This window comes from Candidatus Vampirococcus lugosii, assembly GCF_018420025.1.
Taxonomy (GTDB): domain Bacteria; phylum Patescibacteriota; class Gracilibacteria; order Absconditabacterales; family Absconditicoccaceae; genus Vampirococcus; species Vampirococcus lugosii.
Genome location: NZ_JAEDAM010000001.1, coordinates 1 through 57,671, shown reverse-complemented (window position 1 = coordinate 57,671; position 57,671 = coordinate 1). Strand labels below are relative to the sequence as shown.

At 21.1% G+C, this 57,671-nt stretch carries 60 protein-coding genes and 7 tRNA genes (1 of these 67 running past the window's edge); 48 read left to right on the top strand and 19 right to left on the bottom strand.

Annotated features, from left to right (window positions below):
- The 3 genes from VAMP_RS00335 to VAMP_RS00325 form a co-directional block, all read right to left on the bottom strand.
- A protein-coding gene (locus VAMP_RS00335) for a cell division ATP-binding protein FtsE (protein WP_213348037.1) crosses the window boundary here: on the bottom strand, positions 1–437 show its 5' portion. The gene continues 229 nt to the left of window position 1, outside the view; the window shows 437 of its 666 coding nt (coding positions 1–437); the start codon lies at positions 435–437; its stop codon lies off the left edge, out of view.
- Positions 438–754: 317 nt separating this feature from the next.
- Entirely contained in the window at positions 755–1,549 is a 795-nt protein-coding gene (locus VAMP_RS00330) for an HD domain-containing protein (protein WP_213348035.1), read from the bottom strand.
- A 248-nt stretch (positions 1,550–1,797) separates the two neighbouring features.
- Positions 1,798–2,748: an MBL fold metallo-hydrolase gene (locus tag VAMP_RS00325; RefSeq protein WP_213348033.1), complete on the bottom strand. Its 951-nt coding sequence runs from the start codon at positions 2,746–2,748 to the stop codon at positions 1,798–1,800.
- Between the two features lie 307 nt (positions 2,749–3,055).
- Between VAMP_RS00325 and VAMP_RS00320 the strand changes: the two genes are divergently transcribed.
- Genes VAMP_RS00320 through VAMP_RS00305 form a run of 4 tightly spaced genes read left to right on the top strand, consistent with a single transcriptional unit; the run spans position 3,056 to position 5,334 of the window.
- Entirely contained in the window at positions 3,056–3,577 is a 522-nt protein-coding gene (locus VAMP_RS00320) for a hypothetical protein (protein ID WP_213348031.1), read from the top strand.
- 25 nt (positions 3,578–3,602) lie between these two features.
- On the top strand, positions 3,603–3,866 hold the full coding sequence (locus VAMP_RS00315; protein ID WP_213348029.1) for a thioredoxin family protein: 264 nt from the start codon (positions 3,603–3,605) through the stop codon (positions 3,864–3,866).
- Positions 3,867–3,887: 21 nt separating this feature from the next.
- On the top strand, positions 3,888–4,415 hold the full coding sequence (locus VAMP_RS00310; protein ID WP_213348027.1) for a hypothetical protein: 528 nt from the start codon (positions 3,888–3,890) through the stop codon (positions 4,413–4,415).
- A gap of 37 nt (positions 4,416–4,452) precedes the next feature.
- Entirely contained in the window at positions 4,453–5,334 is an 882-nt protein-coding gene (locus tag VAMP_RS00305) for a hypothetical protein (protein ID WP_213348025.1), read from the top strand.
- Positions 5,335–5,425: 91 nt separating this feature from the next.
- Here VAMP_RS00305 and VAMP_RS00300 read toward each other — a convergent pair whose 3' ends face one another.
- Together VAMP_RS00300 and VAMP_RS06835 are read right to left on the bottom strand one after the other, a co-directional pair.
- Positions 5,426–6,070 carry a M50 family metallopeptidase gene (locus tag VAMP_RS00300; RefSeq protein ID WP_213348023.1) on the bottom strand — a complete coding sequence of 215 codons (645 nt, stop codon included), beginning with the start codon at positions 6,068–6,070 and terminating at the stop codon, positions 5,426–5,428.
- 10 nt (positions 6,071–6,080) lie between these two features.
- A complete protein-coding gene (locus VAMP_RS06835; protein WP_213348021.1) occupies positions 6,081–7,592 on the bottom strand; it encodes a fused MFS/spermidine synthase in 1,512 nt (503 codons plus the stop codon).
- A gap of 176 nt (positions 7,593–7,768) precedes the next feature.
- Between VAMP_RS06835 and VAMP_RS00290 the strand changes: the two genes are divergently transcribed.
- The 7 genes from VAMP_RS00290 to VAMP_RS00260 all read left to right on the top strand — a co-directional run bounded on the left by VAMP_RS00290 (position 7,769) and on the right by VAMP_RS00260 (position 13,389).
- Positions 7,769–7,843 (top strand) — tRNA-His (locus VAMP_RS00290).
- A gap of 177 nt (positions 7,844–8,020) precedes the next feature.
- Positions 8,021–8,506: a hypothetical protein gene (locus VAMP_RS00285; protein ID WP_213348019.1), complete on the top strand. Its 486-nt coding sequence runs from the start codon at positions 8,021–8,023 to the stop codon at positions 8,504–8,506.
- A gap of 31 nt (positions 8,507–8,537) precedes the next feature.
- Entirely contained in the window at positions 8,538–9,095 is a 558-nt protein-coding gene (locus VAMP_RS00280; protein ID WP_213348017.1) for a hypothetical protein, read from the top strand.
- A gap of 135 nt (positions 9,096–9,230) precedes the next feature.
- Positions 9,231–9,518, top strand: coding sequence for a hypothetical protein (locus VAMP_RS00275; protein ID WP_213348014.1), 288 nt, complete (start codon positions 9,231–9,233; stop codon positions 9,516–9,518).
- 243 nt (positions 9,519–9,761) lie between these two features.
- The gene (locus tag VAMP_RS00270) at positions 9,762–11,492 is read left to right on the top strand and encodes an NHL repeat-containing protein (RefSeq protein ID WP_213348012.1); all 1,731 of its coding nucleotides are present in this window, start codon (positions 9,762–9,764) and stop codon (positions 11,490–11,492) included.
- A gap of 31 nt (positions 11,493–11,523) precedes the next feature.
- Positions 11,524–12,117, top strand: a complete 594-nt coding sequence (locus tag VAMP_RS00265; RefSeq protein ID WP_213348010.1) for a PGDYG domain-containing protein — start codon at positions 11,524–11,526, stop codon at positions 12,115–12,117.
- Between the two features lie 30 nt (positions 12,118–12,147).
- Entirely contained in the window at positions 12,148–13,389 is a 1,242-nt protein-coding gene (locus tag VAMP_RS00260; RefSeq protein WP_213348008.1) for a peptidase U32 family protein, read from the top strand.
- Between the two features lie 89 nt (positions 13,390–13,478).
- On the opposite strand, the gene VAMP_RS00255 is transcribed toward VAMP_RS00260, so the two are convergent.
- The 6 genes from VAMP_RS00255 to VAMP_RS00230 form a co-directional block, all read right to left on the bottom strand.
- Positions 13,479–14,576, bottom strand: coding sequence for an alpha/beta hydrolase family protein (locus VAMP_RS00255; RefSeq protein ID WP_213348006.1), 1,098 nt, complete (start codon positions 14,574–14,576; stop codon positions 13,479–13,481).
- 54 nt (positions 14,577–14,630) lie between these two features.
- Complete coding sequence (gene cysC, locus VAMP_RS00250) at positions 14,631–15,167, bottom strand: adenylyl-sulfate kinase (protein ID WP_213348004.1); 537 nt, start codon at positions 15,165–15,167, stop codon at positions 14,631–14,633.
- 23 nt (positions 15,168–15,190) lie between these two features.
- Positions 15,191–16,348, bottom strand: a complete 1,158-nt coding sequence (gene sat / locus VAMP_RS00245) for a sulfate adenylyltransferase (protein WP_213348002.1) — start codon at positions 16,346–16,348, stop codon at positions 15,191–15,193.
- Between the two features lie 43 nt (positions 16,349–16,391).
- A complete protein-coding gene (locus tag VAMP_RS00240) occupies positions 16,392–17,165 on the bottom strand; it encodes a 3'(2'),5'-bisphosphate nucleotidase CysQ family protein (RefSeq protein WP_213348000.1) in 774 nt (257 codons plus the stop codon).
- Between the two features lie 50 nt (positions 17,166–17,215).
- On the bottom strand, positions 17,216–19,831 hold the full coding sequence (locus VAMP_RS06830) for a ribonucleoside-diphosphate reductase subunit alpha (RefSeq protein ID WP_213347998.1): 2,616 nt from the start codon (positions 19,829–19,831) through the stop codon (positions 17,216–17,218).
- A 427-nt stretch (positions 19,832–20,258) separates the two neighbouring features.
- Positions 20,259–21,380, bottom strand: a complete 1,122-nt coding sequence (locus VAMP_RS00230) for a type IV pilus twitching motility protein PilT (RefSeq protein WP_213347996.1) — start codon at positions 21,378–21,380, stop codon at positions 20,259–20,261.
- Positions 21,381–21,545: 165 nt separating this feature from the next.
- On the opposite strand from VAMP_RS00230, the gene VAMP_RS00225 reads away from it, so the two are divergent.
- From VAMP_RS00225 to VAMP_RS00085, 29 genes are all read left to right on the top strand, one after another.
- Positions 21,546–21,755, top strand: coding sequence for a hypothetical protein (locus VAMP_RS00225; protein WP_213347994.1), 210 nt, complete (start codon positions 21,546–21,548; stop codon positions 21,753–21,755).
- Between the two features lie 11 nt (positions 21,756–21,766).
- Positions 21,767–22,237 (top strand): cyclic nucleotide-binding domain-containing protein, encoded by a 471-nt coding sequence (locus tag VAMP_RS00220; protein WP_213347992.1) that lies wholly within the window; start codon positions 21,767–21,769, stop codon positions 22,235–22,237.
- A gap of 40 nt (positions 22,238–22,277) precedes the next feature.
- A complete protein-coding gene (gene secD / locus VAMP_RS00215) occupies positions 22,278–23,915 on the top strand; it encodes a protein translocase subunit SecD (protein ID WP_213347990.1) in 1,638 nt (545 codons plus the stop codon).
- A gap of 526 nt (positions 23,916–24,441) precedes the next feature.
- Positions 24,442–27,891, top strand: coding sequence for a hypothetical protein (locus tag VAMP_RS00210; protein WP_213347988.1), 3,450 nt, complete (start codon positions 24,442–24,444; stop codon positions 27,889–27,891).
- Between the two features lie 23 nt (positions 27,892–27,914).
- Positions 27,915–28,895, top strand: a complete 981-nt coding sequence (locus VAMP_RS00205) for a S66 peptidase family protein (protein WP_213347986.1) — start codon at positions 27,915–27,917, stop codon at positions 28,893–28,895.
- 41 nt (positions 28,896–28,936) lie between these two features.
- On the top strand, positions 28,937–30,142 hold the full coding sequence (locus VAMP_RS00200; protein ID WP_213347984.1) for a radical SAM protein: 1,206 nt from the start codon (positions 28,937–28,939) through the stop codon (positions 30,140–30,142).
- Positions 30,143–30,266: 124 nt separating this feature from the next.
- A tRNA-Gly gene (locus VAMP_RS00195) sits at positions 30,267–30,340 on the top strand.
- A gap of 36 nt (positions 30,341–30,376) precedes the next feature.
- Positions 30,377–30,616 carry a hypothetical protein gene (locus VAMP_RS00190; protein WP_213347982.1) on the top strand — a complete coding sequence of 80 codons (240 nt, stop codon included), beginning with the start codon at positions 30,377–30,379 and terminating at the stop codon, positions 30,614–30,616.
- A gap of 12 nt (positions 30,617–30,628) precedes the next feature.
- Positions 30,629–30,711: transfer RNA gene (locus VAMP_RS00185), tRNA-Tyr, on the top strand.
- Between the two features lie 14 nt (positions 30,712–30,725).
- A tRNA-Ala gene (locus VAMP_RS00180) sits at positions 30,726–30,799 on the top strand.
- 22 nt (positions 30,800–30,821) lie between these two features.
- Positions 30,822–30,895, top strand: a tRNA-Arg gene (locus VAMP_RS00175).
- An 8-nt stretch (positions 30,896–30,903) separates the two neighbouring features.
- Positions 30,904–30,978, top strand: a tRNA-Glu gene (locus VAMP_RS00170).
- Positions 30,979–31,011: 33 nt separating this feature from the next.
- A complete protein-coding gene (gene infC / locus VAMP_RS00165) occupies positions 31,012–31,557 on the top strand; it encodes a translation initiation factor IF-3 (protein ID WP_213347980.1) in 546 nt (181 codons plus the stop codon).
- 1 nt (position 31,558) lies between these two features.
- Positions 31,559–31,756, top strand: coding sequence for a 50S ribosomal protein L35 (rpmI, locus tag VAMP_RS00160; RefSeq protein WP_213347978.1), 198 nt, complete (start codon positions 31,559–31,561; stop codon positions 31,754–31,756).
- A 4-nt stretch (positions 31,757–31,760) separates the two neighbouring features.
- The gene (gene rplT, locus VAMP_RS00155; protein ID WP_213347976.1) at positions 31,761–32,108 is read left to right on the top strand and encodes a 50S ribosomal protein L20; all 348 of its coding nucleotides are present in this window, start codon (positions 31,761–31,763) and stop codon (positions 32,106–32,108) included.
- 20 nt (positions 32,109–32,128) lie between these two features.
- A tRNA-Leu gene (locus tag VAMP_RS00150) sits at positions 32,129–32,213 on the top strand.
- 98 nt (positions 32,214–32,311) lie between these two features.
- The gene (locus tag VAMP_RS00145) at positions 32,312–32,575 is read left to right on the top strand and encodes a hypothetical protein (protein ID WP_213347974.1); all 264 of its coding nucleotides are present in this window, start codon (positions 32,312–32,314) and stop codon (positions 32,573–32,575) included.
- 23 nt (positions 32,576–32,598) lie between these two features.
- Complete coding sequence (gene rplU / locus VAMP_RS00140) at positions 32,599–32,925, top strand: 50S ribosomal protein L21 (RefSeq protein ID WP_213347972.1); 327 nt, start codon at positions 32,599–32,601, stop codon at positions 32,923–32,925.
- Positions 32,915–33,136: a translation initiation factor IF-1 gene (gene infA, locus VAMP_RS00135; RefSeq protein ID WP_213347970.1), complete on the top strand. Its 222-nt coding sequence runs from the start codon at positions 32,915–32,917 to the stop codon at positions 33,134–33,136. Before rplU ends, infA begins: the two co-directional genes overlap by 11 nt.
- 7 nt (positions 33,137–33,143) lie before the next feature.
- Positions 33,144–33,257 carry a 50S ribosomal protein L36 gene (gene rpmJ, locus VAMP_RS06585; protein WP_213347968.1) on the top strand — a complete coding sequence of 38 codons (114 nt, stop codon included), beginning with the start codon at positions 33,144–33,146 and terminating at the stop codon, positions 33,255–33,257.
- Between the two features lie 33 nt (positions 33,258–33,290).
- Positions 33,291–33,665: a 30S ribosomal protein S13 gene (rpsM, locus tag VAMP_RS00125; RefSeq protein WP_213347966.1), complete on the top strand. Its 375-nt coding sequence runs from the start codon at positions 33,291–33,293 to the stop codon at positions 33,663–33,665.
- 21 nt (positions 33,666–33,686) lie between these two features.
- Positions 33,687–34,082 (top strand): small ribosomal subunit protein uS11, encoded by a 396-nt coding sequence (locus tag VAMP_RS00120; RefSeq protein ID WP_213347964.1) that lies wholly within the window; start codon positions 33,687–33,689, stop codon positions 34,080–34,082.
- A gap of 38 nt (positions 34,083–34,120) precedes the next feature.
- Positions 34,121–34,744 (top strand): 30S ribosomal protein S4, encoded by a 624-nt coding sequence (rpsD, locus tag VAMP_RS00115; protein ID WP_213347962.1) that lies wholly within the window; start codon positions 34,121–34,123, stop codon positions 34,742–34,744.
- Between the two features lie 39 nt (positions 34,745–34,783).
- Positions 34,784–35,782 carry a DNA-directed RNA polymerase subunit alpha C-terminal domain-containing protein gene (locus VAMP_RS00110; RefSeq protein WP_213347960.1) on the top strand — a complete coding sequence of 333 codons (999 nt, stop codon included), beginning with the start codon at positions 34,784–34,786 and terminating at the stop codon, positions 35,780–35,782.
- Positions 35,733–36,206: a bL17 family ribosomal protein gene (locus VAMP_RS00105; RefSeq protein ID WP_213347958.1), complete on the top strand. Its 474-nt coding sequence runs from the start codon at positions 35,733–35,735 to the stop codon at positions 36,204–36,206. The genes VAMP_RS00110 and VAMP_RS00105 overlap by 50 nt, the downstream gene beginning before the upstream one ends.
- A 29-nt stretch (positions 36,207–36,235) precedes the next feature.
- Positions 36,236–36,691: a 50S ribosomal protein L13 gene (rplM, locus tag VAMP_RS00100; RefSeq protein ID WP_213347956.1), complete on the top strand. Its 456-nt coding sequence runs from the start codon at positions 36,236–36,238 to the stop codon at positions 36,689–36,691.
- A complete protein-coding gene (gene rpsI, locus VAMP_RS06825) occupies positions 36,691–37,113 on the top strand; it encodes a 30S ribosomal protein S9 (RefSeq protein WP_213347954.1) in 423 nt (140 codons plus the stop codon). The genes rplM and rpsI overlap by 1 nt, the downstream gene beginning before the upstream one ends.
- Before the next feature lie 73 nt (positions 37,114–37,186).
- Positions 37,187–37,822 carry an adenylate kinase family protein gene (locus tag VAMP_RS00090; RefSeq protein ID WP_213347952.1) on the top strand — a complete coding sequence of 212 codons (636 nt, stop codon included), beginning with the start codon at positions 37,187–37,189 and terminating at the stop codon, positions 37,820–37,822.
- Positions 37,823–37,920: 98 nt separating this feature from the next.
- Positions 37,921–39,615 carry a vWA domain-containing protein gene (locus VAMP_RS00085; protein WP_213347950.1) on the top strand — a complete coding sequence of 565 codons (1,695 nt, stop codon included), beginning with the start codon at positions 37,921–37,923 and terminating at the stop codon, positions 39,613–39,615.
- A 63-nt stretch (positions 39,616–39,678) separates the two neighbouring features.
- Here the strand turns inward: VAMP_RS00085 and VAMP_RS00080 are convergent, their stop codons facing one another.
- Complete coding sequence (locus VAMP_RS00080; protein ID WP_213347948.1) at positions 39,679–40,548, bottom strand: 5'-3' exonuclease; 870 nt, start codon at positions 40,546–40,548, stop codon at positions 39,679–39,681.
- A gap of 240 nt (positions 40,549–40,788) precedes the next feature.
- Between VAMP_RS00080 and VAMP_RS00075 the strand changes: the two genes are divergently transcribed.
- The 7 genes from VAMP_RS00075 to VAMP_RS00045 all read left to right on the top strand — a co-directional run bounded on the left by VAMP_RS00075 (position 40,789) and on the right by VAMP_RS00045 (position 47,861).
- Positions 40,789–42,882 (top strand): cation:proton antiporter, encoded by a 2,094-nt coding sequence (locus VAMP_RS00075; protein ID WP_213347946.1) that lies wholly within the window; start codon positions 40,789–40,791, stop codon positions 42,880–42,882.
- Between the two features lie 152 nt (positions 42,883–43,034).
- Positions 43,035–44,642, top strand: a complete 1,608-nt coding sequence (lysS, locus tag VAMP_RS06820; protein ID WP_213347944.1) for a lysine--tRNA ligase — start codon at positions 43,035–43,037, stop codon at positions 44,640–44,642.
- A 20-nt stretch (positions 44,643–44,662) separates the two neighbouring features.
- On the top strand, positions 44,663–45,256 hold the full coding sequence (locus VAMP_RS00065; protein WP_213347942.1) for a 5' nucleotidase, NT5C type: 594 nt from the start codon (positions 44,663–44,665) through the stop codon (positions 45,254–45,256).
- Between the two features lie 11 nt (positions 45,257–45,267).
- A complete protein-coding gene (locus tag VAMP_RS00060; RefSeq protein WP_213347940.1) occupies positions 45,268–46,032 on the top strand; it encodes a helicase-related protein in 765 nt (254 codons plus the stop codon).
- Positions 46,033–46,061: 29 nt separating this feature from the next.
- Complete coding sequence (locus tag VAMP_RS00055) at positions 46,062–46,904, top strand: bifunctional 5,10-methylenetetrahydrofolate dehydrogenase/5,10-methenyltetrahydrofolate cyclohydrolase (RefSeq protein ID WP_213347938.1); 843 nt, start codon at positions 46,062–46,064, stop codon at positions 46,902–46,904.
- A gap of 71 nt (positions 46,905–46,975) precedes the next feature.
- Positions 46,976–47,407, top strand: a complete 432-nt coding sequence (locus tag VAMP_RS00050) for a divergent PAP2 family protein (RefSeq protein WP_213347936.1) — start codon at positions 46,976–46,978, stop codon at positions 47,405–47,407.
- A 25-nt stretch (positions 47,408–47,432) separates the two neighbouring features.
- Positions 47,433–47,861: a DUF3592 domain-containing protein gene (locus VAMP_RS00045; protein ID WP_213347934.1), complete on the top strand. Its 429-nt coding sequence runs from the start codon at positions 47,433–47,435 to the stop codon at positions 47,859–47,861.
- Here VAMP_RS00045 and VAMP_RS00040 read toward each other — a convergent pair.
- From VAMP_RS00040 to VAMP_RS00010, 7 genes are all read right to left on the bottom strand, one after another.
- Positions 47,858–48,499 carry an amino acid kinase family protein gene (locus tag VAMP_RS00040; RefSeq protein ID WP_213347932.1) on the bottom strand — a complete coding sequence of 214 codons (642 nt, stop codon included), beginning with the start codon at positions 48,497–48,499 and terminating at the stop codon, positions 47,858–47,860. The genes VAMP_RS00045 and VAMP_RS00040 overlap by 4 nt on opposite strands.
- A 2-nt stretch (positions 48,500–48,501) precedes the next feature.
- A complete protein-coding gene (locus VAMP_RS00035) occupies positions 48,502–49,095 on the bottom strand; it encodes an NUDIX hydrolase (protein ID WP_213347930.1) in 594 nt (197 codons plus the stop codon).
- Positions 49,096–49,118: 23 nt separating this feature from the next.
- Positions 49,119–49,796 (bottom strand): uracil-DNA glycosylase, encoded by a 678-nt coding sequence (gene ung / locus VAMP_RS00030; protein ID WP_213347928.1) that lies wholly within the window; start codon positions 49,794–49,796, stop codon positions 49,119–49,121.
- A gap of 41 nt (positions 49,797–49,837) precedes the next feature.
- Positions 49,838–51,490: an AAA family ATPase gene (locus VAMP_RS06815; RefSeq protein WP_213347926.1), complete on the bottom strand. Its 1,653-nt coding sequence runs from the start codon at positions 51,488–51,490 to the stop codon at positions 49,838–49,840.
- 219 nt (positions 51,491–51,709) lie between these two features.
- Positions 51,710–53,353, bottom strand: coding sequence for a hypothetical protein (locus tag VAMP_RS00020; RefSeq protein WP_213347924.1), 1,644 nt, complete (start codon positions 53,351–53,353; stop codon positions 51,710–51,712).
- A 153-nt stretch (positions 53,354–53,506) separates the two neighbouring features.
- The gene (locus VAMP_RS06810; protein WP_213347922.1) at positions 53,507–55,087 is read right to left on the bottom strand and encodes a GspE/PulE family protein; all 1,581 of its coding nucleotides are present in this window, start codon (positions 55,085–55,087) and stop codon (positions 53,507–53,509) included.
- A gap of 1 nt (position 55,088) precedes the next feature.
- Positions 55,089–56,552 carry a hypothetical protein gene (locus VAMP_RS00010; protein ID WP_213347920.1) on the bottom strand — a complete coding sequence of 488 codons (1,464 nt, stop codon included), beginning with the start codon at positions 56,550–56,552 and terminating at the stop codon, positions 55,089–55,091.
- A 173-nt stretch (positions 56,553–56,725) separates the two neighbouring features.
- Here VAMP_RS00010 and VAMP_RS00005 point away from each other — a divergent pair.
- Positions 56,726–57,671: AAA family ATPase (locus VAMP_RS00005; protein ID WP_213347918.1), on the top strand; the 946-nt coding region annotated here is incomplete at its 3' end.

Here is a 57,671-nt window from a genome sequence, read left to right as displayed (position 1 = left end):
CTTAATTTGGGTGCTAAAGTATTTTTTTTATCTGTAAGATTTAGATTATGTAATAATTCATCAATTTTATCTTGTTTTTTTGAAATTTTTTGTCAAACTATTTCCAAAGGAAATTCAATATTTTCCTTTACAGTTTTGTAATCAATTAATTTAAAATCTTGAAATACAACTCATATTTTTCTTCTATATTTTTGGACTTCCCAATTAGTAAATCTTGCAATATCTTCTTTTTTATGAAAAATCATTTTTTTAGGTGGTTTCAATTGTCTTATTAAAAACTTTACTAAAGTTGTTTTTCAAATTCAAGATTCTCATAATATAAAAACAAAATCTTCATCATATAAATTTAAATTAAAATCTTTAAAAATAAAATTCGGTGTTCATTTATATCACCAAGTTAAATTCTGAATTTCTATAAGTAAATCTTTATCAGACATATTTTATATTAATTTAATATATAAATTATATTCACAATAGTATATATAAAATATTTTTAATAGCAAATTTAAGTAAATTTTTGTTGTAGACTATTTCAAGTGTGTTAATTAAAAATTAAAAGATATAATGAATACGAAAATTTTTAAATTAGTTAAATTTTTACATAAAAAAATATCATAATAAACTTATATTAAATATAGCTTAACAAATATATATAAATATAAGATAATATTTATTTTTTAATTTTAGGTAGACACATTTGAGTAGTATTATACAAAATCTTAAATCTCAAAAAAAAATATAAGTTAATATTATTTTATAATATATTTATATAATTATATATAACATTTTTTAATATATCTAATTTATTTTTATCAATTCAATTTATCTTATATAATTCTTTTAATATTTTATCATAATATCAAAACATATTCAACACATTTATACTTTCTTTAAAATTTATATCAAAAGTCCAACATAATAATGATACAATAAAATCTGCTTTTGATACAACAAATCATCTATCTACAAGTTTTTCTTTTTTGAATTCATAAAATATTTTGTCACTAATATCTCATCAATCAATTTTATCTCAATCTAACTTTGATAAAGTGTCTGAATTAAATATGTTATATAACATATTTTGTACTTTATCTGCATCTCTGATAATTTTTGAGATAAATAATGTATTATTTTTTTCATCATTATTCATTTTTTTGAAAGTATTTTCATTGTATAAGTCATTAATATTGTATTTATTGTGATATTTTACTGCTAAACAAATTTGTTCATCATATCAATCTTTTTGTAAAAGATTATATCAGAAATTTCAATGTTCAAATTCATTTCATGCCAAAACTCTTTCTTTATTATTTTGATAAAATCTTCATATATCATGAAGTAAAAAAACTATTTCTAATTTATTTTTAATAATATCATTAATTTTTTTATTTTCTTCCATTTTTATTAAGATTAATCTTCAAATTTCAAGTACTCAATTTGAATGTCTTAATTTATGATTATTATATTTTGATACTTTTTTTTCTATGTTTATATTTCATATATTATAATGATTTATCAAATCTTCAGTTGCTTTTGTTAAACTATACATAAATTTATTTTTAATAAATAAATATTTTTTTACACATTACATATATAAAAAATATTAAATAAATCAAGTTTATTTTTAAATTTTGTGTTGGCAATATTTAAGTTGTAGAATAAAACTTCTAAATCCTTTATTTAAACAAGGATTTGCGAGAAAATAAAAATATTTTTATGTATTACATAAATATTTTATAATTTTTTAAATAATTATTTTCTACTTTTTTTGATTTTTTTAAGATAATTTATTTAATTTTATATTTCTTCTTCTTGATAATCTTTGACTCAAAATATTTCTATATTTTCATCATCTGCATAATCTATTGCAGTTTGTACTATATCTTCAATATCTTTGTCTTTTGAATTTGGATCATGATGAGTAAGTCACATTTTTTTGATTCAAACTTCTTTTGCAATTCTAGCACAATAATCTGGAGTTGCATGTCAAAATCATACCGTAGCTTTTTCATATCTTTCTATTGTATATTGAGAATCCATTATAAGAAAATCAACTCATAATAAAAATTCTCTTAAAGAACTTGATAATCAATATTCATTTTCATGATCTGTCAAAAACACAAAAACTTTACCTGTTGGTCTTTCTTCAATTCTATATGCAACTGTATGTTCTGGATGATTTGATTTATGCATAAATATAAGTAAACATTCATCTATTAATACAGATGCATTTCATATTTTTAATTGAGAATTATCTTTTAAAATATTATAATAAATAGATTTTGAAATTGTTTTTTGTCAATATTTAGGATGAAATACTATAATTAATGTACTAACAAACTCATATCATTCATAAGATAAATTACTTTTTATCTCTTTATAATGAACTGGAAAAAATGGTGGTTTGAATAGTGTTTGAATCATTTTTTTGGGTCATACTCAGGTATCAATTGGTCCTATTAATTTTACATTTAAATTTTTCATAAATAAAAAAGGACTCAAAAATAATCATTGAGTATGATCATGATGATAATGAGTAAATAAAACATAAACATTTTCTACTCATCATTCTTTCATTACATCCATACTCATAGGTAAAAATCAACTACCTGCATCTATTGAAAGTATAGTTCCTGGTGAAAGACATTCAGAATATATTCTTAAATTTGTTGTATTTCAACCATAAATAATACTTTCAGAATTTGATACTGGTGTAGATCCTCTAGTTCAATATACTTTTACTCTCATTTTTTTAAATTAATAATAAAAATTATAATACTAATTATATATAATATATTTTAAAAAACAATAAATTATTTATTTTTTGTTTAATATTTGTAGGGAAAACAAAAAATTAATCTAAATCAAAATTTTTTTCAAATAGTAAACTAAAAAATTCTTAAATAAACTTGCATTTTTTTTTAAAATTAATATATATTGATATATAAGTTTTTGTATGAAGTATGTATTTAAACTTATTTTATTTTTGAAAAATATAAAATTAAAAATTAATGCTATATATTGATTTAATTTATAAGAAATTATTTAATTTGTAATGGAAAATGAGAAAATAAAAAATTCAAAAAAATATTCATTAAATGAATTAGTAGAAAAAGTTGATAAACTTAGAAAACAAGATGATTTTGATTTGTCTTTGGAGCAAGATCTTGTAATTTGAATTATGAATTTAATAAGTATAGAAGAACATTTATTATTTTCATATAACAAAACTTGAAAAACAAAATATTTAAATTTATTAAATGAAGCTAGAAATCATAGAAAAATACTTTTGAAAGAAGTTATAAAAGAATATGAATGAGAAGTGCGATGTACTGCTAAACATTTATTGTCAACTTGTATGAGATTGATGGAGGTGGGAACTAAACAACTTTGACTTTGAAAAGAAGAAAAAGCTAGACAGTTTTTTGATCAATCTTATGATATGTATTGTATGTTTTGGTGAATAGTTATGGATATGATACAAGGAAATGAAAGTGATGAAAATAATAAATCAGAAAATAATGAAAAAACAGATAATAAATTGATTTGAGATATTATAGATTGTTGTGATGAATAATTTTAATTAATAAATTAGTTTGATTATGAAAATAGTTTTTGTATGAGCTATGTGGTGTGCTTCTTGTTTTGTTATGAAACCTATAATGAATGATATAAAAAAAGAATTTGAAAACTTAGATATAAGTTTTTATGATTATGATCAAGATAATAAAATTGTTGAAAAATATAATATCAATGATATATTACCAGTTATTGTTTTTGTAGATGATAATTGAAATGAATTAAAAAAACTTGAATGAGAATATTCCAAAAAAGAATTAATTAATATAATTCAAAATTTAAATTAATAATATTATATAAATACTATGATGAAACTAATTACAATTTTTTTTATTTTTTTGAGTACATTATTTTTGTTTTGATGTGAGCAAAATGAAGATAATGAAAATAATACTGATAATGTTGGAACTAATGAAAATAATGAAATTAATGAAGATAATGTTGGAACTAATGAAGATAATGAAGATAATGTTTATGAAGTTGCAAATCCAGATGACTTAACAATAAATGAAGATAAAGTTAATATATATTATTTTTATTGAGATTGATGTCCTGCTTGTGCTCAGCAAAATAAGATTTGGGAAAGATTGTTAAATAATCCTGATTATTCAGATAAAATAAATTTATTAAAATTTGAAGTTTGGTGAAATAAATATAATTCTATTTTTATGTGAAAAGTTGCATCTTATGTTGATACTAATATAAATTGAGTACCTACTACATTTATATGAGATAATATGTTTGTGTGAGTAAATGAAGATGATATTGTTGAACAAATAGAAATTTGTATACAAGAATCTTGTGAAGATGTAATATATAATGGAGTTATAAAATAATTATAATGTATGTTTAATTGTAATAAATTTTTAAATTATGAAAAAATTAATATTAATTTTTTTGTCTTTATCTTTGTTTTTGTTATGATTTTCTTTTTGAGAAATTATTGATATTCAATGACAAGAAAATAATGAATCTACTTCAAAAATAAAAGTTATAAAAAATACAGAGAAGACTTTTGAAGCTCCTTTTGTTTGAGAAATAAATTTTGATTCTTTTTCTCTACCTTTATTAACTATAATTGCTTGATTATTAGATTGATTTAATCCTTGTGCTTTATTTATATTATTATTTTTATTGAGTATATTACTAACTAGTTGAGATAGAAAAAAATTAATAATATTATGATCTACATTCATAATAGCATCTTGAATAGCATATTTTATTATACTTTATATGTTGTTATTCTCTATACAAACAGTCCCAGCTCATTATAAATCTTATTTTCAGTTATGAGTATGAGTATTATGAATAATGTTTTGACTTATTAGTATATATAATGCATTTTTTGTGAAAAAATGATGTTCTGTTATGAATAAAACTAAAAGAGATTATTTTTTTACAAAAATAAAAAATGTAATAGATAAAAAAAGTATATTATTATCAATGATTTGAATAGCTATTATAGCTTTTTTGGTTAATTTTATGGAAATGTTTTGTACAGTATGAATTCCTCTTACATATACAACAATATTAGCATCACAAAATTTTGATTGGTATATTAGTATGTTTTATCTTATTCTTTATGTGTTTTTCTTTTTATTGGATCATTTTGTTATATTTACTATAGCTATTTTTACATACAATATAATATGAGTAAGTAATAAATATACAAAATGGATAAATTTATTTTGATGAATATTAATGTTATTACTTTGAATAATTATAATATTAAATCCTAAATTGTTGATGTTATAATATTAAATTTTATTTATAAAATAAAAAATTAAGAGTTTAAATCTTAATTTTTTTTAATAAATTTAAATTATCTAATATTTTACATAAAAAATTAATTACTTTTTTTAAATATATAATATATATTAAATATAGTTATAAATAATCATAATAATAACCATATATACATCCATACAAAACTTGGAATAATTATAAAAATATCAGCAAATTTTCATATATCAGATATTGGTCATACATTAAAATCTAGAAGAACATAAAATATTACCAAAAATCATAATACTGAAAAGATATATTTATTATATTTATTATATTTAAAAAGTGTGAAAAATATAATAGCATAAAACATAATTATGATAAAAGAAAAAATATCGGCAGAAAAAAATATAGCTAATATAGAAAAAATTATTCACATAAAAAAAGATATATAATCTTTATCTTTTATATTTAAACTTGCTTTCAATAAAAGGTTTCAAAATATTAAACTTCATATAAATCATCATAATAAAACAATTGCTCTTATTCATCAAGAAGTTGTAGCAAGTCAACTACCATCAATATTTATATCTATTTTATGAAAATTTCAAAAAGTTATAAGAGCTCAAACTCAATGTCATATTTCATGGAAAATAGTTACTATATAATTTATAATATATCATATATATGGAATATTAGATATTACATAATGTAGTAATAATGCAATTATTAAAGCTAATAAAAATATTTTTTTACTATTTTTCATGTTTTTAAAATTATAAATTAAATTTTTTCCATCAATTAAGATAATATTGTATAATATTTGGATTATCTAATGTATTTATTTTTATATCATCAATATTTACTTGATAATCTTTATCAAATTTGTAATTGATCATATCATTATCTCAAGTTAATATATTTGATTTACTTGCTGATATAAACCCCCAACTACCAAAACTTGGTATATAAACATTGTAAGCTATTGTATTATTAAAACTTTCTTGTAATGTTTTATATATACACCAAAAACTTTCATTTGCAAAAAATGCATTTGAAGCTTGTGTAGTAAATAAACCATTTTGATCTAATATTTTATGTATTCCATTATAAAATTCTTTTGAATAAAGTTTTGATAATGCAGTATTTCTTGGATCTGGAAAATCTGCTATTATAATATCGTAAATCTCTTTTTCTTTAATAATATAATTGAAAGCATCTTTATTTATAACTTCAACATTTTTATTATTTAAACTATTTTTATTTAAACTTTTTAATACTTTGTTTTCTCTAGCAATTTTAGTTACAGCAGGATCCAAATCTATTATTTTAATCTTATATTTTCTATTTTGCATAGTTTCTATAATATCTCTTGTTAATAGTCAATCTCATCATCATAAAACTAATATATTCCAATTTTTTTTATCAGTATTTTTTACATATTCTTTTCAATGTTGCCATAATCATGAATGATATCTATGTTCATCCAGAGACATAAATTGTAAATTATTATCAATATATAATCTTATATCATCTCATCATTTGGTAATAATAATATTTTGATATGCACTTTTTTCACTGTGTATAATAGTATCTTTATAAAAAAAATTATTCCAAATATTTTCTATTTTTGAATTTAATCATATAGCCAAAATTAAATAAAATAATAATACTATTAGGAATGATAATATATAATTAGATACTTTGACATATTTTTTTATTTGTTTGAGATATATAAACCATATAGCTATAATTATGTTTAATAATCACATTAAAATTGCAGAATTTTCAACTCATATCCATGGCAAAAGTATAAATGGAAATAGAAAAGTCGCTATCAAAGCTCATGCATAATCATATGTAAATACATCCGATACAATATCTTTAATTTTGGAATTAGTTTTATTTTTTTTCTTTTCTTCATCTATTATAGAAGCTATAAGTGGAATTTCAAGTCATGTTATAGTTCAAATAGTAAGAACTATAATTATATAAAATAATTGAAATATTTCAGGATTAGTAAAAAAATATATATACAAAAATTTGATTAAAAATACAGAAAATCATCATATTACTCATAATAATAATTCAGCAATAAAAAAAGTTTTAATATTATTTTTAAATAATCTTACTATATATGATCATATTCATAATCAGGTAAGAAATAATCATATTGCCATAGAAAATTGTAATACACTATTTCAAATTAAATATGAACTTATAGTTCATAATAATAATTGATAAACTAATCAAGATATTGAACTTAAAAATATTAAAAAATATAACATAAAAAATATTTATTTTAAATTAAAATACAAAAAAATATTATGTTAAGATATAATTAAAATATCTTAAAATACAAGATAATTTATTATTTGTGTCCACTATTGACAATTTAATATTATAAAAATAATAAAAAAACTTGAATTTTTAAAAAAAATCTTTATATATAAAATACTTTATGGCGGTTGTAGCTCAATGGCAGAGCCCTGGTTTGTGGTACCAGTTGTTGCGGGTTCGAGTCCCGTCAACCGCCCCATTTCAGTAATATTATTAAAATAGATAATATGAACTCCAAATTTTTTGGAGTTTTTTATTTAATATTAATATTTTGGTATTTTATAATATATATTATGATGTATTCTAATTAATTTTTACTTGAAATGATATAAAATATGTTTATATATAAGTTATATTTATATATTAAATAATATTAATGAAAAAAATTAAATTATTAGTTTGAGTTTTTGTAGCTTGACAAATTGCAACAATGTTTTGTAAGGATGAAAAATTTAAAAAGAAATATAATGAATCTGTATCTTTTGATAAAGTTAAAGTAGTATTTAGTTCTCTGATAGATTTAAATAAAAATATATTTTTTAAAATAAAAGATATAGATTATGAAGCTAAATTTAAATTGTTTAAAAAAACTTTTGATAAAGAAAGAATATATTTGGAATCAAAAATAGAAGAATTAAGAATGCAACTTGATAATAAAAATGAAGAAATTTTGAAGCCAAAAATAAAAGATTTGGAAGATAAAGTTTTGGAATTTAGAGATAAAGCATATGAGAATGCAATTGATATAGATAAAAAATATTGATTAAGAGAAAAATCAGAAGAACTAATCGAAAAAGTTAGAAATTTAAAAAACAGTAATAAATTATCAAAAAATTATGATAATAGTGAAGAAAATGATTAAAAATAATTAAATTTATATCTTAATAATAAATATGTTATTTGATTTTCAAGAATTTGTACAAGATTTAAAAAAAAATCCAGAAAAAAAATCTGTACTAGAAAAATATGAAAAAATTGTATGAAAAATAGATTGATGATTAAAAGATCAAAAATGGTACAAAGAATATATTTCTAATTTTGAAACTATAAAATATGATGTTCCAGAAGAAATTAAAGAAGATTTTGATTGGGATTTATTAATTCAATTGATATCTTGATCTTTTAGTAGTGAATGAACTTTAGATAATGATTGAGAAAAAACAGAATTGATTGTAAGTGTGCAAAGTTGAGATCAATTTGTAGTAAAGAAAATATCTGAACTTTGGTGATTTCAAGTATTGAGACTTTTTCAAATATATACTGAAGAACAAATTAACTTGTATGTCTTGATGAATGAAGATGAAAAAGAAAAAGAATCAATATTAGCTCAAAGAGATTCTAAATTAAAAAGATGGAATTTAGTTTTGGAAAATTTGGAAACTGAAAATATTAAAAATAAAGAAAAAAAAGATAAAGAAGATAAACTTAATGATTTAATGAGTAAATTATAATTTATTATATTTATATAATTGTTATGTGAAATGCATTTTTATAAAGCACTTATGAAGAAAAAACTTTTTTTAACAATCACTTTGTTGTTTATGGTATTACTTAGTGGATGTTTTTATAATAAAAATCAAAAAAATATGAATAGTAGCTGTTTAACTAAAGAAAGTTTTGAGAAGGTTTCAAATAAAATTATATTTGATCCTTCAATAACTATTTTTAAAATAGAAGAAAATAGTTGGGAAATTAGATTTGAATTAAATAATGGAAAAGTGTCTAGATTATTATTTTTAAAAGATAATTGGACGGTTGGAGGAATTACTAGTGAATTAAATGTATATTCTACAGCAAAAAGAAAGGTTGATAATGAGAGGTTAAAAAAAGAAATAAAAAAAGTTTTTTGCACTGTTTATGAAAGTTTGAAATAATCGAAAAAATAAAAATGTACATCACATAACACTGCATATGGGGTTCGATGATTTTTGCTCAATTAAATTTCAAAGGACTGCAAAAATCATCTCTCCCAAACTTTGGAAACACTGATATAATTCAAAAGGAAGTTTCCAAAACTTCCCATATGCCGAAATGTTATGTTATATTTTTGAAAGTTTAATTTTTTGTTATTATAAAAAATTAAAAATATGTTTTTTATTGATTAAAAAATTTATATTATGAAAGAAAATACACTGCTTGTTCAAGATTATTCTAGTTTAGGTGAAATTTTTGAAAGTGAAGATTTTTTGAAATGATTAGAAGTTATTTTAAAAAATGTTTGAAAAACTGATGAAGAAATAAATTTAATTATTAATTTATTTAAAAATTTTCATAATATAGATGAAATTTGAAAACAAAAAATAAAAGATTTATTTAAAGATTTATTGTTCCGTGAAAAATTAAAAGAATTATTACTACTAAAAAATAAAAATGATAATTCTGATTTTTTTGAAGAATTTATAAAAGATATTTGATATGAGCAAATAAATGATATAATATTTAGTATATTGAAAATTAATGAAAATAGTTTAGATTTTGAATCTGAAATAGAAGCTAAATATTGAAAAATAAAAAATATTAATAATTCTATTTTGGAATTAGAGACTTGAAAAATATTGTTTGCAAACAAAGAAACTTGAATTGTTTTTGAATTTAAAAATTTTGCTATTTGAGTTATTATAGAAATTTTTGATGATGGATTAATCAAAGCAGAAAATTGATTTGCCAAAATAGATGTGGAAACTTGAGATTTAATTTTTAATACTTGAGATTTAGGTATTTGAGCTATTATAAAATTTTTTGATGATTGAGAAATTAAAGCAGAATATTGAATTGCCAAAATAGACACTCAAACTTGATTTATTGAATATAATACTTGAGATTTAGGTATTTGAGAAATTAGTAATATTTATTTTGGTGGTAGAATTAAATGAGAATATTGAATTGCTGTTTTAAATGAAAAAACTTGAGAAATTAAATATAATACTTGAAATTTGGGTATTTGAAAAATTATTTATAATTATCTTAATGATTTGAGAAATAAGTTATCTTGTAAAGATTGAAAAATTAAATGAGAATTTTGACTTACCAAAATAGATGTGGAAACTTGAGATATTAAATATAATACTTGAGATTTAGGTATTTGAAAAATTAATAATTTTTGTGATTATTCATGAGTTTTTATTTGAGAAATATGAGTTGCATCTATTGATATAGAAACTTGAGAAATTAAATATAATACTTGAGATTTAGGTATTTGAAAAATTAGTAATTTTTATAATAATTGAAAAATTAAATGATATAAATGAGTTGCATCTATTGATATAGAAACTTGAGAAATTGAATATAATACTTGAGATTTAGGTATTTGAAAAATTAATCATTTTTATGATGATTGAAAAAGAGTTAAAGGAGAAAAATGATTTGTTATTTTAAATAAAAAAACTTGAGAAATAGATTTTAATACTTGAAATTTAAATATTTGAAAAATTAAATGATTTCATGAAAATTGAACGATTGTATGAGTAAACTTTATTGCTAAAATAGATATAGAAACTTGAGAAATTGAATATAGTACTTGAGATTTAAATATTTGAAAAATAATTAATTTTTATTATGATTGAAAAATTGAATGAGAAAATTGAGTTGCCAAAATTAATATAGAGACTTGAAAAATTAAATATGTTAAATCAGATTTAGGTATTTGAGAAATTAAATGGTTTTATTGAAATTGATGAATTATATGAGAAAAATGATTTGTGTTAATAGATATAGAAACTTGAGAAATTAAATCTAAATTATTAAATTTAGGTATTTGAAAAATTAAATTTTTTTATGATAATTGACAAATTGTCTGAGAAAATTGAATTATTAAAATTAATACTCAAACTTGAGAACTTATTAAATAAAAAATTTTATTTCAAAAAATTATATTTTGGTATGTCAAATATAGATTTTATTGATTCATATGATTTTGAAGAAAAATTAAATACAAATAATGTTTTAAACTCTGATTTTATTGATAAAAAATTAGAATTAGTAAAAAATGAATTAAAAGAAAATTTAATTAGTATAGAAGAATTGATTGATAATTTGTGATTAAAGTTTTTTCCTGTGATGAAGAAAAAATTATTATATAATTTTGTTAAATCAATTGAAGATATGCCAACTATGAGTTATACAATTGTTAAAGATAAAAAAAATATTTTAACTATTATAACTAATACATCAAATTGAAATGAAACAATAAATAATGCAAAAGAAGGTGATATTATAATTTCTTGAATTCGTTGAGAAAAATATGTTATAGAATGAAATACTTTTTCAAACTTATATGAATGAGAAATATGATCTGATATATATCCAGAACAATCGCCAAGATATGTTGCAATATATACTTGAAATAAACAATTTCATTTTAAAGCACCTTGGTGAGAAAATGTTTTATTAAATCCTTGAGATTATATAATAAAAGAAGATGTTTGAAAATATTATGTTATAGCAAAAGAAGAATTTGAAATTACATATAACTAAATTTATATAAATATATTATTAACTTAAAAAATGACAGAAATAGTTTCACCTTGATGATCTTATACAAAAGCAATTACAGCAATAAAAAATTGAGCAGATGCAGTATATTTATGAGTTCCTTTTACTTCTCTTAGAATGAGACAAAATAAAGTAAAAACTTTTGATGAAGTTAAAAAAACAATAAAAGATGTACAATCTTTTGGAAAAAAAGCTTATCTTACAATGAATATTTTTCCTAGAAATAAAGATATACAATTATTTGAATCTATGGTAGAAAAAATATCTAATTTGTGAGCAGATGCTATAATATTTTCAGATCCATGAACATTTAATATTATAAGAAAATATAATAAAGATATTCCATTACATTTAAGTACTCAAACAAATATTTTAAATAAAGAAGCAGTTAAATTTTGGTATGATTTATGAGTAAAAAGAATAGTTCTTGCAAGAGAATTAAATATTAAAGAAATTAAGGAAATTAAAGAATATGTACCTGATATTGAGTTGGAAGTTTTTGTTCATGGTGCTATGTGTATGACATATTCTGGTAGATGTTTATTATGAGAATACTTTTCTTGAAGAGATGGTAATAAATGAGAATGTTCTCATGTATGTAGATACAAATTTAATGTATATGTAGAAGAAGAAAAAAGACCAGGTAAATTTATGAAAATAGAAGAAAATTGAGATTGATCTCATCTATTTTCTTCAAAAGATTTATGTACTATTGAAAAATTATGAGAAATACTTCCATTTGTTGATTGATTAAAAATAGAATGAAGAAGTAAATCTGAATGGTATTCATGAAGTACTGCTAGAGCTTATTCTCATGTAAGAGATTGTATTTTGCAATGAAAAGAAATTGATTTAAATATAAAAAATTTAGTTTATGATATTCCTCATAGACAATATTGGGATTGATTTATATTTAATAATATTAAAGATGCTCCTGATTGAGAAAGTTTTGAAAATATAAAAAGTATTTCACATGATAATCCTTGACCTATCAAGACAAAAACATATTATTGATTAACTTATGATAAATCAATTGAAAAAAATTGAAAAATTTATTACAAATTTGTTTCAAAACAAGATATTTTTCCTTGAGATGAATTAAATTTTTTGTGAAAAGAATGAATATGTAAAACAAAAGTTATAGAAATTTTGTCAGCATCTGAAGATATATTATCAAAAGCAGATTGTAATAAAGAATATTTTTATATATCTTTTGATAAAAAAATGGAATGATATGAAACATTTTTTAAGTAAATAATTAATTGTCATATTTTTTTAAATTAAAAAATTAGATCTTATAGCAAAGCTATATGGATCTTTTTTTATGTTTGATATCAAATAATTTAATTTTTAATTTTACTTTCCAAAAAATCGTTTAATCATTTAATTCAAATTTTAGTTTCAAATAATGCTCAATGTTCTGCATTATCAATTTCCAAAAATTTATATCTATTTTTATTGTTAACATCAATAATTCTTTTTTTAAGATAAGGCCACATATTTAATTGAATTTTTTTATCTTTTAATCATTGTATCAAAAGTATATCTGATTTAAATTTTTGTTTTATACTACTAATCAAAGATCTTTTTATATATTCGTTAGGATTATTTTTTGTATTTCCAAATTCATTATAAAGATCTGTACAAACTTTTCAATTTTCCATTTTTCATTTTTCTTCTAATTCACATCTATATTTTATATTGATAGGTCATGGTGCATTAACTATTACTCAATCTATTTCATACATAGTATTTAATATACTTGCAAGATATCATCATTGAGAATGTCAAATCATAAATATTTTATTTATATTAACTCAAAGTTCTTCACTTGCATTATTTTTTGTCCATAATAATGCTGTTTTTGCATATTTTAAATTATCTCATAATAATCATTTTTCTTGTGGATGAGAAACGCTTATTATCATGAAATCATCTCTATTTAAAATTTTTTTAAGTTTTTGTAATATTATATTTGTTGCATCATATATATTTGTATCATCTATTACAGTTCAATGAAATAATAAAATAATATTTACATTTTCTTTTTTTGGATCATATATTATAGTATCAACTTCTTGATCTTTATATTTTATTTTGAAATCATATTCTTCTTCAATATTAATTCATTTCAATATATTTAATCTTTCATAAAGAATCTCATTTAATCTTAAAAGAACAGCAATTAATAAATTTTTATTATTAAACATATAATATGATTGTTTTTTTATTTCAGATAATTTATCATGAACAAGCTTTATTCTAGTTTCTAGCCAATTTATATCATCAATATTACTTATTTCTTTTTCCAATGAATCAGAAAAACTATTATATTCCTTTCTCTCTTCCAATGAGAAATTTTTATAATAATTATGAAGATTATCTCAATAAGAAATATTTGCAATAAATAAGATCAAAAACAATAAAATTATTTTTTTCATTTTAATTTATTAAATTAATAAAAAATATTACTTTTACTTAATATAAATAATTTATTAAAAATATCAATTATTTATTAAATAATTATATAATTGATTTACAGATTCTTCTATTGTTTGATTTTGTGTTTTTATTTCTATATCGGGATTTGTAGGAATTTCATAAGGATCAGAAATTCAAGTAAAATTATTTATTTTTCCAGTTCTTGCTTTTTTATATAATCATTTTACATCCCTTTTTTCACAAATTTCCAAAGGTGTTGCTATATATACTTCTATGAAGTTTGTAGTAGATTTTTTAATTTCTTGTCTATCTTGTTTATATGGAGATATAAAAGATGCTATTACTCAAATATTATTGCGAGAAAGAAGTTTAGCAACAAAACTAACTCTTTCAAGATTTTTTTGTCTATCTTCTTTTGTAAATCATAAATCTTTTGTAAGTTTTTCTCTTATTATATCGCCATCAAGTTTTTCTATATTAACATAAGATTTATTAATAAGTTTATCATATAATGCATCAGCAATTGTTGTTTTTCATGCACCAGAAAGTCATGTAAGCCATAATACAAATCATTTTTTAGGTTTATTCATTTATTATTTTTTAATAATTAAAATTAATTTATAAACTGATCTTTATTTTCTAAAATATAATTTGAAATTTCTTTTCTCATGAATTCATCGGGAATTTCTTCATATTTTTTTATTTTATCTCTCAATTTTGTACCAGAAATAAGTATTTTATCATCTGATGAATGTGGACAAGTTTTATTGGATGTAACTTCTTTACATTTTTTACAATAGCCAGCATGTTCATATTTTAAAACTTGTATTTTTAATTTATTGCTATCAATTTTATTAAATATTTCTTGAGCTTCATAAGTTCAATAATAATCTCATACTCAAGCATGATCCCTACCAACTATTATATGAGAACATCAAAAATTTTGTCTAATTATTGCATGTAATACAGCTTCTTTTGGTCATGCATATTTCATAGTAAGTGGTAAAAGTCCAAGTTGAGTATTTTTTTGATTATAATAATTTTGTATAAGTATTTCATAAGATCATATTATAAATTCATCTTTGAAATCTCAAGTTTTTTTCTCTCATATTACAGGATTTATAAAAAGTCAATCGCATCATTGTAAAGCACATTTTTGTAAATATTCATGTGATCTATGAGGAGGATTACGAGTTTGGAAAGCAACTATTTTTTCCCAACCTTTTTCAATAAATTTTTTTCTTGTTTGTTCAGGTGTTAAATAATATTTTCATATATTAAAATTATTTGATAAAGGATTTTCTTCAAATGTTTGTATTTCTCATCATATCAAAAATTTTTCTTTTTTTAATATATTTTTAACTCAAGGATGTTTTATATCATTTGTTCCAAAAATACTTTTAATATATTTTTCTTTATCATATTCAAAAATTTCTTTTATTTTAAGTAATGCAATTGATTTTTTATTAGAATTTTTTATCAATATATATTTAGGTTTTTTTTGTTCAATTTCTTCTTTTTGTTTAAAATTTATATCTAGCACTATAGGAATAGGCCATAATGTTCAATCACTTAATTCCATTCTATTAATAACTGATTCAAAATCATTTTTGCAAAGAAATCATTCAAGAGGTGAATAAATTCAAGATCATAAATTATATATATCCGTTTCTATTTCTTTATTTACTTGTATTTCATAATTACTATTTATTATTTTTCCATTTTTTAAGTTTATAAGTTTTTTTCAATGAGCTTCTATTAGATTTATCATAAAAATTATTAATTTATAAAAATATAAAAATTATTAATATTATTTATTTGTTTATAGAATTCAAAATTTCTTTATGAAAAATTCAATTTGTTGCTATAAATCAATTTTCCAAATTAGTAGATTCTTGATTATATTTTATTGTATTTCAAAATTTATCTGTAATTTCTCAACCTGCTTCTTGTAGAATTATATGAGGTCAACATCAATCCCATTGTCATAATTTATTTGATAAATTAATATAATTTCACGCTTTTCATTCTGATATTAATCATAATTTAACTCATATACTACCACAAGGAATATTTTCTAATTCAAGTTTATTTATCAAATCTAATTCAATATTTGAAGTATGATTTCTGCTTGTAAGTATTTGTTTTTTGCTTTTATCTATTTTGATATTTTTTGTATTTCAATTTTGTTCCAAATATGTTCATTTTCATTTTTCAGCAAAATACAATTTATCTTCATTAGGGACATATATAGCTCACAAAATAGGATTATTTTGATAAACAAGTCATACCATAATTGAAAATTCTCAAGTTTTATTTATAAAATCTTTAGTTCCATCTATTGGATCTATGATCCATAAATATTCTTCATCTTTTCTATTTTTGAAACTATCTTTTATTTCTTCAGAAAATATTTTTATATTTGTTTTTTCAAAATATGAAATTAAAATTTCATTTGCTTTTTTATCTGCTTCAGTAAATGGAGATTTATCATCTTTATATTTTATATCATAATCTTTATTATATATTTTCATAATTTCTTTTCATGCTTGTGATACTGCTTTTTTTGCTATTTCTATATTATTCATATGGATTATTTATTTTAATAAATTTTTTTTAATAAATTGATTTAAATTTATTATCAAGAACAAGATACACATTCTTTAGTTTCCAAACTCATACTTCTTACATAATATATAGTTTTTATTTTCTTTTCCCAAGCTTTTATATAATATTGATACATTTCAGCAGGACTTATTTTTGCAGGATCAATTATCCATTCAAAACTTATACTTTGATCTATCCATTTATAAATTATAGACATCATATCTATAACATCTGGAATAGTAATATTTACATATTCTTTATAAAACCAAAAGTTATCTTTATTTAATCAAGGAGCAATATTTACAAGCATTCAATTTGAACTTGTTTCTACAAAATATTTTTTATAAATTGGTAATACTCAAGCACTAGTTCCTACAACTTGAGAAGTAGAAGAATTTGGAGCAGGTGCCAAATGATATGCAAATCTTACTCAATATTTTTTTATATTTTCTATAAGTTTTTTCCATTCATCATTATTTTTACTATTTTCATTAAAATATTTTTCATCTTTCCCAAGCAAAATTCATTTACTCCATTCACTTCATTTATAAAGTTCATAAGTTCATTTTTGTTTTGCTAATTCATTTGATGATTTCAATGTTTCCAAACTATATAATTCAAATAAATTATCAACATAATCTCTAGCTTCTTTACTATCATAAGATAATTTATTTGTTGCTAATAATTCTGCTAATCATAAAAATCATAATCATATACTTCTATATTTTTTTGATGTTATTTCTGATTCTTTTGTAGGGTAAAAATTTAAATCTATTACATTATCCAAAATTTTGGTTGCTATAGGAATAGTTTTTTTTATTTGTTCTTTTGTATTAACTTTTGCTACATTAATACTTGCCAAATTACAAACAACATTATCTCAAGGTTCATATTCTATTTTAATTTTTCAATCTTCATATTTTTCTTCTATAAATTTAGTTGTATTTGTATTTTGACAAATTTCTACACATAATTGTGTACTATAAACATTTCATTTATGTTTATTAGGATTTACTTTATTCACAGTATCGCGAAAAAATACATAAGGCATTCAAGTTTCAACTACTGTTTTCATAAATTCTTTAAATAAATCTTTTGCTTTTATAGTTTTTTTAAGTGTTATTTTTTCATTTTTTTCCAAACTTTCATAAAATTTATCAAAATTTTCTCCAAAATGATCTTGTATTTTTTTTCATGTTATATCAAATATTTCTTTAGGATCAAATAATGTCCAATTTTCATTATTTTGCATTCTTTTCATAAATAAATCTGGAATACTTACTGATGGAAAAACATCAAAAGCTTTAAGTCTAGAATCTCAAGTTTCTGTTTGTAATTCAAAAAAATCTTGAATATCTAAATGCCAAATATCCAAAGTTACAGAAATAGCACCAGCTCTAGATCATAACTGATTTACTGCTATAGCAGTATCATTTATAATTTTTATCCAAGGATTTACACCACCACTTGCTCATCTAACTCATCTAATACTTGAACCTCTTGATCTTATATTTCATAAATAAACTCATATTCAACCACCATATTTTGATATTTGTGCCATATTTTCTATACCGTGATAAATTGCTCTCAAATCATCTTCTATATTTAATTTGAAACAACTACTTAATTGATGAAAATTTGTTCTAGCATTCAATAGAGTAGGAGTAGGTAAAGAAATTTTTTGACTACTTATTTGATCATAAATTTGAATAGCAATTTTTAATCTTTTATCTTGTTTTTCAGGAATAGCAAGAAATAAAGCTATAGACATATACATTTCTTGTGGAAGTTCAAATATTTCATTATTTGGATTTAATAAATATCTTTTATTCAACATATGTACTGTTGTATAAGTATACTCAAAATCTCTTTTGAAATATTTTGCAATATGTTCTCCAGCTTTTTTTATATCTTCTTGTGAATAATAATCAAAAAATTTTTTATAATATCTTCATCTATTTACATAATCATTAAAAAAACTTAAATAATTATTTGCAGAATAAATATTTTTAATATTTAAATTTCTGTTATAAGAAGATTTCTTGTATATATCAAGTAGTAAAAATCTACCAGCTAATGTTTGTCGATAGATATTATCTACTGATATTAAATTTAAACAAGATTTTACTAATAAATTTAATAAATCTTTTGTTTTTATTCAATCTATAATATGTGTTTTTAGTACTTCAACTAAATCTTCAAATTTACATTTTTTTTTGAATCATTTGCTAACTAAATTATAAACTTTTTCGATTTTTTCAATATCAAAATTTTCTAATTTTCAATTAGATTTAATAACTTTTAATTTATTTTTTTCGAATTTATCTATATATTCTTGTCTTTTCTCTTCTCTTTTTTGATATCTTTTTTCTCTATATAAAATAAAAGATTTAACAGTATAATATTTATTATTTTGTACTAATTTTTTTTCTATTATATCTTGTATTTCTTCAACATTTAATAAATTTTTAGGAAAAGATTTTTCATATTCTTCCTCTATATTTTCCAATATACTTTTTAATATTTTATCAAAATTTTCTTTTTCTTCTCATGAAGCATCAAAAGCTAAATTTAAAACTTTTTTTATTTTTTCTTGATCAAATTTTACTATATCTCAATTTCTTTTTTCTATATCAAAATATTTCATTAAGTAAAAAATTTATTTTTTAAAACAAAATAATAATTATATATTGATATTGATATTTTTAAAAAATGCAAATTAATTTATTTTTTATTTAATTTTTTATTGATTTAATAATTTTATTATATACAAATATTTTTATTAAAAAGTTTTATATATAGTAAATATAAAAAATTATGAAATATATGTTATTAATTTTTTTGTGATTATTAATTTTAATTTGATGTACTACGATATTGAAAAAATAAGAAAATGTATAATTTAAACTCATCTTTGTAGAACAAAATTTCTAAATCCTTGATTTAAAAAAGGATTTGCGAGAAAATAAAATATTTTAAAAAATAGTTTTATAAGTTTTTTAATTATATTTGTAATTATTTTTTATACTAAAATACTAAAAATAATATTTATTATTTGTTACAAAAATAAGTTTTTAATAAACAATTATTCATCTACTTTTAACTTCTGATCTAATAAAATCAGGATCATTACTAAAAGCTATTGCAGTAGAAAAATCTATTTTTCAATATTCTAATAAATCAATTAATTTTTCTTCCAAAAGTTGCATTCATGATCATTTACTTGTTTGTATAACATTATTTATTTGTTTGATTTGATTATCTCTTATTAAATTTGAGATAGCAGAATTATTTAACATAATTTCATGTGCTGCAACCATTCATTTTCATCATTTTTTCTTCATTAATCTCTGTGATATCACAGCAACAATAGTATCTGAAACTTGCATTCTTACTTGATTTTGTTGATCAGCTGGGAATATATCAATTATTTTACTAATTGTTTGAGCAGAAGATTTACTATGTATAGTACTTAAAACTAAATGTCAAGTTTCTGCAAGTGTTATAGCATTTTGTATACTATCTAAATCTCTCATTTCTCAAAAAAGTATTACATCAGGCTTTTGTCTTAAAGCAGATTTTAATCATCTTGCAAATGATAAAATATCAGAACCTAATTGTTTTTGTTCAATCAAAGATTTTTTTTGTTCAAAAACATATTCAATAGGATCTTCTATAGTAATTATATGTTTTTTGTAATTAGCATTAACTTCATCAATCATAGATGCAAGTGTTGTAGATTTACCACTTCAAGTTGGTCATGCTACCAATATTATTCAACTAGTTTTTGTAACTAATTCTCTGAAAATATTTGGCAATCATAAATCTTTTATAGATGGAATATTTCAAGCTAGAAGTCTTATAACTATCATAATAGTTTTTTGTTGTTTTGAAATATTTACCCTAAATCTCTTTCAATTATGACTAATACCTAAATCCATATCTAATCTTTCTCTAAATATTTCTCATTCATATTCATCCATCATATAATATGCAATATCAGTTAACTGTGTAGGATCTAATACAGGAAGTTGATTTATTTTGTAAACAGTGTCCATTATTCTAAATGCAGGTGGATTGTCAGCTGAAAGATACATATCACTAGCTCAATTTTCTATCATCATTTCCAAAAGATAATTTTTATATTCTTCTGAATTTTTAATAATTTGTTCCAAAGTTTTATTATTTCCTCACATATTTTATTTTAATTTATTATATAAATATATAATCATTAGTAATGATAGATATTTTATAAATATTTTCAAGTTTATTTTAATTAAATAAATTATAAAAATAGCTTGAAAAAATAAAAAAAATATATATCTATATATATGTTTATTATATTTAAATAATAAAATTATATGTTTGATTTAATCTTTCAAGTAAGTTTGACTATTATAGTAGTATGAGGAGCATTAGTAATTTTATTAACAATTTTTGTTATGATAAAATTAATTATTTTGTTGTGAAAGATAAATTCTTTAACTAGTGATGTAATAGATAATTATGAATTAGCAAAAAATATATTTTTTGCACCTATTACATATTTAAAAAAAATTTTTAAAAATTAATATAAAATAATATGACAATATCTGTTAATAATATGCTTATCAAAATGATAAAATCTATTGATATTTTTCAAGACATTCCAGATGATAAAATAATTGAGTTATCAAAATCTTTTAATCTTGTATTTCATCCTAGTTGAAAAAGAATTATTACTAAATGAACTAAACTTGATAAAATTTATATCTTGAAAAATTGAACTTTGGAAGTTAGAAAACAAAAATGAGTTTGAAATAATGTTTTGTGAGAGATTAAAGTTTGAGAAATATTTTGAGAGATGTCTTATATAAAAAATCAAGAAGCAATGGCAAATGTTATTACTACAAGTGAAGCTAATATACGAGAAATAGATGTTGAGGATTTTACTGTTTTCTTAAAAAAATATCCTAATATTATGGATAAAGTATATGTTACTATGAAGGAAAGAGATAAACAAAATTCTTATCAAAAAACTGATGAAGATATATATACAAATATAATTTTGTAATATATAATATTAATTTAACAATATTAAAATAATTTAAATTATGTGAAATTTTAGTAGATATTTTTTCTTATACTTAGTTATAGTATTTTTTTCTTTGTTTGTTTTCTTTTTTGTTTGATTTGAAACAAATAAAGAAACTTGAGAAGAAAATTTAGTATTAAAGTCTGATTGAATTAATGATTTTAAAAAATGACTTGATATAGCATGATGAGTAAGGCTTAATTATAAAATAGATTATTCTAGATATGATGAAATATATGATGATCAGGTTCAATTAGCTCAAATTAAAAGTGATGTAGAATGAATTATTTTATCAACAATTGATGAGAGAATATCTACATTATGAGTAAGTGATTATACAAGTTATATTCAAACAATATGAAATGAAGATTTTGTTGTAGTTGAAATATGATGAGTAAGTGATGTAGATACTGCAAAAGAAATTATATGAAAAACTGTTCAGCTTGAATTTAAAGTTCCTTATGATTGAACTAATGATCAGGAATTAAAACAATGAAGAAGAGAATTTTCTGAAGATATAATTTTAAATATTGTTCAAAATGATTTGTCTATGGAAGAAGTTTTTATTCAAAATGTTGATAATAATTTTTGATTTAATACTTATTCTGGGACTTGAGATTCTATTCCTCAGTTTATTAATGATAGATATGAAGATATAGTAAGTATATGAGAAAATAATATATATCCAAATTTGATAAATAATGATGAAAGTGAAACTTGGAATATTGTGAGATATTCTTGAAAGAATAAATCTGAAGAAGATCAATTTGATGTTTTAGAAATTTCATATTATCCAAGTTGGATTACTGCTGTTGATCCTAAGACGAATAAAATTTTGAATGCTGCATTTTTTAATTATGCATCAGTTTGAACTTCTCAAATATGAAAACCAGTAGTTCAAATTAATTTTAATTCAATGTGATGACAAATTTTTTGTAATATAACTGCAAATCATGTTGATAAACAAATGGCTATATTTGTATGATGACAACTTATAACAGCACCAGTAATTAATGAGCAAATATGTTGATGAACGGCTCAGATTGATTGAAATTTTGATAGTAAATCAGCTAGAGAATTAGCAAAGGCATTAAATGATTGAGCTATGCCTGCTCCATTAATTCTTTCATATGAAGAAATTATATCTCCTACAATTTGAGAGGATGCATTTAAATCTTCTGTTATTGCTTGAATTATTTGATTTTCTATGTTATTTATTTTTATGATAAGTTTTTATTGAATTAAGTATTGAGTTGTTGCTATTATTAGTTTATTATCATTTATAATAATATTATTAGCTTTGATAAAACTTTTATGATATGCACTTTCATTAAGTTGAATAGCCGCTATTATACTTAGTATATGAATAGCAGTAGATGCGAATGTGTTGATATTTGAAAGGATAAAAGAAGAATTGAAATTATGAAAATGATTTTTAAATTCTATAAAAGATTGATTTAGTAGAAGTTTATCAGCGATTAGAGATTGAAACTTAACAACAGGAATTATTTGATTTTTATTGTTTATGGGATGAACAAATGTTTTTAAATGATTTGGAACTATGATGTTAATAAATATAATTTTAATATTAATTGTAGTTGTACCTCTTACTAAAATATTGTTAGATATTTTTCATATAAAAAATAATAATGAATAATAATGAATAATTAAATATAGACCAACTTACAATATTGGTCTTTTTGAATTTTTTGATAAAATAAAGATTTCTCGTTTTTGATCGAGATTATAAAAAAAAGCTTGTTCTTACAATAATAGTAATCATTATATTTATAATATAAATATTATCAATTATGAATTTTAATAATTTTTTTGTGTTTTTTATAAGTTTCCTATTGTTAATCTTGTGAAGTCAAATAGTTTTTTGATATATGTCTACTCATTCATATTATTTAGATTTTTTGTCTTTTGTTTGAATTTTTTATATAATATTTTTGTTATTACTTGCTTTAATACCAGTTTTATATCTGATCTTTTCAAAAAAAATAAATTTATTTAAATTTTTTTGATTCTTATTTCTTTGACTTGTTTTATTTTCAGTTTTTTTTATTTGAAATAAATGATGAGTAGGTTCAAATTATTTAATATATATATTTAACTCGTGAATTATATTATTATTATTTTTTATTTTTTTGATTTGAAACTATTCTATTGGTAATTATTTTATGTCAAAATTTTTAAAAATTTGATTGGAAAATATATTTATATTATTATTTAAATTTTCTTTATGATTAAGTATTTTTTTGATAATTATATATATATTGATGGTTTTTAATTTATTGTATTCATATGTAAGTTTATTAATATTTTTTTGATTTATTGCTATTTCTTATTTACAAAAAGATGATTTACTGTCTGCCAAAAAAATTATTGAAAATAAACTTTTTTCTTTAAATAAAATTAATTTTGAAAAAGATAAATTTAATTATATTTTATCATTAGTGCTTATTATTGTTTCAATAAGTTATATATATTTTTGATTTGTTTTATCTTATATTCCTTATCCAACTGCTTGGGATGCAAATCATGCATATATGTTTTATCCTAAAATGTGGGCTTTAAATAATTGATATTATTGGGATGAATGATGAATGAGTACTAGATTTCAACTTTGGTATAGTTATATTACTTACTGGTTTTCTCTTTCTTATACTATAGTAAAAATTCCTTTAATTACAATAACTGCTGATACAATTGCTATTGTAACAAATTTTTTTAGTTGAGTTTTTGTTCTTTTGTTTTCTTTATCTTTGTTTAGAGAAGTTCTTGATTATCTTAAATCAAAATTTCCTATATCAGATAATAGTGATTTATTAATTTTTAATACTAGTTGGTTGCTTATTTTGCTTTGGCTTACTAGTTGAATGTGAGCTTTTCTAGTTTTTGTTGATAATAAAACAGATTTGTGAGTTATGACATTTATAACTATGGCTATTTATAGTTGATTTGTTGCTATTAAATATATGCAAGATAATTTTGATAAAAATTTAGAAATTTTGGAAATACATGATCTTGAAGATTTGGAAAAAGAAAAAGAAGAGTTAGAAGAAAAAAAGAAAAATAAAATTTATAATTCTTATTTGTTTTTTTCATTAAGTTGATTTATGTTTGCTATGGCAGTTATGAGTAAACCAACTGCATTTTTGGATGCAGTATGATTTTGATTACTTCTTATGTGAATTTGGATTTGAGCATTTGCTGTTTTAGGTGCATTTATTATGATTTTGTGAATTTTGTCTTTAGTAGAATTTAGATGAATAAAAGATTATATAAGTTCTCAACAATGATATTTATCTATGGTATTATGATTTTGATTAGTAGTATTTAATTTTGCTTATATATTTATTAATAAATCATTTAAATATATTTTCTTGTTTTTATTTTGGTGAATTTCATTTATTTTTACATTGTTAATTCTTAAATGAACATATGTTTTTTATGTAGATTATAGTAAATGAAATGATTTTGAAGCAGTAAAATTTATTGAAAGAGTTTTTTTATCACAATCATCAACTGATTTAGAAAAGGATTTAGAAAATAATAAATCTTGAAATACTGAGCCAGTATTGTTTGCATCAACTAATAATCCTGAAGATCTTTATAATTGAATAAATTCTTGTAGTTTATCAAATTTAGATAATAAAGATTCTTTGTATGAAAATATATCAAAAGCACCAGGTGATACTTATGCAGAAGATGTTGGTAGATATATTTGATATGGTCAGAGAAAATTTAAATATCCTTGGTGGTGAATATTTTTCCCTTCTTGAAATAAGTGTATGTGATTTAATTCTAGTTCAAATTTAGTTTGTGCAAATTTATATGATAAAAATCATATTACTTATGATAAAATATCTTATTTATATAATAATATTTCTAGTAATTCTAAAGTTTATGATGTAGTATCTAATATATATAATTCTGATGATTTTTCTGAAAATATTTCAAATAAAGACATTATTAATACATTTTCTTGAGAAATTCAAGAATTAGAAGATTTTTATAAAGATAATTCTATATTGAGAGAAGATTATACTTATCCTGTTATTAATGATATTAATGAATTAACTTATGAAAAAATATTAAATTTATATAATAATGTAAATTCTTGATCTAGAGTTTATGATGTTTTATATAGTATAGTTAATGATGATAATAGATTTTATGAAAATATTTCAAATGAGGAAATAATTAAAAATTTTTCTTCAGAAATTCAAGAATTAAAAGAATTAAATATAAGTGTAGATAATATTCATATTCCATATAAATATTTAGTTCCTTTTAATATTACTTTTAATTGGTCTTTGAGTAATGAAAGTAGTTATTATACCGATATATGATATATTTGGCTTATTATTCTTTTTACATTAATTTTTGCTATTCTTTATGCTATAGCTAAATTTGATAGATATTTGTTATCTATTTTATTTGTTACTTTATTGCTTTGGACTATATGGTTTTTTATATGATGATGAATACTTTGGTATTGATTATGACTTATTTTATGGACTATATTATGATTTATTTCTTTTCTTTATAGAATATGACAAATTGAGTATAATGATAAAAATAAATTATTAAATATTTATATATATTTCTTTTTGGTTTATTGATTTTTTATGCTTTTGTTAAATTTTATTAGAATTCAAGAACAATGATGATCTTGACCATTTATGTGGTACAAACAATGAATTTGACAAGAACAAACATATAATGAATCTTGAAAAGTTGAAAATAATAAAATTATGCCTTATACATCTGATGATGTTTTTGATAGACAGTTTTGACATTATTATAAATTTTTGAATTTAGTAAATAATAGAGATAAATCAGAATGAGTATATATTGCATGAACTTATGCTAGATATTTTGTTGATAATCAAAAATATATAAAATATGATCAATTTCTTACTTGGCTTTGGGAAATGTTTTCAGATAATGATACTTGTAATTCATATCTTAGATTAAAAGATCAAAAAATGGATTACTTAGCTATTGATCCAAATATTTGAACAGTTGTTATGGGGCAGTGAAATATGAGTTTATTTGATAGATTTTTTGCAAAACTTGATTCAAATTGAAAAATAGAAGAACATTGAGCTATTAGTATGCTTGCTAAATTAATTGAAGATTGATATATTGAATTTGTTTCAAGCAATAATATAGGTGCTAAATATTGATTTATTTTATCACAAGAAGAATTGGAAAAATATATAGGTCAAGAATTAACAGATGATGAACTTGTATTACTTCGTGCTCGTTTGGCTACTTTGAGATATTGGAATTCTGAACAATTATATAATATAGTTTTGAATGCATTTACAAATAGGTTAGAAAGTTTTGAATTTATAGATGATGTTGTTTCTATATACTGAAAAAATATAGAAACTCATAGAATTAAAGAAATATTAAAAAATATGTTAGAAAATCCTTGAAAATCTTTTGAAGATGAAATAACTAATCTTAGTGATGACGAAAAAGAAATACTTTTTCAAGTAGTTAATATATATAATATTTATTTAACTGATCAAGAACAATATAAATCTGTTGTTATTAAATTAATTAAAGATAGTATTTGAAAATCTTCTCAAATAATAGTATTTAAATTAAAATAATTTTAATATAAATAAATTAAATAATGAAAAAATTACCAAAATTGTCTTTTTGAGATAAAATTTGAATAGTTTCTATTGCTGATAATTTAGAGCAAGAAAAAATTATTTCAACAAAATTTGATACTGTAAAAAGAATTTTTGAACAACATCTTTGATATAAAATGATTTTTGGAAAAAATATTTATCTTCCTATACAATGAATTCATCCATCAAAAAGAGTAGAAGATTTTAATAGTTTTATTAAAGATTCAAATATTAAAATGATTTGGCCTATAGGTGGATGAGCATTTACTAATGAAATTTTGCCATATATTGATTGGGAAGCTTTATTAAATAATCCAAAAATAATTTGTTGATATTCTGATATTACTGCATTAAATAATGCAATATTTACTAAAACTTGATTAACTAATTTTTCTGGTCCTACACCTTGAAGTTTATGACCTTTTACTTATTGAAGTTTGGAAACTTTTCTTTATTTTAAAAATACTGTATTGGAACAAAATTCAAGTGAATTAAATTTTCATAAATATTATTATGATTATACTGCTAATATTGAAACTTATCCAGAACAAATAGTAAATGATGATTGATTGAAAATTATTAAACATTGAAAATCTAATTGAATTATAGTATGATGAAATATTTCTACTTTTTGTCTTTTGATTTGAACTGATTTTATTCCAGATTTTGAAAATAAAGTTTTATTTTTGGAAGAATGTAGTGAATCTAACATATGAATTATTAGGAGGCAATTAATGCATATTAAAAATCAAAAAAATTTTAATAAAATTTCTTGAATTGTTTTTGGTAGAGTAAATAAAGAATGTTTAAAATATTATGATATAGATTTGGAAACTACTATTAATGATTTTGTGGATTGATTAGATATTCCTGTTGTTATGAATGCACAGTTTGGACATATATATCCCATACAAACTATTCCTATTGGTTGAAATATTGAAATTGATACAAATAAATGAATTTATAAAATGAATTTATAGAATTATTCGTTAAAATATTATTTTATTTTTTATTATTTTGAATGTTATCTTTATATATACATATTCCTTTTTGTAAAAAAAAATGTTCTTATTGTGATTTTTTTATTGCTCCTGTAGATAAAATTGATGAAAAAAAAACTTTTATATGAAAATATAATAAAAGTTTATTAAATCAAATAGATTATTATTCAAAAATATTTGCAAATGAAAAAATAAAAACTATATATTTTGGTTGATGAACTCCACTTTTATTAGGTAAAGAAAATATTTTTAATATAATAAATAATTTATTAGAAAATTTTGATTTATCTAATTGTGAAGAAATAAATTTTGAATTAAATCCTGATCCTTTTGATGAAGTTTTAGATTTTATAGATTCTTTTAATAAAACTTATTTTAATTTTTTTAGAATTAGATATAGTTTTGGTATTCAATCTTTGAATGATGAGGTATTAAAGTATACCAATAGAAATTATTATTATAATACATTAATTTCTTTTATTAGAACTTTAACAGATTATAAACAAGTTAATAATGTTTTTAATTTTGATTTTATAGCTTTTGGTGCTATTGATGATTTTTGAAACTGGCTTCCTGATTATAAAAAGAAATTTTTGAGTGATTTTATTTTTTCTGGTTTTGCTGATAGTTTTTCTATATATACATTGGAATTGTTTCCTGGTAGTGTAATGTATAGTAATTATACTTCAAATAATGAAAAAGTTTATCAAGAATTTGATAATTTCAAAAAAATATTAATGAATTCTTGATATAAAAGATATGAAATTTCAAATTTTGAAATATCTTGAAAAAGAAGTTTACATAATATGATATATTGGAATATGTGACAATATTTATGATTAGGTATGTGAGCAAGTTCTTTTTTGTATAGAGATTATGCAGATCAAATATTTAAAAAATTAAATACTGAAATTAAGGCTGTAAGATTTGAAAATACTAAAAATTGGAAATTTTTTTTTGAAAATAAATTTTATGATTACAAAAACATATTTGAGATGAAAAAAAATGATTTATTAGTAGATAAATTTTTTATGTGACTTAGAACTAAAGAAGGCTTACAAAATTTTGAAAAATTTGATGATGTATTAGTAGAGAATTGGCAAGATATAAAAAAAGAACTTGAAATAAATAATTTTATGAAAACAAAAGATTGAAGAACTTTTTTAAAAAGTAAATGAATGGATGTATACAATGATATTATAAGTAAATTTTTAAAATATATATAAAATATATATAAAATATATAGTATATATAAAATATTTTTTTCAAAAAAAGTATTTTTTAAAAAATTAAAGTCATTTTTGCTTGATTTTTTGAAATAAATGATTATATTGTATATTACATTTAGTCGCGGGCATGATGTAATTGGTGTAGCATGGCAGAATTCAGCTCTGCCTGTACGGGTTCAAGTCCCGTTGCCCGCTTTGTAATTATATTATTTGTGTAATATATAAAAAAATATGTCAATTTTGTTAAATATTATTGCATGAGTTTTTGTTTTATTATTATGAATGTCTTTAGTTTATTTTTCAAGTAATTTGTCTAAAATTTTATGAAATTCTGATTGGGCAAATAGATATTTTTGATGAACTAGACAAGCTATAATATTATTTTGATTTGTTGTTATGATTTTTGGTTTTATGATTATGTTTGGTTTATTAGATTTTGAATCTAGTAATGTGTATGTTAATGTTGAATAGTTTTTTAAATTTGGGCAGATGGCAGAGTGGTTAAATGCAGCGGACTGTAAATCCGCCGCCTCACGGCTACGTAGGTTCGAATCCTACTCTGCCCATTCTAAAATTTATTGGGGTCGTAGCTCAGTTGGCTAGAGCATCTGCTTTGCACGCAGGGGGTCAGGGGTTCGAGTCCCCTCGACTCCAATTTATTTTAATTTTTTGTTTTGCACTTGTAGCTCAATCGGATAGAGCGACGGCCTTCTAAGCCGTAGGTTGAAGGTTCGATTCCTTCCAAGTGTAGTTTATTTGTCCCTGTCGTCTAGTTGGTTTAGGATGTTGGCCTCTCATGCCAGAGATCGCGGGTTCAAATCCCGCCAGGGATGTGGTCTTGGCGATTTATAATTTAAATTTTTTGTATGGGTTTTGGCTCTTCTAATAGTAAAAATTATGATAAAAAATTGTATACTAATGAGTATATTAGGTGAGATAAAATTTTATTAATAGATGAGGAATGAGTTAATCTTTGAATTTTTTCAAAAAGAGATGCTTTATTGAAGGCAGAAGAAGAGATGAAAGATTTGATTCAGGTTTGATTTGATCCAAAAGATAAAATTGTTACTGCTAAAATAATGGAAATTTGAAAATATTTGTATTCAAAAAAGAAAGAAGATTGAGAAAAAAAGAAGTCTCAAAAATCTAAATGTATGAAAGAGATAAAGTTTTCTTATAATATTTGAGATAATGATTTGGAAATGAAAATATCTCAAGCAAAAAAGTTTTTGGAGTCTTGACATACTGTAAAATTTCTTGGTCAGCTTAAATGAAGAGAAAATATTTATGCAGATAAATTATATTCTAGATTAGAGTATATAATGTCATTGCTTATTGATATAAGTAAATGACAATGAATTAAAAAAGAAAAAAGAGGATATAGTATGATTTTATTTGCTAAAGTTAAGTAAAATGTATAAAGTTAAAACTAATAAATCAATGGCTAAGAGAATTAAAGTTACTAAATCTGGTAAACTTATTCATAAAAAGGCTTGAGTTAGTCATTTGCTTACAAATAAAGGTTCTTCACCTAAAAAGGATCCTTATGGTAGAGTATTATCTCATAAAGAAGAAAAGAAAGTTAGAAATTTAATTCCTTATAAATTATAATAGTATGGTAAGAGTTACTAATTGATTTGTTAGACATAGAAGGCATAAAAAGTTTTTGAAACAAGCTAAATGATTTAGACTTTGAAGAAAAAATGTTTATAAACAAGTTAGGTTGGCTTTAATAAAACAATGACAAAATGCTTATATATGAAGGAAATTGAAAAAAAGACAGTTTAGACAATTATGGATAGATAGGCTTTCTTCAGCTCTTAGATCTAGAGGTTCTAAATATAGTGTCTTTATTAATCAGTTGAAAACTAATAATGTGGTTATGAATAGAAAAGTTTTATCTAATATTGCAGTTGTTTTTCCTGAAGTTTTTGATAAAATAAATGAAGAAATCTCTAAATAATTTGGGATTTTGTTCTTTTTGCCGGGATGGCGGAATTGGTAGACGCGGTGGACTTAAAATCCGCTTCTAAATTTTAGAGTACCGGTTCAAGTCCGGTTCCCGGTATTTCGCTTTTATTTTAAATTGAAGATAAAAGATTGATTGCATTAAGTGTAGTTTTTCTTTTATCTTTAGTTTTATTTATTTAATATTAAATATAAGATATGTGATTTACTGTGTATAAAACAGCAGATTTAAATACTAATGAAAGAATGGTTGCATTTTATAAAAAAGAATTGCGATCTTCTCATATACTTGATAAAGCTAAAAAACAAAAGCATTATTGAACTAAATGGTATAGGAAATTTGTAGAATATAGATTCCCTAGTGCTAGAAGATATAAAAGAATGAGGGCTATTGTTTCAGATGCTTATAGAAAAAATAAAGAAAAATATAATCTTTTGGCACAATTTTGAAAGAGAATTTAATTATATAATATTATAATATTTTAATGTATGTAGTAATAGATTTGAAGTGACATCAGTATATTGTTAAAGAATGAGATGAAATAGTTGTTGATTCTATGGGTGTAGATGAGTGAGAAACTATAATTGTTTCTTCAATATTGGCAGTTTTTGATGATTCTTGAAATGTTTTTTCTTTATGAAAACCATATGTTGATTCTGCAAAAGCTTCTTTGAAATTAATCTCAAATAAGAAATGAGATAAAATAAGTGTTGTTAAGTTTCATAATAAAAATAGATATTTTAGGAAAAAATGATTTAGGGCTAATCAATCAGTTTTAAAAGTAGATAATATTGATTATAATGACAAATAATGATACTATAGTAGTTGAATGAATAGTTGAAAAAATGTTGTGATGATGAAATTATCAAGTTAAACTTATTGGTATGGATATGCTTGTTACTGCTTATTCATCTTGAAAGATGAAAAAATTTAATATAAAAATAATTGAAGGTGATAAGGTTCAAATTGAATTAAATGAGTATGATCCTTCAAAGTGACGTATAATTTATAGATTTAAATAATATATAAATGAAAGTAAGATCATCAGTAAAAAAAATGTGTTCTAGTTGTCAGATAGTTAAAAGAAAGTGAATAGCTTATGTTATATGTTCAAATTCAAAACATAAGCAGAGACAGTGATAATTTTGATATTTATAATTTAAGTATATTAGATATATGTTTAGACTTCAAGGAAATGTTATACCAGATAATAAAGTTATATTTGTTTGATTAACACATGTTTATTGAATATGAATCTCTAGATCTAAAGAAATTTTGACTAAATTAGAAATTCCTTTTGAAAAAAAAGTTAGAGATATAACAGACGAAGAACAAAAAATGATAACAGATGAATTATCAAATTATCTTTTGGAAAGTGATCTAAAGAGAGAACAAACTTGATTTATCAAAAGATTAAAAGAAATAAAATGTTATAGAGGTATGAGACATAATTTGTGATTACCAGTTAGATGACAAAAAACTATTAAACATGCTAAAACTGCAAAGAAATTGCTTTGAAGAAGTAGGGTAAGACCTGTATTGAAGAAATAATTTATAATTTAATTTTTTATTATGGCAAGACAAAATATAAAGTCTAAGAAAAAAAAGAATATTAAACTTCCTGTTGGAAAGTTATTTGTTACTACTAGTTCAAATAATACTTTAGTTACTTTAACTGATGAATCATGAAATAAAGTTCTTTGATGATGAACATGAATGGCATGATTTAAGTGAACTAAAGAAAGTACTCCTTATGCTGCTGAAATGCTTACAAGTTGAATAATGAGACAAGCTAGAGATTCTTTTTGACTTAAAGAAATATCTATATATATGAAATGACTTTGAATGTGAAGAGATGGTGTATTTAAAGCTATTAATGATTTGTGAGGTATAGATATATCTTTGATTAGAGAAAATACTGCTATACAATTTTGATGATGTAAATGAAAAAGACCTAAGAGAAATTAATTTTTGTTTAATTTATTTAAGTTAATAACTTTATTATTATGAAATACAATTGACCCAAATTTAAGCTTTGTAGAAGAGAGTGAATAAATCTTTTTTGAGTTAATAAATATGATGTAAGAAAAAGAAAAAAAACTCCTTGACAACACTGAGTTACTATGTCTAGACTTTCTGAGTATGGTAAATTACTTAGAAATAAACAGGTTATTAAAAGAATGTATCTTTTGACTGAAAAGCAATTTAAAAGAACTGTTATTGATGAAGCTTGAAAATATGCCAAAAATAAATGAGTTTCTCATGATGAGGTAGCTATTCAATTTTTGGAAAGGAGGTTGGATAGTGTTGTTTTGAGGGCATGACTTGCTAATACTATAATGCAAGCTAGACAAATGGTGTGACATGGTCATTTTTTGTTGAATTGAAAAAAACATAATTCTTCTTCTTATTTTGTTAAAGTATGAGATAAAATTTCTTTGAAATCAAAATTAATAACATCTCCTTTGTATTCTTCTATTCCATTATCTTCTTGAAATTATAAGTTACCAACTTGGTTAAATGTTAAGAAAGACAATTTTGAAATAGAAGTTATTGATTTTCCTAGGTCTGAAGAAATTTCTTTACCTGCTGATATATTGAAAGTTATTGAATTCTATGCTAGAGCTTAGTTAATAAAAATTTATTAAATAATTCTTAATTAAATTATTATGTTAGATATCCAAAATTATATAGGAAAACCTAAAATAGTTATAGATGAAGTATCTGATACTAATACGATCTTTTGTGTGAAATATTTGCCAAGATGATTTTGACATACTTTTTGAAATGCTATTAGGAGAGCTATCTTGGGTTATAATTCTTGATGAGCAATAACTTGATTAAAAATAAAATGAGTTCCTCATGAATATGATACTATAGATGGTGTTAAAGAATCTGCATTAGATGTTATATTAAATTTTAAGAAACTTCGTTTTAATCTTGATATAAATCATGAAAAAATTAACTGGGTTCTTCATAGATTTTCTTGAGTTTGAAAATATGATGCTTCGTCATTAAGACTACCTTCTGGTATAGATATTTTGAATGAACATGAATATTTGTTTGAAATTACTGATCCATCTATTGAATTGATAGTTGAATATAGAATAGAAAAATGATATTCATATTATAGTATAGATTTTTTGAAAAAAAGGGAATCTACATTAGATTCTAATGATATATGAATTTTGCTTATAGATAATGATTTTAAGTTAGTTGAATATGTTAAATATGATATAGATGAACATATTGATGATTTTACTTGATCTAGTAAAGATCAACTAAATATAGATATTAAAACTATCTCTAATAAAATTACTCCTAAACAAATTCTTTCTTTTGTTTGAGAAGTTTTGTCTTCTTATTCAAATTTATTTGTTTTTGACGAAGCTTATATTGATAAATCTTTATTGACAGAATATTGAGATATAAAGGATAATATAATTAATAAATCCTCTGATCAAGATAATGTTAAAGTAAAACCTATTGATGTAATTCCACTTAGTGAAAGAACTAGAAATGCTCTTATTAAAAATAATATTCTGTATGTAGAAGATTTAGAGAAAAAAAGAAGATCAGAATTGTTGACTATGAAGTGAGTTTGAAGAAAAGCAGTTGATGAAATTATTGTTTCATTGAACGATATTTGAAAATCTCTTGCTTGATAAACTTAAATATTTAATTCTTATAATATATTTAAAAAGAATGAGACATAAATATAATAAACTTAAGGATTTAAATCCTTGAGCTCAAAAATTTGATTTACGTATTAGAAATTTATTGACTAGTCTTATTAAAAATTGACAGATAAAAACTACATCAAAAAAAGCTAAAATTTTGAAAAGTGAAGCGGATAAGTTTTTGTCTCATCTTGTTGGGCTTACATCAAGATATGATGAAGCTGATGCAAAAAGATTGTCAATATCTTATGTTAAATCTACTATTCTTTGAAATGAAGAATGAAAAAAAATGATTAATGAAATACTTCCTAAATATGTAGATTCTTGACAAAAGTTTGGTTTTGTTTCTACATATAAGTTATGATATAGAAAGTGAGATAGTGCAGAAGAAGTTTTAGTAAAATTAGTATAAATTTCTTTTTAGAATATAATAAATAATATATGGAATTTACAAATAATAATTTAAACAAAACTGTTCTTGTTAAGAAAGAATGGTCTGAGAAAAATAGAAAATGGTTTGAAATTGATGTGGAATGAAAAACTTTATGAAAAGTTTCTACATTAATAGCTAATAGATTATCTTGAAAATATAAAGAATATAATTGTGATTTTTGGGATTGTTGAGATTTTGTTGTAGTTAAAAATGCTAGTAAGATAAAAGTTACTTGAAAAAAATTAGATCAAAAACAATATTATAGGTATTCTTGATATAAATGAAATGTTAGAGCTATGTCTCTTAGTGAATTATTGGAAAAAAAGCCAGAAAATGTTATTTGGTATTGTGTGAGATGAATGTTATCAAAAAATAAATTAAGAGATAGAAAAATGAAAAGACTTAAAATATTTGCTTGAGATTCAAATAAATATGATTATTTAAATCCTGAAAAAATTGATTAATGATAAAAGAAAAAAAATATGAGTACTGACTTTGAAGAAGAAAACAATCTACTGCTCAAGTAAAATTGTTTCAAGGTGGTAATTGAAATATTATGATAAATAAGTGATGAGATAAAGTTTCTATTAAAGAATATTTTGGATGACATGATTATTTAATAGAATCTGCATTACATTCTTTTTATACTATAGGTTCTGGTATTGTTGATAGATTTGATCTTGATATTAAAGTTTCTTGATGAGGTCTTAGATGACAAGCTGATGCTATTAAGCTTGCCATTTCAAGAGCACTTGTTTCTTTCAATTCTGAATATAGATTACAACTTAAACCTTTTGGTTTGTTGAAAAGAGATTCAAGAGAAAAAGAAAGGAAAAAATTTGGTTTGAAAAAAGCTAGAAAATCACCTCAATGGACAAAGAGATAAAATTTGTCATAGACGATCAGTACAATATTTAATTGTGTTGTTTGTCTTTTTTTATTTTTAATAAAATTATTAGATGAATAATATTGTATTATTTTGAGTACAGTGAGCTTGAAAATGAACTCAAGCAAAAATGTTATTAAATAAATTTTCTAATTATAAATATTTTGAAGCTGGTAATATACTTAGAGCTATTAAATCAAAACCAAATTGTCTTTGAGATTATGTAAAAGAAATAATTGATTCTTGAAATTTAATTAATGATGAATTTATTTCTAGTTTGTTTAATGCTTTTTTGACTACATTATCAGATAATGATAATATATTAATTGATGGTTATCCTAGAAAAATAAATCAAATGAAACAGTTTATAGATTTAACTTCAAAAAAAAATATATCTTATAAAGCAGTATATTTAGATTTATCTGAAGATAAAGCTATTGAAAGACTTTCATCTAGATTGATTTGCTCTAATTGTTGAGCAACTCTTTCAAATATTTCTTGAAAATTAAAATCTTGTACATATTGTTGATCTGATTCTTTAATAAAAAGAGAGGATGATTATCCAGATGCTATTAAAAAAAGAGTAAGATTATATAAAGAAGAAACAAAGCCTGTTATTGATACTTTTCAAAATATGTGAAATTTATTTATTATTGATGCTTCTTGAACTCAAGAAGAAGTATTTGATAGGATTATAGATATTTTATAGTTTTTTGTAAGTTATTTTGTATTAAAAATTATTTTTTGTAATAAAATAAAAAAACTTCCGTAAGATATATTACATTTAAATATTAAAATACAAATATAATGACAAAAACAATTTTATGGTTTACAATAATATTATCATTTATTTTTATGACTTGATGTATTGATAAAATTAGTATTACTGAAAAAAGTGATCATTGGAAATATCAAGAAGAAGTTTCTAAATCTACTTATAATAGACAATGATTTAGTAATAATTCTTGAATTAATCCTAGTTCACCATGAGCTTTATATGATACTAATACATTACAAGAAAATATTTGATTTCAAGTATGAGCTGATCAAGATATGATGCTTTTTAGAGATAATATTGAAAAATGACATATACCAAGTCTTGAAACTATAACTTATAATGGTATATTTTCTGATTATCATTTTCAACAGCCAAGTTGAGAATGTGAAACAATGTTTTGTCCTTTAGTTGATTATTGACAAGTAGACAATGAAAACTGGATACAAATATCTTTATGATCTAATATAAAAGATGAAGATTTTCAAAGACCTCCTACTAATTTTGTTTTGGTAATAGATAAAAGTTGAAGTATGTGATGAGCTTTATCACAATATTATTATGAAAATACTCAAGATTATATTTATGAAAGTGATTTATGTGATACTCAAAATGAATTATATTTTGCACCATGAAAAAAATGTATTTCTCAAGAAGATAAACAAATATTTATAGATGATTATACTGAGATTAGTAAACAATCTAGAATGGAATTTGCTATGCAGGCTATGTCAAAAATGTTGGACAAATTAAGAGAAGATGATAGAATATGAATTGTTTTATATGATGATTCTGCATATATTGCTCATGAACTTATAAAAGTAGAAAATATAGATAAATCTTCTTTGAAAAAACATTTAAAAAGTGTAAGAGATTGAGGTGGTACTAATATGGAATCATGAATGAAAAAATGATTATCTTTATTTGATGATGATATGAAAAGTTGATATCAAAATAGAGTTCTTTTTATTACTGATGCTATGCCAAATATGTGAGATTATTCAGCTTGATGATTAGCTAATATGGTAAAAGATGCATCTGAAGATAATATTTATTTTTCTTTCTTTTGAGTAGCAGTAGATTTTCAACAACAATTTGTACAAAAAATATGAAAATTTGAATGAAATAATTATTTTTATATATCTGATGCTTGGGAATTTTCTCAGAGAATTGTAGATGAATTTGATTATAACTTTTTTCCTATGATATTTAATTTGAAAATGAATATAGATAATGAAGATAATATTGAAAAAGTTTATTGATTAGATAATCATAAAAATGAATTAATGTCTATTAATACATTATTTCCTACTCCTCCCAAAACTGAATGACATAGATGATCTATAATTCTTTTGAAATTAAAAGAACAAATACAAGAAAATATTAATATACAAGTAAGTTATAAAGAATATACTGGTAAAGAAGTGGAAACATCTCAAGAAATAAAAATTGATAATAAACCAGCTAATACAAGTATGATAAAATGAGTAAATCTAGTAAAATATACTGATGCATTAAAAGAATCTATTCAAGAAAGAGATATTTCTATATTGGAAAATATAAAAGAAAAATTAAAGTTAAAAGAAGAAATATTTCAATGAGATGATAAGAAAGTTTTTGAAAAAGAAATTAAGACTATAGATAAGTTAATAAAATTAATAAACAATTGAGAACAAGTAAAACAAGATTATAATCCAGATAGAAATAAACGAAATTTGGAAAAATAAAAATATTTTAATTATTTTAATATCAAGAGATTTATTCTCTTGATATTTTTTGTATTAAATATTTTAAAATAAACTTGTTTGTGTTCAGAATTTATAAGATAATTTCAAATTATCAATAATTTTTTCCATAGATTTAAAATTATATTCTTGTATCAAAATATTTTTAAGTTTATCAAAATCAATATTTATTTTTCATAATTCATTAACATCTGGTATATTTGGGATTATCATAAGTTCTATTAAACTTTTGCTTTCAAAAGCAGAGTCTTTTCATTCAATTAATTTTTTTGATATTGATTCTTTAATTTCATTTATATTAATATATATATTTTCTATACAATAATATTTTTGTATTAATTCAGATGCAGTTTTTTTTCATATTCATTTTACTCAAGGAATATTGTCAGATGTATCTCATAATAATGCTAAATAATCTATTATATTAATAGGAGGAAATCACATATTTTTTTCAAAATCAATATTATTTTCTATAATTTGTTTAACAGGATCAAAAAATATAATTTTATCATTTAATAATTGTTTTAAATCTTTATCAGAACTTATAATTTTTATATTTCAATTATATTTTTGAGCAATAGTGTTTATAACATCATCAGCTTCATATCACTCTAATCAAAAAAAAGGAATATTTAATTCTTTTATTATAGATTTAATTACTCATATTTGATTTTTAAATTCATTTGGAATTTTTGGTCTATTAGCTTTATATTTAGGAAATTTTTCATGTCTTTTAGTTTTTGAACCCATATCCCATGCTATTACAAATTTTTCAGGATTATCTTGTAAAAGTTTTAAAATCATTCTAAAAAATCAATATATTGCTCATATATCTTCTCATTTAGAATTTTTCATATCGGGTAATGCATAATATGATCTAAATAAATATCAAGATCCATCCAATAAATAATACATATTTTGAAATTAATTATTAATTTAAATTTAAAAATTACTTATAAATAAATATTATTTTTTTTCAATCAATTTTATTTTTATTTTCTATATTTGTTTTTTTCATTGTTGTATATTTTATTTAAATAGATTATAAATAGATAAGAGAATAGAGTATAATAAAATATTTAATTGATTTTTATATTTAATTGATTATATAATGTACTTGATTTATTTTAATTTAATAAAATTATAAAATTTAAAATGGAAGACAGTATGGCAAATTTTATTATCATGAGTTTGTCTTTTTTTTCTTTATTGATAATTGCTTCATTTGCATTTCTATTTTCAAAAAAAATTAATTTTCCATATACTGTATTACTTTTTATTATATGACTTATATTAGTTCCATTAAGTTATTTTCCTGTATTTTCACGAATAACAAGTTTTCAATTAACACCGGAGATATTGTTTTTTGTATTTTTACCAATTTTAGTTTTTGAATCAGCTTATAATATAAATTATAAAGATTTATTTAAAAATTGAACTACAATATTTACTTTAGCATTTGTTTGATTATTAATATCAACATTTACTATTGCTTATAGTTTGTATTATATATTAAATTTTATATGAATGCAAGTTCATTTGTGAGTAACTATACTTTTTGGTGCAATAATCTCATCAATAGATCCGGTAGCAGTATTAGCACTTTTTAAATCATCATGAGCTCCTAGGAAATTGTCATTAATATTTGAATGAGAAAGTTTGTTTAATGATGCAACATCATTAGCATTATTTCTGATTGTTGTAAGTATATTGCGGGAAATATCAATATGAAATTCATTTGAACTTAATACTCATCTTATAAACTGATCAATATCTTTTTTATCTATGATGTTTTGATGAATTATATTATGAGGATTAATTTGATATTTATTTTCTTATATAATTTGAAAAATAAAAAATGTAGAAGAAGTTGAAATGACTTTAACTATAGCACTTGCACATATTGCATTTTTAACGGCAGAATTTATAACACATTTTACAATTATAGATATTTCTTGAATAGTTTGTACAGCTATAGCATGAGTTATAGCTTGAAATTATGGTAGACACAAAATTAGTCCAAAAATAGAAGAACATATGGATAAATTATGGGAATATTCTGCTTGGTTAGTAAATAGTTTAGTTTTTATACTTATGTGATTAATTTTAGTTAATATTGATATAAATTTTTTAGAATTTATTCCTATTATTGCTATTACTATAATTATAGTAATAATATCTAGATGATTAAGTGTTTATATTCCACTTTTCTTTTTATGAAAAATAGATAAATCTAGTATAATACCTATAAGTTGGCAACATTTACTTGCTTGGTGAAGTTTAAGATGAGCATTATGATTAATGATGGTTTTAATAATACCAGAGGGGCTTACATTATCATGATGGTGATATGAATACAGTATCAAAGATTTTTTGACAGTATTAGTTGTTTCATCTGTAATATTTTCTTTAATAATAAAATCTCTTACAATAGTACCATTAATGAAAAAATTAAAAATTAATGAAATACATTCATTAGAAAAATTTGAATATTACGAATGAATAATACTTGCTTTATTGAAGGTTTTTAATAAATTAGAACAAAATTATCAAGCTTGATATTTGTTAGAAGATGAGTACAAAGAATTAAATATAAAATATCAAAAAAAATTTAATTCTGCTATTGAATGAATGCAAAATTTATTAAAAACGGAAAAAGATTGATATAAATTAATAACAAAAGCTCTTTCATTACATGCTTTATGAATAGAAAAACAGTCATTAAAAAAACTATTTTTATCTAATGAGATTGATGAAAATAATTATAGAATATTATTATGAAAAATTCAAAGACAAAAAACTAGATTAGAAAACTGATTAAAACAATTTAGTTGAAATAAAGATTATTATACTGATAAAAAAGATATATTTGAAAATTTAGTTGAAAAATCTTTTGATAAAAATTCTCCTATTAATAGTTATATTAGAAATAGAGCTAGAGTTATTGTAATTAAAGATACTATAAATCAACTAAATGAATTAAAAAATACTGATTTTAAATTTAATAAAAAATATTTTGATAATATAATAGAGCTTTATAAAGATTTATTACAAATATCCGATAAAAAGAATAAAAAACTTATAAATGAATATAAGACTACTATTATGAGTTTGGAAACTAAATTGTCTGAAAAAACTTTATTAAGAATAGAAGAAAATGTAATAAATAGTCTTTATGAAAAAGAAATAATAACTCCTAAACTTTATCATAAATTTATAGAAGATATTGAAAATTGAATATATAAATAATTAATTTTAATTAAACAACTTTTATTTTGTGAAATCTTTGTAAGAAATAGTAGCATTGTTTACACATAAGATTAGTTTATTAAATATTGATATTATTAAAATAATCTTTATAAAGTAAACTGTTTAAATTTTAATTAATTAATATTTTTTTGATGAATTATACTAATGAATCTTTGGATAGAATACAAAAAATAAAAAAACTAAAAGATGCTTGACTAATTGTTTATGCTAACAAATTTGATAAAAAATATGATATATCTGAAATACTTAAAAATAAAGATAAAATAAAAGATGCATCATATTTAATGAAAGATTGAGCAAGTTGAGATTTTAAAACAGCAGGTAGAATTATTTCTTTTCATAGTCATTGAAAACTTGCTTTTGCTAAAATACAAGATAATACTTGATTTATTCAAATATGTTTTGTTAAAGATAAAATAAAATTGAATGATTGACAAAATTTTTTAGATTCTATAGATATACAGTGAGAGAAAAAAATTGCATACAAAATAATAGAAAAATTTATTGATGTATGAGATTATTTATGAATTGAATGAGATTTATTTTTTACAAAACATTGAGAGTTGACAATATTTGTTGATAATTTTCAAATTTTATCAAAAGCTATAAGACCTCTTCCTGAAAAATGGCATTGAATAAAAGATAAAGAACTTTCTTATAGACAAAGATATTTGGATTTAATAAGTAATGAAGAAACTTATAATAGATTTTTACTTAGAAGTAAATTTTTGAAAGTTTTGAGAGATTTTTATCATGAAAATAATTTTATTGAAATAGAAACTCCTGTGCTTGGTAGTGCAGCAAGTTGAGCAGCGGCTAAACCTTTTGTAACTTATCATAATGATTTTGATCATGATTTTTTTCTTAGAATATCTCCTGAAACAAATTTAAAAAAAAGTACAGTATGAAGATTTGAAAAAGTTTTTGAAATAGCAAGAGATTTTAGAAATGAATGATCTGATCCATCTCATCTTCAAGAATTTACTATGGTAGAACATTATGCAGTTTATTGGAATTTTGAAAATAATATGGATTTTACAGAGAAAATGTTTAATTATTTATTTGATAATATACCAGAATTAAAAAAACAAATAAAAGTAAAAAATAAAAATTGAGAAATTAAAGAAATTGATTTTTCTAATAAATGGGAAAAAATTGATTATATTGATTGAGTAAAAAATTCTTGTTGAATAGATGTAACTAAATATAATCTTTGAGATGAAAAAAAACTTATTTCTGATATAAAATGAGTATGAGTAGAATTTGTTGGAATGGATAAAATGGCAGTTCCTACTTTGATAGATTATCTTTACAAAAAAGTTTTGAGACCAAATATAGTATGACCTGCTTTTGTTTATAATTATCCCAAAACTATGCAACCACTTGCTAGACAAAGTGATAAAAATTCCAATATTGTAGAACAATTTCAACTTGTAGTTAATGGCTGGGAAATTGTAAAGGCATATAGTGAATTGGTAGATCCTGAAATACAAAAAGCTAATTTTGATTCTCAAAAAGAAGCTATAAAACAAGGTGATGAAGAAGCAACAAGTTGAGATGATGATTTTGTTTTGGCTATGGAATATGCTATGCCACCTCAATCTTGATTTGGTATGTGAATAGAGAGAATATTAACTATTCTTAGTGAACAAGAAAATTTAAGAGATATAGTTTTGTTTCCATTGATGAAACCATTAAAAAATGATATTGATATTGATCAAGAAAATGAATTAATTTAATATTAAAATAATGTTTTTTTATGAAAAAAATAGTTTGAATAGATATGGATGAAGTTTTGGCTGAAACTGTACAATCTGCATTGGAACATAATTGATTCAAAATTGCTTGAAGAACTCTTTACAAAGAAGAAATTACATCTTATAAAATATCTGATATGGAAAAATTTAAAGATTTAAATCAAGAAATTGTTGATTTTTTTCATAATTTTTTGCAACATGAAAATTCTTATAATATTAAACCTGTAGATTGATCTTATGAAAAACTTGTTTATTTAAAAAATAATAATTATAAATTACATGTTATTACAGCTAGACAAGAAAGTTTAAAAAATTCTACTTACAAATGGATAGAAAAAAATTTTCCTTGATTAATAGATGATGTACATTTTACAAATCATTTTACTAAAAATTCAAAACCTAAATCTGAAGTTTGTAAAAGAATATGAACTGATTTTATGTTTGAAGATAATTTTGAATATGCTAAAGAAATTGTTGAAAATGCAAATATCAAAATTTTTTTATTAACAAAAAATTGGAATATTAATGAAAAAATTAATATTAAAAAAATACATCGTTTAAATTCTTGGAATGATTTTAATTTAAAATTAATTTAAAAATTTTGTTTATGGAAAATCTTAAAGATTTCTTACAAGTTTCAAATATTCAAAATGCACAAAAGCAACCTGAATTTATTGATCATCTTTTTTCCAAAATAGATTATCATATATCAAAAGATGGTAGAGTATTAATATTAACTCTGACCAAAAGATCAGCTGAAGAAATTACAAATTTTTTTGTTTCCAAATGATATAAAACTTATTATCTTCATAGCGAAATAGATACTATTGATCGTTGGGATATTATAAAAAAACTTAAAACATGACAAATAGATATCTTAATTTGAATTAATCTTTTGAGAGAATGAATAGATTTACCTGAAGTTAGTTTTATATGAATTTTGGATGCTGATAAAGAATGATTTTTGAGATCTACTACTTCTTTGATACAAATTATTTGAAGAGCAGCTAGAAATCCTAATTCTGAAGTATGTTTATATGCAGAACAATTTACAGCTTCTATAACTAAATCACTTTATGAAACTTATCGTAGAAGACAAATACAACAAGAATATAATCTCAAACATTGAATAACTCCACAGAAAGCTATTTCAAATATTAAAGATTTGAATGTAGTAAAAAGTGATGATGAATTGCAAAATATTCCTATATGAGCCAAATCCAAGATGAAAAAATTAAAAAGAATGACCAAAAAAGAAAAAGATATAATATTAAAAGATTTAAAATCTCAACTTGATCAAGCTATTGCAAATCGGGATTTTGAATCTGCTGCTATTATTAGAGATCAAATAAAAGAAATAGAATGAGATTAAATATTTTATATGTAATATATTATTAAATTATGATTTTGTATTGAAAACCAGTATCTGATTTGATAAAAGAAAAAATTATTAAATCAAATTTATGAAAAAATATATATATTTGAATATTATTATTATCTGATGATTTAGCTAGTCAAACATATGTAAATCATAAAAAAAATTTTTGAGATGATGTTTGAATATGTGTGAAAATATTTTCAAAAGAAAATATAAATTGTGAAAATATAGATGAAATACTGTCATTGATATATCAATTAAATAATGATAATAATTGTGTTTGAATAATAGTTCAATTACCATTAAATAATATTATAGAGCATTACAAAGCTGATATACTTTCATCAATATCTAGCAAAAAAGATATTGACTGATTATGATGAATTAATTTTTGACTTAATTTAGTTTGAAAAACTAATTTCTTACCTGCTACACCAAAATCTATAATTAATATATTAAAATATTATAAACTTGATGATTTTGAATGAAAAAAAATTTCTATAATATGACAAAGTAATTTGATTGGTAAACCTCTTGCATTAGAATTTATGAAAAAAGAAGCAGAAGTTTTTTCTTTTAATAAAAAAATAGACCCCAGAGATTTAGCATATTTTTGTAAACAATCTGATTATATAATATGTGCAACTTGAGTTGCTTGATTGATAAATTCAAATTTTGTAAAAAATGATAAATCACAAATATTAATAGATGTATGATTTTCCAAAAAATGAAATAAAATTATGTGAGATATAAATTTTGAAGATGTAAAAGATAAAGTAAAAGCTATTAGTCCAGTTCCTTGATGAGTATGACCTACAACTATTGCTTGTTTATTTGAAAATATATTAGAATTGTATAATAATTAAATTACAGTAGGGTAATGTATTTTGATAAAATTATATTTTTTATTTAATTTTTATATGTTTTAGTATCAAAAATGTTAGAATTATTTTATAATAAAATATTTATTGCAACAGTATTTTCTACAGTATTAGCACAATTGATAAAAACCTTGCTTGATGTTTTGCAAACTAAAAGATTTGAACGAAGTTCTTTATTTAGAGGTGCTTGAATGCCAAGTTCTCATACATCAACTGTAGTTTCACTTAGTATATGAGTTTTTATCGTAGAATGAGTAAATACAGTTTCTATTATAACATTTGTATTTGCAAGTATTGTTGTAAGGGATGTAATATGAGATAAAGTATTTGCTACACAACAGCAAAATATAATTAATATTATTATTCAAGATATTGTTGAAAATAAAAAAATAGAACGAAATCATTTGATATGACATTCAGCTTTGGAAGTGTTATTTGGTATATTAATTGCTATATTTAGTATCTTTGTTATATTTGTTTTATTTTAGTTTTTTAATAGAAAATCTGTAAGAAATGAGTAATAATAAAATGTTAATATTTACTTTGTTTTTTATGAGTATAGTTTTTATTATGTTTGGAGTTATTTTTGGTTATCCTGCAATAAAAATGTTTTTCAGTAAAGATAAAGTTCTTATTGAATGAAAGATTATTTGATTTGAAATTGGTTATATTGATTGAAAAGAATGTTTTTATCCTTCAATACAATATGAATGTTCTTGAAAAAAATTAAATTATACTACAAAAATTTGAACAACTTGAAAAAAAATTAATATAAATGAAACTGTTGAATTATATTGTAATCCGAATCAACCAGATAATGTTATTATGAATAATTTTGGTGATAAATATTTAGGTTTATTATTTTTATTTATATGATTATTATTGCTAATAATTAATTTATTTATTATATATTTTTTTATGGCATATAAATCACAAAATTAATTTATTTGGGTTTTTATTCATTTTTTCCCATTTAATATGTTTTCAAAATTTTCTAAATTTTTTCAATTTAGAATATAGCTTTTGTATCAAGTATTTAATAAGTTCAAAACTTTTTGTTTCATACTTCATGTTGCATCATTTTCATTATCCCAAAAAGATATATTTTTTATATTTTTTTTGTTTATAAATTCTATAATTTTACCATTAGTATCCAATACTCAATCTATATCAGATAATATAAAAGATTTTTCAATTTTTTCATTTTTTATAATATCGCTAATTATTCTATCGGAACTAATTATTTCCGTTTTATTAATATATCATCATATAATAATATTATTTTGTATTAGATTTATTTTTTCTATACTATCAAAATATAATCTTTCAAAATTATTAAATATATTATCTATTTTTTTAAAAAAAATCTTTAACTTATTTTCAAGTTTTTTATAATTATTTATATTTAATCAATTATTTTTTACAAATCAATGTCCCCAATTACCAGTACCATGGACAAGAATTATTTTTTTATTTATATTTTCAATAATATTTTTAAATTTTTTTAAATGATTAAAATCTATAAATTCTTTTTTATTTTTGTCAGCAAAAACTGATCATCATAATTTCAAAACTATCATAATTATTTTTTAGTTTTTAAAATTTTTTCAATATTTTTTATTATTTTATTTAATTCTTTTATATATTCTTTATTATATTCTCAATTTTGTATTGTTTTAGCGGCAAAATTTTGTGTTCAACTTACAATATTTGTAAATATTGCTTCAAAAGTTATAGGTCTTATAGAACTTTTATCATTTTTCCATTTTTCTATTAGAGATTGAATATTTACAAATCTTGATGATATAATTTCATTATTAGTAATATTTGATAAATTTCATTCAAAATTTGTTTCAAAAATATCTAGATTTATTTTTTCTACTCAATGTGATTTTGAATAATATATATTTACTTTTCCTGTAAAATCAAAATTTTGTTTTGGAATTTCCAATCAAGTTTCTTCATAAATTTCTCTTTGAGCAGTATCTATTGATTGTTCTCATTTATTTATTTTTCCAAATACTATTGATTCTTGTCATTGTTTTTTCCAAGTGGATTCATTTGGATTGTTTTCAAACACTGTTAATATTTCATTTGAAGAATTTTTTACAACAACTCATACTCAATTTATTTCATTTATTCATAAATTTAGTCATTCAAATATTTTTTTATCCATTATAATTTAGAATTAATTAATAATTAAATTTTCCAGTTTATTATTTCTTTTCATTGTTTTTGTAATATTTCATTTGCTTTTGAAAAATGTTTATTTCCAAAAAATCATTTGTGTGCAGAAAAAGGACTAGGATGAGCTGATTTAAGTATATAATGTTTTTCTTTATCAATCAATTTTTCTTTTTCTTGTGCAAAATTTCCCCATAACAAAAATATTATTCAATTTTTTTTATCTGATATAATATTTATTACTTCATCAATAAATTTTTCCCATCATTTATTTTTGTGAGAAGATGCTTGTCATTTTCTTACGGTAAGAATTGAATTTAATAATAAAACTCATTGTTTTGCCCAATTTGTTAGATCTCCATTGTCTCACATTTGGACTTGTAGATCATTATTTATTTCTTTAAAAATATTTTTTAATGAAGGTGGTAATGATATTCATTTATTTACAGAAAAACACATTCAATTTGCTTGTCAAACTCAATGATATGGATCTTGTCATATTATAACAATTTTTACTTTATCAAAACTACAATTATTAAAAGCAGAAAAAATTTTTGAAGAATGAGGATATATTTCATATTTGCTTTTTTCTTGCAACAAAAAATCTTTTAAATTCAAAAAATATTCTTTTTCAAATTCATTCATTAATAATTTTTTCCAAGATATATCTATTTGAGGATTTATTTTTTTCATCTTAAAAAATAATTTTTAGTAATTTATTATTAAATTTATATTTATTTTTTTCTTGATTTTTTGTATGCATCAATCATTTTCATTATTTCTTTTATTTGTTTTTGGTTAAGTACTTCGCCATTTAACTCTTCTACCATAACAAAAATTTCTCAAATATATTCTATAAATTTATCGTTATTATAATTAAATTTTCATTTATAAATTTCTAATTTTCTATCTACAATTGTTTTTGTATTTCTTCGTCAAAATTTTCATAATAAATTTTTTTCTTCTTTATTTGATATACTTATTCATTCATAATCATCAAATTCATGTATCATATCAAAATCAAGAATCATATTTGAATAAATTTTATTTCTAATTATAGATATTTCTTTTTTATCAAATTTTGATAATAATTTTTCTTCAATTTTATTAATTTTATCATCAATATCAATATCTTCTTTGAAAGAGTATTCTATATATTTTTTAAGTTTATCCAAAGAATTTTTTATATCATTTTCTTCTGATATTTCATTATATTTTGATAAAGTATATTTAAAATTTCAATTATGATCTAAATCAACATTTATTACAAAAGAAAATGATTTAATATCAAACAAACTTTCTAATTGTCAAGAATTTATAATATTATTTATATCTGCTTCAACAGTTTTAGTAAAATCATTAATAACAGGTCTAGCTCAATATTTTTTTGAAAAAGATCTATCAACAATTTTTTTTAAAACTTCATCACTAATATTTAATTTAAAATTTCATTCAAGAACTCAAAAATGTCGTGATATATCTAGTACTTCTTTTTTCAAAATTTCAAATAAATCTTCTTTATTCAAATTTTCAAAAGTAATAAATTCATCAACTCTACCGATAAATTCTGGTGAAAAAACTTTATTAAAACTGTTTTTATAATCTGCTTTTTGTCATTCATCATTTTTTTCTTGCACAAAACCGATAGATTTTTTGATTGCTTCTCTATTTCAAACATTTGATGTAAATATTATTATTGTATTTGATAGATCAGTTTCTTGACTGTATTTAAGTTTGTTATCACTTTCTTTTCAACTAGGAAATCTTATTTTACCATCTGCCATTGCTCATAATAATGATTGATGAATATTTGGATGTGCTTTTTCTATTTCATCAAACAATAATATTGAAAAACTATTTAATCTTGAGATTTGTCTATGAATTAAATTTCTTTTTTTTGATTCTTGATATGATTTAAATAAATTTATATCATTTAGTGGGGTAGGTTCTCAATATCAAACATAACTTTTTGGTGCTCAAAATAAATTCCTAGCAGTATGATCTTCGGAAAATTCTGCACAATCTATTTTAGTTATATAATCTTCTGATCATAACAAAATATCAGCTAATACTTTTGTAATTTGTGTTTTACCAACTCAAGAAGGTCAAGCAAAAAAGAAAACTCATAATGGTCATTTTTTACTTCTAATAGGTGCAATATTATTAAATACAGCTTCTATCAAAGCTTTTTTTGCTTTTTCTTGTCATATAATTTTTTCTTCAAATTTTTCTTTTAATTCTTTTTTGAATTCAGATTCAGCATTTGGATTTAATTCAATATTTTCAATATCTCATTTCAATAACATATAAATTTCTTTTGATAATTCTTCTATTTGTATAATTTCTTCTATTTTTTCATCTTCAATTTGGTGTGTAATTTGTAACATATTCTTTTTTATTATATATAAAATATTGTTTATATATATAAATATTATTCTTAAAGTCAATATTTATTTAATAAAAAATAAGAAGAATTTATTTTTTAAGATTGTTTATATTTTTCCAAAGTGCTATTTATCAAATTTAAAAATTTTTATATGTTATTTATTTTACTATATTAATAATATTGTAAAAAATTATATAAGTTATAAAAAATATTTTTATATTTACTTACAAAAAACAACGGATCAATCTCTTCAAGTTCAAGATGAATCTATATAATTAGTATTATCAATAAATCAAGTTCTACTATTAAAATAAGTTATTTTTGTATTTGATGGACTATTTCAAACTTTATTAAATATTATATCATAATTTTTATTTATTTTATCACTCAATATTTCTTTTATTTCAAAAGTTATTTTATCATCAGAAAAAACTTTAGTATCTAATATATTTTTTGCATCATCTATACTAGCAAGTCAATTAAATCAATTAGATTTACATATATTGTCAAATTCATCATTTAAATATTTTCAAGATATTACAAGATTTTTTTGAATAGACTGAGTTAAATTTCAATCAAAAACAAAAAATCAATATTTATTATAATCATTATTCAATTCAAAATTTTTTGATAATTCTAAATTATCAGTGATGATAGTAGGTAGTTCAGGTGAAGCAGAATGATTAGATACATATTCTAGGTCAATTTCATAATCCAATAAAGAAACAGCAATTGAATATCATAAAAGATTAGATAAATCTTTTCATAAATCATTTATATTTAATAAATTCATATTTTGATCAAAAAAGAATAAATTTGCTAGAGAGTTTACTAAATATTTTTTTCAATTTAAATTATATTCAATACTTCATTTGGATAAATGAGTTAGACTTGATTTAGAATCAGAATCAAGAGAAAATTTTGTTCATCTTATAACCAAAACTCAACTATTGGAATCACTAATTTCATAATCAGAATCTCATCATAATTTTACAAAATCATATGCTATTCTTCAAACATTATCTAATATTTTAAATTTTGATTTTTCTCAATCATAGTAAAAATCTTTAATAGATAATGATGCAATAGAATTCTTATTTGGACTAATTATTTGTAAATTTCAATTTGGATATATTATTTTGTATACAAATTCTTTTCATTCAAAACTTAAATCTATTTGTTCAACATTATCTAAATGAGGAAGTATATTAACATCATCATTTAAATTAATATCATTATTCAAATTTCATAAATCAATTTTACCTAAATCTTTACTTGTTTCAATTACTTCAATATCGGCATTTCATGATATTTTTTCCAATATTATTTTATTATTAAATGATGGCATATATGGTAAAGTTTGTGTGGAAGAGTTTTTTACTAATTTACTTGAATTATAACTTTTTGTTATAGATTTGGAAATATCTATACTTCATGTAAGATATCATATATTTTGATTATTTATATTTTGTATATATCATATTTGATATTCGCTATTATCATTTAATACTGAATAAGAATAACATCTTTTGTTTTCTCAAACAGAATATCTAATATCATAGTTATATTTATTAAATTCTTCATCATTTATACCCAAACTACATGTAGTTCATTGAATAGCATATAAATCAGGAATATTTTCATAAGATACTGTTGAATCTTCCAAATGTATTTTATTAAAATTTGAATCTAATAATACAACATCTCAATATGGTTTTGGATAATTTCAATTATAATTTTTTTGTAAATAAAAATTAATAAAATTAATATTATTTAAATTTTGTTTGTTTACATCTATAGATTCTTGTTCTTTAAAATATCAAAGAACAATAAAACTAATTATTCAAATTACTGTGATAAACATAAATATAATTATAAAATTTAATATATTTTTCATTAATTATTATTTTATTTTTTAAAAAATACTTTTTTATTTTTTTTGATTATTTATTAGTATATAATATTTTTTTAATTTTTCAATATATTTTTTGTATAGTTTATTTAGTAATTCAAAAAATTATACTACTCTTCTTATTTCATCCAAAGTAGTAAGTCAATTTAACATTTTTATATATGCATCTTCTTTCATAGTCAAAAATCATGATTGTCTTGCTTCAGAATACATATATATATCTGGTTTATCATTTAATATAGTATTTTTTATGTTATCATTTAATTCAAAAGTTTCTACTATTGCTATTCTTCACATAAATCAATCAGAACCACATTTTTCACAACCACTTGGTAGTGGTACATATCAATCAAAAGTTTCTTTTATATTTTTATTAATATCTTTCATAGATTTTAAATTTTGTTTTATATCTTCTTCTTCTGCTAATTTTGCTTTTCTATTATTTTTACAAGTATGTAATTTTCTCAATAATCTTTGTCATATTACCAAATTTAATGCTGGAGCTAACATATAAGGTTTTACTCACATACTTAATAATCTAGATATTGTTTCTATTGCACTATTTGTATGTAAAGTAGATATTACTAAATGTCATGTAAGTGCTGCATTTATTGCTATTTCTGCCGTTTCCAAATTTCTTATTTCTCAAACCATTATTATTTCTGGATCTTGTCTCAATACAGCTTTAAGTCAATCTTCATAATTATATCAATTTTTTGCAGATATTTGACTTTGTTGAATTCATGGTAATTCATATTCTACTGGATCTTCCAAAGTTATTATTTTTTTACTGGGAGTATTTAAATAGTTTAACATTGAATATAATGTTGTAGTTTTACCACTTCAAGTAGGTCAAGTTACTAATATCATTCAGTGCTTTTTTTTTAAATTTCTACTAAGAACATTTAATGTCTCTCACATAAATCAAATATCTCAAAATCATAATACAGAATTTGTAGAATCCAAAAATCTCATAACAATACTTTCTCATCTAAGTCAAGGCATAAAACTTACTCTGACATCTATTTTTTTTGTAGTTTCATCTTTATTATAACTTACAAAATCAAACCTTCAATCTTGAGGAGTTTTGGAAATATTTAATCTAACTCAAGCCATAAATTTAAGTTTTACCAAATATTTTTTGAATTCTTGATATTCAAAAACTAATATAGTTTTCAAAATTCAATCCCTTCTTAAACGAAGTACTATACCACTTTCTTCTGGTTGAAAATGTAGATCTGATGCATTAGATTGAAAAGAAAGTCTTATTAATTCAGTAATAAATTCTTGTTCAGAATATTTAGATTTTTCTTCATATAATTTTTTTAATACATCTATCGCATATTTTCATCTAACTGTTTTTCTTTGTTTTAATAAATCTTCTGCTTTTTTTTCTTCTTTATACAAATTATCATACCAATTCATAGCAAAAGCAAAAGACACTTCATCTACATAAAAAAATTCAAATTTATATCATTTAACAGCAATTTTATCTAAAATTTGTGTCAAAATAGATGGATAATTATTAGTTGTAAGTATATGTAATTTTTTTGAGTCACCATCAAAAATTATTGCTTGTGCTTTTTCAGCAATAGAATATGAAAGTATTTTTAATTTATCATTATCTGGATTTATTTTTTTTACATCTGATAAATCTAAAATCTTCTTGGATAAATTGTTTTTCATTTTAATTATTATTTTCAACTAAATCATCATAACTATATATTTTGTATCAACTATCATCATTTATTTCTATTAAACTATCTGGAGGTATAAATCAATTTTTGGATAATCTAACAAAATCATTTTTGGAAACTATAAATTTTTCTTGTTTTTTTCTTTTTCAATTAGGAAGATAAAGATATGCAAATCAACGATTTCTCATAAATTCATTAAATATCTTGTCTATACGAACATCAATTTCTAATCATGGTAATATTTCTTCATTTTTTTCCAAAATTTCTTTTATTATTCTTTTCATATATGCTATAGTAATATATCATTGTAATCTAATCATTGATTCCAAAACTCTTGCTCAATGCATTATACTATGTGCATTATATCAAGATTCATTGTTATTATTTACCAAAACTATTTGAAATTCTACAGAATTTATTGTTTTATCTCATACTTTAACTGGTCAAGTAAATTTTACATCTTTGTAATTATCTCAAGTTTTTGGTTTTTTTTCAGATTTTTTTCATACTATATCTCTTTGTATAGTAGATATAAATTTTTGTCAAAACAAATATTTGTTTTCCAAAAAATATTTATGATCAAAAAGTCATTTATTTTTAGCAATTATTCAAATATGTTTGTCTTGAGAAAAAAAATGATAATAAATATGTTCCATAAGATGAATTGCTTCTTTTTCATTAGAAACTTCAGCTTTAAATCAAACTAAATCTTTTATAGATTCTATTGCTCAATATTCAAATTGTGATAACATTTTTAATAATATACTTGATTCAGATTTTGGTCTTCAAATAAGATTAAAGTCTACTGGATATAATCCATAAGTATTATTTGGTAATGTTCTATAATCATTTTCAGATTTTTTAATTTTTGTAAATTCATCGCAATTCCCATCAAAATATTCATCACATATTTGTTTATAATCATTTTCTGCCATTTCCAAAAAACCACTTTTTCTAATATTACTCAATACAACAGAAATTTTTAATAAACTACAAGTAATTTGTCTGAATTTATTATTTCTTAAATTATTTGAAGAAGTTTTTCATTTTACAAAAGAAAAAAAATCATCAAATCAATTAAATTTATATCAAGATTTATTTGGACAAAAAGATTTTGGTATATCTCTATGAAATAAATTTTTATAATATTTTGATGCATCTTCCAATAATTCAGATATTATATCAAATCATTCTTTACTAATAAAAAAATTTCAATCACTTTCATTTATATTTTCATCTCAAACAATGTATCTTACAAATTCTGCTATATTATCACTTGTATATGTATCAATATTATGAAAATCTATTACACTTGCTCAAATTTTATCAATAATATATTGAAACTGTCAATCACCAAAATTTGATATAAGCATAGAAACAATTTGTTCATTTAATTGTTTGTCATAATTAATTTCATTAAAATGTTCTGGATAATGATCTAATGTATTATTCATTTATTGCAAATAAAATAAAAAAGTAAAATTTAATACATATTATATATAAAATATAGTTTAAATCAAGTAAACATTTCTTTAATATATTCCCGCCCGGGCGAGGAAAAGATATTGATTTTGGTAAAGAAAAAAATATAATGAAAAAGATTTAGTAATATTAAAAAAATAAAGATATGAAAAAAATAGCAATATGAATACAAGATTTTAAGAAATTAATAACAGATAATTATTATTATATAGACAAAACTAAAATAATATATAATTTGTTGATAAGTAATAATTATTATTTTTTGTCTAGACCAAGAAGATTTGGGAAATCATTAACATTATCAATGATAAAATATTTGTATATGTGAGAAAAAGAATTATTCAAAAATACATATATTTATGATAAGCGAAATTTTGAAGAAACAAATCCAGTAGTGTATATAAGTTTTGCAAGTTATAATAAATTTAAAGATGTAGAAAAATTTATAAAATATAATTTGAATATATATATAGAAGATAAAATATATAAAATAGAAGATTTTGTAGATGAAATAGATTTATGATATTTGGTAAAAGAAATATATGAAAAGACAGGAAAACAAGTAGTAGTATTGATAGATGAATATGATAAAGTAATATTAACACATTTACAAGATAGAAAAAAAGCAGAATATTATAGAGAATTTTTTGGAGCTTTTTATTCATGAATTAAAGATGCAGATCAATATATAAAAATGTTTTTTCTTACAGGCTTGACGAAAATATTAAAAATGAATATATTTTCAAGTTTGAATAATTTGCAAGATATAAGTTATGATCCTTTTGTTTATGATATAATGTGATATACTTGGGAAGATATAGAAAAAAATTTTGAAGAAGAAATAAAAGAAATAGCTGAACAAGAATGAAAAGAGGAAAAAGAAATAAAAGATAAAATAAAATTGTATTACAATTGATATAATTTTGGAAATTCGGAAGATACAATATTTAATCCATGGAATATAAATAATTTAATTTTGAAAAGAAATTTTCAGTTTTACTGGTCAGATACGGGAATACCGAGTGCGATAGTGGATTATATAAAAGAAAAAAATATAGATGTAGTAGAGTTGGTAGAGAGAATAAATACAA